The sequence below is a fragment of the Allobosea sp. P4_C6 genome, from assembly GCF_056402015.1.
On sequence record NZ_JBFUIF010000003.1, the window covers coordinates 1 to 54,531 of the forward strand.

Genomic DNA, 54,531 nt, shown 5'->3' on the forward strand with positions numbered 1-54,531 from the left:
GGACCAATGGGCAGGTCGAGCGACCAATGGGCAGGTCGAGCGAATGAACCGGACGATCAAAGACGCGACCGTCAAACGCTATCACTACGACAGCCACGACCAGCTCGATCGTCACCTCCAGGACTTCGTCTCAGCTTACAATTTCGGCCGGCGCCTGAAGACCCTCAAAGGCCTCACGCCCTACGAGTTCATCTGCAAGCGCTGGACTTCAGAGCCGGAACGATTCACCCTCGATCCAATCCACCAAATGCCGGGACTAAACACCTAGATCGTTCGCAGGCTGGCCGCCAACATTCATCATCGGAACAGGCCGGTCAGGGTCGCGGCGACATGCTGCAGCGCGAGGTCCTTCATGCGCCGCCTGTGCCAGGCGAGATGCAGGGTGAAACCGGCTACGTCGATCGGCGGCGGAAACGAGACGAGCCCATCGAAATCGGCCAGGACACGCGACGGGAGCAGCGCGATCATGTCCGAGCCGCGCAGCAAGGTCGGGACCATCTGGAAGTTCGGCACGACGAACCCGACGCGTCGCGACAGGCCGCGGCTGGCCAGCTCGATATCGATCGGGGTTCGCGTGTCGCCGCGACCCGAAACCAGGATGTGCGGATAGGCGAGCCAGCGCTCCAGGTCGAAGGCGTTTGCCGCCGGATGCCCGCGCCGCATCGCGACGGCGTAGCGTTCGACCAGCAGCTCCTCGCGATGGAGATCGTCCTCGGCCGGAGGGAACACCGAAATGGCGAGATCGCTGGTGCCGTCGACCAGCGCGGCCCGGGCCGTGTCGGCGCCGTGCCAGGGCTGGATCACCACATCGATCCCCGGCGCCGAATGCTGCAGTTCCTGCTGCAGCGGCCCGATGATGAACAGCGCCGGATAGTCGGCCGTGGTGATGCGCAGCGTCTGGCGGATCTCCGCGAGCGGCACCGCAGGCGGATCGATGAGCTCGGTGACGCTCGCCAGCAGCGATTTCAGTGGCGCGCGCAACGCTTCCGCCTTCGGCGTCAGCGACATCGTTCCCCGTCCGCGTTCGAGAAGCTCGTCCCGAAACAGGTGGCGGCAGCGTTGCAGCGCCGCCGAGGCCGCCGGCTGCGACAATCCCAGCCTGTCGGCCGCACGGCTGACATGCGCTTCGTCGAGCAGCGCGTCGAGGACCACCAGAAGGTTGAGGTCGAGCGATCGTAAATTCATGAATCGAATAACAGTATAGATCGATAATCGATTGGAGTAATTTCTTGGCTGGCCACAGGGTCGCTCCATCCCCAAGGAGACGACCATGACCAAGACGCTGATCCTCCTCTTCCACCGCGACCTGTCGCAATCCAAGGCGAATGCCGCGCTGGCGGCGGCCGCCAGCAGGCTGCCCGGCATCGAGATCGTCGACATGCAGGCGGCCTATCCCGGCGGGATCGACATCTTCCGCGACGGCGAGCGCGAGGCGGCCCGGCTGCTTGCCGCCGACCGCATCGTGCTGCAGTTCCCGATCCAGTGGTATTCGACCCCGGCTCTGCTGAAGTCCTGGCAGGACGCCGTGCTGACCCGGATGTTCTACCTCGCCTATGAAGCGGAAGGGCGACTGTTGGAAGGAACGCCGTTGATGCTGGCCGCGACGGCTGGCAACGTGCCCGAGGCCTATCGGGTGGGCGGGCGAAACATGTTCCCGATGATCGAGCTGCTCGCCCCCTTGCGCGCCACGGCCCATCGCTGCGGCCTGCCCTGGAGCGAGCCCTTCATCCTCTACCAGGCAGACAAGCTCTCGCCGGAAGCGCTCGAAGACGCTGCCGCCGGTTATGTGGCCGCTCTGAAACGATGGATCGCGGCCACCCCTGCGGCCCGGACGAGGGCCGCCTGAGTCAGGGCCGTGCGATGACGAGCCGCAGCGAGCCTTCGAAGCTGGGCTGGCGGCGCAGGAAGCCGTAACAGCAATCCCATGCGCCGGATTCGATATCCTGCCGCAGATGCTCGATCGAGGCGGCGTTCTCAGCTTCGCTCACGAAGCTCCAGGCCGAGCAGGCCGAACGCGCACCCGGCTCGAGGAAAAGCTCAGGCCGGCCGTAATAGGCCTCGTTGAAGCCGTCGCGGCAGGCGCGGGGAATCGGGACCGCGACGATCTCGACATCGCCGCCCAGTACGGCACCGATATGCCCGAGCGAGGGATAGCGCCGCGCCTCAGTCGCCAGCACCGCAGGGGCGTAATGATTGAGCCAGAAGGCCTCCACCAGCTCCGGGTCGCAGGACAGGATGACGACCGGTCCGCGCGTGACCCGGCGCATCTCACGCAGACCCGCGTCGAGGTCCTGCCATTGATGCACGGTGAAGGTCGCCATGCTCGCGTCGAAGGATTGGTCGGGGAAGGGCAGTTTCTCCGCCGTCGCATCGATCGCCACGGCGATGTCGGCCGGCCGCTGCGTCCGCATCGATGCGGAGGGCTCGACCGCGATCACATCGCGATGGCGCGGCTCGTAGGAGCCGGCGCCGGCCCCGACATTGAGGATGCGTACGGCCGGGCCGAGCGCGGCCTCGATCAGGGCGGCGATGGCCGGTTCCGGCTGGCGGTAGGAGGCGTAGCCCAAGCCGATCCGGCCATAGTCGGCGTCGCCTGCGCTGCCATCCGCACGACGGACGCTCGCCGCCGGTTGCAGGTCACTCGTCATGCAAGGGCCTCCGCTGTGCAGCCGCCGGATATCTCGGCGCGGGGCCGATTCCCTGCCAGATGGCGCGGGCGAGGATTGCCATGATCGACCATCGCTCGGAAAGGCCTTCGTTGTCGCCTGCCGGACGACGGTGGTAGGACACCCGTCAGACTTCAGCCGGATATCTTCAACGAGGCGCAGGACCATGTTCGAGGCACATCGCATCGACAGCACCGACAAGGCGGCATTCCATCGCGAACTCGCGGCGCAGCTCGAGGCCTTGCTCGCGGGCGAGCCCGATCCCATCGCCAACGCTGCCAACACATCGGCGCTGCTCTTCCAGATGATGCCCGACCTGAACTGGGCCGGCTTCTATCTGATGCGCGACGGCGAGCTCGTGCTCGGCCCGTTCCAGGGCAAGCCGGCCTGCGTCCGCATTCCGGTCGGCAAGGGCGTCTGCGGCACGGCTGCAGCGCGCGGCGTCTCGGTCCTTGTCGAGGATGTGCACGCCTTTCCGGGCCATATCGCCTGCGATTCGGCCTCGCGTTCGGAACTCGTGGTGCCTCTGATCGGTCGCGACGGTGTCATCGGCGTCATCGATTTGGACAGCCCCCTGACCGGGCGCTTCGACGCCGCCGATCAGGCCGGCATCGAGAGGATCGCCGCGATTTATCTGGCCGCCTGCGGCGAGACTGACGGCGCCGCCCTGGCCAAGGCGTCCTGAGCGTCCGCGATGGCTTCGCTCAGCCTGCGCATTCAGCTCGATCCGGAAGGCCGGATCGGCCCGGGCAAGATCGAATTGCTCGAGCAGATCGCCGCGCAGGGCTCGATCTCGGCCGCGGGCAGGGCGATGGCGATGTCCTATCGTCGGGCCTGGGAGCTGGTCGAGGAACTGAACACCCTTTTCGGCAAGCCGGTGGTCGAGCGACAGACCGGTGGCCGCAATGGCGGCGGAGCCAAGGTGACCGATCTCGGCCAAGCCTTGATCACGCGCTTCCGCGCCGTCGAGCAGGCTGCCGCCGCGGCGGCAAGCGAGCATCTCGCCGCTCTTCAGGCCGAGATCGACCGACCGGCCGATTCCTGAAGACCAGCGTCGGCATTGCACTCATCGAATAGCGGATATGTGAGAACGGCGCGATCGTCGATCGGCACCGGGAAAGCAGCACGCGCGTGCCTGCATCGAGGCTGGTTTGCCTTGACATGACCGGTCGATTCGCACAGGCGTATCGCATATGCAGCATGGGTTCTGCAAGCCTTTTTTGTAATGATTCCAATGAGGAAGCAACGGAGACCTTGATGCTCGGGATGCGCCCTTCGCACGGAGGCGATGGCCTCCTTGAAGAGCGCAAGTCGAGAGGCTCCGGGCCGGCAGCAGCCGGGCGGCTTACCTCCAGCGAAGACTGGACTGGATTATGATGCGTGCGTTTCGTCTGGTTCTTGTCGCGGCGGGCCTTTCGGCCTTGTCGGGCCTCGCCGTTCAGGCCCAGGGCCAGCCGACCCAGAACCCGCCGGCAACGACTCCGGCCCAACCGGCCCCCGCACCCGCTCCATCTCCCGCCGTCCAATCGCCTCCCGCCGCGCAGGCCCAGCCGGCCACGCCCACCAATCCCCTGCCGTCGGTTCCGTCGCAGCTCGGCATGAATCCGCCGACCACCGCGCACCCGCCGCTGACGGCCGGCGAGCCGCCCGCTCCTGCTCCGGCCGCACCGGTAGCCACGGCCGTGCTGCCGCACGACCTGTCGCCCTGGGGCATGTTCATGGCGGCCGACATCGTGGTGAAGGCCGTGATGCTCGGCCTCGCCTTCGCCTCGCTGGTGACGTGGACGATCTGGCTCGCCAAGGTGATGGAACTGGCCGCGGCGAAGACGGCCGCAGGCCGTGCCGTTCGCCGCATCGAGGCCGCCGACAGCCTTGGCGCTGCAGCCGGCGCCGTGGCCTCGAAGAGCGGAAAGCTGCGCGGACCAGTCGGAGACCTGTTGTCCGCCGCCCTGACCGAGACGCGCCGTTCGGCCGATCTCGGCGAGGACGGCATCAAGGAGCGCGTTTCCATCGCCCTGTCGCGGATCGAGGCGCGGGCCGGACGTTCCATGGCGCGCGGCACCGGCCTGCTCGCCACAATCGGCTCGACCGCGCCCTTCGTCGGCCTGTTCGGCACGGTCTGGGGCATCATGAATTCCTTCATCGGCATCAGCCAGGCGAAGACGACCAATCTCGCGGTCGTGGCGCCGGGCATCGCCGAGGCGCTGCTGGCGACCGCGATCGGCCTCGTCGCGGCGATCCCCGCCGTCATCATCTACAACGTCTTCGCCCGCGCCATCACCGGCTACCGCGCGACCTTGTCGGACGCATCCGGTGAGATCCTGCGGCATCTCTCGCGCGATCTGGAGCGGCGTCAGCGCGCGATCGCGCCGTCGCCGCGCGCAGCGTCGTCCTCCTCTTCGGCAGCCGCGTCTTCCTCCGCGTCGCTCGTTCCGGCGGAGTGAGCCATGGCCGTCTCCCTCAAGGATCCGCAGGACGGCGATCTCGGCGAGGTCAGTGACATCAACGTCACGCCCTTCATCGACGTCATCCTGGTGCTGCTGATCATCTTCATGGTCGCGGCGCCGCTCTCCACCGTCGATGTCGCGGTCGATCTGCCGGTCTCGAATGCACAGCCGCAGCCGCGGCCGGATACGCCCGTCTTTCTCACCGTGAAGGGCGATCTCTCGCTGGCGCTTGGCAACGACCCCTTGCCGCGCGAAGCGCTGCAGGCGACGCTCGACCAGCGCACCAGCCATGATCGCGAGCAGCGCGTCTTCCTCCGGGCCGACGGCACCGTCGCCTATCGCGAGCTGATGGAGGTGATGAACCTGCTGCGCAACGCCGGCTATCTGAAGATCGCCCTCGTCGGGCTCGAGGATACCGGGCAGGGCGCCGCCGCGGGGCCCAAGCCATGAGCATGGAACGCCCGTCGCTCTCCCGTTTCGCACCGGCGGCGCTGCGCTGGAGCCTGGCGGCGCTCGTCGTCGTGAGTGCCCATGGTGCAGCCGGCTGGGTCGTAGCCAACTGGCAACGCGCCGAGGCCGCCATTGGCGCTCCGCCGGCAGCCGTGATGATCGAACTCGCCCCGCTCGCGGTCGCGCCCGAATCGCCGCAGCAGGACATCGCGCCGGGGCCTGAGATGGTCGAGGCGCAGCCGGAACCCGAACCGCCGCCGCCCGAGCCGGTCGAGCAGCCGAAGGAGCCCGAGCCGCCACCGCCGGAACCGGAGCCCGTCGTGATCCCGGAGCCGGAGATCAAGATTCCCGAGCTGCCGCCGCTGCCGGACGCTGCCGCGATTCTGACGCCGCCGCCCAAAGAGCAGCCGAAGCCTCCGCCGCCGGACGTGAAGCCGAAGCCCAGGCCGAAGCCGAAGATCGTGGAACGGCGCAAGCCGGTGAACCCGGACAAGCCGAAGGCCGAGCAGACCACGGCTCCGCTCGCGCAAGCGCAGGACGCGCCCCGCGCTGCGGCGCCTGCTTCGGGCGCTTCGTCGGCTTCGCCGGCCGCCAACGCCAGCTGGCGCGGCTCGCTGATCGCCCATCTCAACCGCTTCAAGCGCTTCCCGAACGGCGCCAGCCCGGGTACCGTCCAGGTCGCTTTCAGTATCGATCGCGGTGGGCGAGTGTTGTCGGCCCGGCTGGTCCATGGATCGGGCGATGCGGCGCTGGACGAGGAGGCCGTCTCGATGGTTCGGCGGGCAAGCCCCGTTCCTGCGCCGCCGGACGGCATAGGCGGCAGCTCGATCGCGCTTGCGGTCCCCGTCCGGTTCTCCCGCTGAAGCGGTGCGGAACGCTCGGGGCCGTTAGCGCGTAAACGCGTCAGGGTTATCGCGCAAAGGAGACGCGCCATGGGTATCGCAAAATGAGTATCGCAAAGCTCGCCGCCGGGGCGCTCCTGGCGCTCGCCTGCAGCGGCTGCGTGACCAGTGCGGAACTACGGGCGGCGGATGAGGCGCGCTGCCGCTCCTTCGGCTTCCGTCCATCGAGCGACGGCTTCGCGAACTGCCTGCTGCAACTCGATCTCGATCGTGCGGCGGATCGGCGCTACCGCTTCGACCGGTTCGATGCGTCCTTCGGCGGACCGCCCTGGTACTACGGCCGCCGTTGGTGAGGTCGCCCCATCCGCAAAGAAAAAAGGGCCGCGCGGGAAGCGCAGCCCAAGTCTAGGGAGGAAACGCCCAAGGAGGGCGGCGCAACATCGCTGCTGCGCTGCACCCTAGATAGGAGCGTGAGCACGGCCTCGCAAGAGGAAAAGGGCAGCACAGCTGACTTATTTTTGAGCGACTGATTTCCGTTTGAAATCAATGAGCTTGCCGCGGCGCCCGCTATAATTTGGGCAGTGCCTGTCGGCGGCCGTACGCGACTGCATCGCCCCCGCGGATTTCGGTCAGGGACGACATCGGAGCGGAATCACGGACGAAGAGGGCGTCATTCTCGGGCCCCGTGCAGCGGCGACCCGAGAATTTCGTCGAAGCAAGGCTCCGGTCGCGCCCGAGCATGACGGAGTTTAACCGAGCGACATCGTCAGCGGCGGCTTCACTTCGGGCGGGAGCGGCGAGGTGTAGCCCTCCTTGCCGAGCCGGGCCTTGTGGTCGGCCTTGGCCGCTTCCATCAAAGCGGGATCGCTCAGCACGGCCGCACCGGTCGCAGCCATCGCCTTGGCGACATGGACCATCGCCTTGTGCGCGGCGGGAGCCTTGCCCTGCGCCACGACCTGCCAGGTGTGGAAGGGCGTACCCATCGCGACGGTCGGTGCATGGGCCTGCACGGTAGGCACCGCCCAGCTGACATCGCCGATATCGGTCGAGCCAATGGCCGGATTGCGCTTGGCATCGCGCGGGACGAGGAAGTCGGCCAGCGGCGCGCCCGTGTCCTGCATGCCGACGGTGCGCCAGATCGCAGCGATATCCTGCGGCGACAGCGTGCCGCGGATCTGCTCGGCATAGGCCTTGTCGGCATCGTCGAAATGCGGAGCGCCAAGGTCTTCCATCACCTTGTGCATGGCTTCTTCGAGCGGCGTGTTGGCGACGAGATCGGAGACAGAGCTGACGATACGCATCTCCATCTTGGTTTCCGTCATCAGAGCCGCGCCTTCGGCAATCTTCTTCACGCGCTGCACGAGCTCCAGCATGCCGCGCAGGTCGCGGGCGCGGATCGAATAGCGCACCCGGGCATGGGCCTGGACGACGTTCGGCGCGATACCGCCGGTGTCGAGCAGCGCGTAGTGGACGCGGGCATCGGACGGCATGTGCTCGCGCATGTAGTTGACGCCGACATTCATCAGCTCGACGGCGTCGAGCGCCGAACGGCCGAGATGGGGCGCAGCCGCAGCATGCGAGGCGCGGCCGGTGAAGACGAAATCGGCGCGGGTGTTGGCGAGCGCCAGCGCCGGAGCGACCTCCCAGAAGCTCGACGGGTGCCAGGAGATCGCGACATCGGCGTCGTCGAAGGCGCCGGCACGGACCATGAAGGCCTTGGCAGCACCCCCTTCTTCCGCCGGGCAGCCGTAATAGCGCACGCGGCCGGGGATCTTGTTCTCGGCAAGCCAGTCCTTCATCGCAACGGCGGCGAGCAGCGCAGCCGAACCGAGCAGGTTGTGACCGCAGCCATGGCCGTGGCCGCCGGTCTCGATCTCCTTGTGCTCGGCAAGGCCGGCTTCCTGCGAGAGGCCGGGCAAGGCGTCGTATTCGCCGAGGAAGGCGATCACCGGGCCGCCTTCGCCGGCTTCGCCGACGACGGCGGTCGGGATGTCCGCGACGTTCTCGGTGATGCGGAAGCCCTGGTGCTTCAGCTCGGCGACATGCTCGGCCACCGAGCGCTTCTCGGTGTAGCACACCTCCGGCATGCCCCAGACCCGGTCGCTCAGTGCGATCAACCGCTCCTTGTTCGCATCGACATGCCGCCAGAGATCGTTTCGATTGTCCATGATCGTTCCGCCTGGGGACCGCGCGGGCGCTCCCCGTCTTTCGTTGAGAGGCGGATTCCCCGACGGGGCCGATGCAGCCGGGCCGGACCCGCCTCTGGTGGGCCGCGGCATATGAGCAATCTCAGCCGGTGCCGTCCAGACATTCAGCGCATGGCGGAACAGCGTCTCAAGCTTTTGCCTGCGCGAGCGACGCGGCGGCGAAATCCGCCAGGATTGGGCAATCCGGCCGGTGGTCGCCATGGCAGTGCGTCGCGAGATGCCGCAGCGTGTCGGCCATCGCCTTGAGCTCGGCCGCCTTGGCCTCGAGATCGCGCACATGCGCCATGGCGAGCTTCTTCACATCGGCGCTGGCCCGGCTCTTGTCGCGCCAGAGCGCGAGTAGCTCGCGCGTCTCCTCCAGCGAGAACCCGAGATCGCGGGAGCGGCGGACGAAGCGCAGCGTGTGGACGTCGTCGGGAGCATAGACACGGTATTGGGCCGCCGTGCGGGCCGGCGGGGTGATCAGCCCGATGCTCTCGTAATAGCGGATCATCTTGGCGCTGACGCCAGAATGGGTCGATGCCTCGCCGATATTCATCACGACCCCTTCTGCGCGGCATCATGCGAGGCCGGCACGCGAAAACGCTTCAATCGCAGCGCGTTGGCGAGCACGCTGACGCTCGAAAGCGCCATGGCGAGCCCGGCGAAGACCGGCGACAGCAGGATGCCGAGGGCCGGGTAGAGCACGCCGGCAGCGACCGGTATCAGCAGCGCATTGTAGCCGAAGGCCCAGGCGAGATTCTGGCGGATGTTGGCGATGACCGCCTGCGACAGCGCGATGGCGCGCGGCACGCCCATCACATCGCCGGACATCAGCACGACGTCGGCGCTCTCGATCGCGATATCGGTGCCGGTGCCGATGGCGATGCCAACATCCGCCTGGGCGAGGGCAGGGGCGTCGTTGATGCCATCGCCGACGAAGGCGACCTTGTTGCCGCCCTTTTGCAGCGCCTTCACCACCTCGGCCTTGTCGGTCGGCAGCACCTCGGCCCTGACCTCGTCGATGCCGAGCGTGCGGGCGACGGCCTCGGCCGTGCGCCGGTCGTCGCCAGTGACCATAGCGACCTTGAGGCCGAGCCTGTGCAGCGCGGCGATGGCAGCGGGCGTCGTCTCCTTCACGGCGTCTGCGACGGCGATGACGGCGGCGATCCTGCCATCGATGGCGGCATAGAGCGGCGTCTTGCCGGCTTCGGCCAGGGCCTGGGCGCGGGCGGCGAAGGGCCCGATGTCGAGACCGGCCTGCTCCATCAGCCTGTGGCCGCCGATGGCGACGCCGCGGCCCTCGACCGTCGCGGTGACGCCACGACCGGGATCGCTCACGAAATCGGCCGGCTCGGCCAGCGAAAGACCGCGCGCCTTGGCCGCCGCGACGAGCGCCAGCGCCAGCGGATGCTCCGAGCGGTTCTCGGCCGAGGCGACGAGGCGCAGCACGTCATTGGTGTCGAAGCCGGAAGCAGGCTCGATGTCTGTCAGCTCCGGCTTGCCCTTGGTCAGGGTTCCCGTCTTGTCGAGCGCGACAATCTGGACGTCCTTGAGTGCCTGCAGGGCGTCACCCTGCCGGAAGAGGATGCCCAGTTCCGCGCCCCGGCCGGTGCCGACCATGATCGAGGTCGGCGTCGCCAACCCCATCGCGCAGGGGCAGGCGATGATCAGCACCGCGACGGCATTGACCAGCGCATGCGACAAGGCAGGGCTCGGCCCGAAGACGAGCCAGACGACGAAGGTCGCCAGCGCCAGCGCCATCACGGCGGGAACGAACCAGAGCGTGACACGGTCGACCAGCGCCTGGATCGGCAGCTTGGCGCCCTGCGCGGCCTGCACGGTCCGCACGATCTGGGCCAGCAGCGTCTCAGAACCGACCTTGCGCGCGGTGAAGCGCAACGCGCCCGAGCCGTTGACGGTACCGCCCGTGACAGCGCTTCCGGCCTCCTTGCGCACGGGCGCAGGCTCGCCGGTGATCATCGACTCGTCGACGAAGGAGGTGCCGTCCGTGACCTCGCCATCAACAGGCACGCGCTCGCCTGGCCGCAGGATGACGATGTCGCCGGCCCGGACGGTGTCGACGGGCATGTCGGCTTCCACGCCATCGCGCAGGACGCGCGCCGTCTTCGGCTGGAGCGCGATCAGGCTGCGGATCGCGGCGCCGGTCCGGCTCTTGGCGCGCGTCTCGAACCAGCGGCCGAGCAGGATCAGCGTCACGATCACCGCGCCGGATTCAAAATAAGTGCCGTCCGCACCCGCCGGCATCAGCTGGGGCAGGAAGGTCGCGGCGGTCGAGTAGAGATAGGCCGCGCCGGTGCCGAGCATGACGAGCGAGTTCATGTCGGGCGCGCCGCGCAGCAGCGCCGGAAAGCCCTTGCGCAGGAAGACGAGGCCCGGTCCGAACTGCACGATGGTCGCAAGCACGAAGGAGAAGACGCGGACATTCCATTCGCCGAAGGTCCCGGCGAGCCAATGGTGCAGGGCCGGGACCATATGGCTGCCCATCTCGACCACCAACAGCGGCAGCGTCAGCACGGCGGCGAGGATGACCGAGCGCAGCAATTGCGCCTGCTGTTCCTCCTTCATCATGGCCATATGGTCGTGAGGGCCTGCCGCATGGGCGGCCTCCGGCTGGAGACGGCTCGCCTCATAGCCGGCGCCGGCGACAGCCTTCACGAGGGCGGGGGTGATGTCGGTGCCGGCCAGGGTCCTTACCGTGGCGCGCTCGGTGGCGAGATTCACGGTCGCGTCGACGACGCCCGGCACGGCGCGCAGCGCCTTCTCGACATGCCCGACGCAGGAGGCGCAGTTCATCCCCGAGACCGAGAGATCAATCGTGCTTTCGATCGGCTTGTAGCCGGCCTGCCGGACCGCATCCTCGATCTTGCGGAGATCTGTGCCGCCCTTGGCGAAAGTGACGCGCGCCCGCTCGGTCGCGAGATTGACCGCGACCGCGTCGACACCCGGAACCGTCGCGATGGCTCGCTCGACGCGCCCGACGCAGCTCGCGCAGGACATGCCCTCCACGCCCATATCGAGCGTTTCGAGATTGTCCCTGACCTTGTCGATGACCGTCATCGCCGTCTCCTTCATGGTGATGACGCTGCATATGGGGCTTCCCATCATGGGAAGGTCAAGGGGTATGCCAGTTTTTGAAAACTCCATCGCCAGCCTGGCGTCATGCTCGGGCTTGACCCGAGCATCTCATGCCGAAAGAGGCTTCCTTCACCTCATCCTGCCTGAGTTTCTCGGGTCTACGCTTCGCTTCGCCCGAGAATGACGGCAACGCCAGTCGAATCGGCGCAACCGGTTCAAGGCATCTCGACCGAGACGCTCTTGATCACCGCGTGGACCGGCTTGCCGGGAGAAAGCCCGAGCGTCGAGACCGATTTAGCCGTCAGCCGGGCCGCCAGATTCGCTTCGCCGCAGGCGAGGAGCAGATGCACGGTGCTGCCCCCCGCGCCGCTTCGCTCTCCGATCTCGGCGACCGTCCCTGCGAGCACGTTGAGCGCGCTGATTTCGGCTGGACGGCCGAGGCTGAGCATGACGTCGCTCGCCAGGATGCGGATCTTGATCCGCTGACCCTGCCGGAGCACCCCGCGCCCGACCGTGAGCGGCCCGGCCGGCGTCGCGAGCCGCGCCAGGCCGAATTCCTCGTCGAACGCGACGACCTCCGCCGCGAGGAGCGAGCTCGCCTCCGGAGCACCCGGCCGTGCCGCCAGATCGGGCCGCGACAGGATATCGGCCGTCGGACCGCAGGCGGCGACGCGGCCGTCCTCGACCATGGCGACGGTTGTGGCGAGCCCCGCGACCTCCGCCAGCGCATGCGAGACATAGACGATGGGGATGCCGACCTCGTCGCGCAGCCGCTCGATATGCGGCAGGATCTCCGCCTTGCGGGCTTCGTCGAGCGCCGCTAACGGTTCGTCCATCAGGAGCAGACGGGGCTGCGCCAGCAAAGCGCGGCCGATCGCGACGCGCTGCTTCTCGCCGCCGGAGAGGGAGCCGGGACGCCGGCGTAGGAGATGGCCGATGCCGAGCAGCTCCAGAACCTTGTCGAGCTCGGCCGGCTTGCGGGCCTCACGCGGCACGAACCAGTGCCCGAACAGCAGGTTCTGCCGCACGGTGAGATGCGGGAAGAGCCGCGCTTCCTGGAAGACATAACCGATCCGCCGGCGATGCTTCGGCAGGAAGATGCCGCGTTCGATATCAACCAGCGTCTCGCCATCGACACGGACATGGCCTGCCTGCGGACGGATCAGCCCGCCGATGACGTTGACCAGAGAGGTCTTGCCCGAGCCGGAAATGCCGAACAGCGCCGTCAGGCGTCCGTCGGAGACGAAGGAGGCATCGAGCTGGAAGTCGCCGAGCCGGTGTCGGACGGCGATATCGAGGACGGGATTCATTCGACGGCGATCCGGCGGCCGACCATCCGCGCCATCAGCTCCGAGAGCACGAGCGCCGCGACCGAGATCGCGATCGAGATCAGCGTCAGCCGCATCGCGCCAGCGTCGCCGCCCGGCACCTGGGTGAAGGTGTAGATCGCGGTGGGCAGCGTCTGCGTCTCGCCGGGAATGTTGGAGACGAAGGTGATCGTCGCGCCGAATTCGCCCATCGCCTTGGCGAAGCACAGGATCATGCCGGCGATGATGCCGGGCAGGCAGAGCGGCAGGGTAACGACGAGGAAGACCCAGAGAGGGTTCGCACCGAGCGTGCCGGCGGCAGCCTCCAGCTTGCGGTCGACGGCCTCGATCGAGAGGCGAATCGCGCGGACCATCAGCGGAAAGCCCATCACCGCACAGGCCAGCGCCGCGCCCGTCCAACGGAAGGAAAAGACGATCCCGAACCAGTCATACAGGAACTCGCCGATCGGCCCGCGCCGGCCGAAGCCGAGCAGCAGCAGATAGCCCGTCACCACCGGCGGCAGGATCAGCGGCATATGGACGATCGCGTCGAGCAGCGATTTGCCCCAGAAGCGCCCGCGCGCCAGCAGAAGCGCGACGCCCAGCCCGAGGGGCAGGCTCGCGAGCATGGCGGTGGTGGAGACGATCAAGCTGAGCCTGACCGCCGTCCATTCCTCGGGCGAAAGCCAGTCGCTCACGAAGAGCTGGCGGCCTTGTTGAGCACCGTGAAGCCCTGCTTCTCGAAGACGGGCTTCGCACCGGCGCCGCGCAGATAGGTCAGGAAGGCCTGTGCGTCGGGATTGGCCGAATCCTTGAGGACGGCGACCGGATAGATGATCGGCGGATGCGAATCCTCCGGGAAGGTCGAGACGACCTTGACCTGCGGGTCGGCGGCGGCGTCGGTTGCATAGACGATGCCGAGCGGCGCTTCGCCGCGCGAGACGAGCAGCAGCGCGGCGCGGACATTGTCGGCCTGCGCGATCTTGTCCTTCACCTTGTCCCAGGCGCCGAGCTTCTCCAGGGCGGCCTTGCCATATTTTCCGGCCGGGACGGAATCGACATTGCCCATAGCCAGCCGGTCGGAGCCGAGCGCGGCCGCGACATCGGCTCCGGGCTTCAGGTCGAGCTTGGCGGTCGAATCCTTGCCGGCGACAAGCACGATGCGGTTGGCGAGAAGGCTGACGCGCGTGTCCGGCTTGATCAGGTTCTTGCCCGCCACATAGTCCATCCAGTCGAGGTCGGCCGAGACGAAGAGATCGGCCGGTGCGCCGTTCTCGATCTGCTTGGCCAGCGTGTTGCTGGCGGCATAGGAGATCTTCGGCGCGGGCCGGCCGCTCTCCTTCACCCAGTTGGCGGCGGCCTCGTCGAGCGCATTCTTCATGCTGGCGGCGGCGAAGATGACGAGGTCCTTCGTCTGTGCCTGCGCGGCATCGAAGGCAGGTGCCATGCTCATGGCGAAAGCCAGGCCCAGGCCCAGCATTGTCCGGCGCTTGATCATGCTCTTCCTCGCTGTCTTATCGTTGTATATCACTGGATATAGCGATCGTTGCCGTGCGCTCGCAGGCGAGTCAAGGAGCGGCGACAGCAGCGACATGACCGCGGCATCGACAAAGGAAGAGCAACCATGAAGATCAGCGCGCGCAACCAGCTCAAGGGCAGGATCGTCGAGATCACCAAGGGCGCAACCACGGCCCATGTCCGCATCGATATCGGCGGTGCGATCGTAACGTCCTCGATCACCAATGCGGCGATCGACGACCTCAAGCTGACCGTCGGCAAGGAAGCCTATGCCGTGGTGAAGGCCTCCGACGTGATGATCGCGATCGATTGAAAAGATGGTCCGCGAGAACGAGATCCGCGACAGGGAGATCGCCGTCGCGCCGCCGCAGGCGACAGATGCCAGCCTCGTCTTCATCGGCAACCATCCACACGCCCTGGACCTCGCGGCTGACATGCCCGCGCCAGGGCAGGGCGGATGGTCCGGTCTGCCGGATCGAGCTGTTCCCGCCCTGGGACGAGGCATTGGACGGGATCGAGCGCTTCGAGCGGCTGGAGGTGCTCTATTGGCTGCACCAGTCGCGCCGCGACCTCGTGCGCCAGAGCCCGGCCAACAATGGCGAGACGCAGGGGACCTTTGCCCTGCGCACGCCGGTCCGGCCCAACTCGATCGCAACGCTGGTCGCGCGGGAAGGGCGGGTCTTGCTGGTGCGTGGGCTCGACTGCCTCGACGAGACGCCGCTCCTCGACATCAAGCCGGACCGCACGCTCTTCACCCCGATCGCACCGCCTCAGCCGGGCGATTTCGAGACGGGTTGAGGCGGCCAACCTGAACCCCCCGCCGTCATTCTCGGGCGAAGCGAAGCGCAGACCCGAGAATCTCTGGCAGGAGATGCTCGGGAGCCTCATTCGGCAGGAGATGCTCGGGTCAAGCCCGAGCATGACGGAAGGTTTCCCTTCGCCGCCCGGCTCACCCGTGCGGGTGCTTGTGGATCGGGTCGACCCAGTAGACCGCTTCCGGCTTCTCGACCGGATCGACATCGCTGATGTTGACGACCACCGCCTCGTTGTCGGAGCGGACCAGCACGCATTGCAACGGCTGGTCAGGGCTGGCGTTGATCTCCTGATGCGGCACGAAGGGCGGCACGTAGATGAAGTCGCCGGGCCCGGCTTCGGCGACGAATTCCAGTCGCTCGCCCCAGCGCATGCGAGCCTTCCCACTCACCACATAGATCACGCTCTCGAGCTCGCCGTGATGGTGCACGCCGGTCTTGGCGTTGGGCTCGATCGCGACCGTGCCGGCCCAGATCTTCTGCGCGCCGACGCGGGCATGGTTGATCGCCGCCTGCCGGAACATGCCGGGTGTCTGGGCGGTGTTCGGATCGAGCTGATCGCCCGAGATCACCCGGACGCCGTCATGCTTCCAGCGCAGCTCGCCGTCATGGGCGTGGTCGTGGGAATGATCGTGCGAATGGTCGTGTTCTTGGCCCATGGCAGTCTCCCAATCAGCCCTGCTTCGCCGGCCCCGTTGCGACGGGCCGCTCGCCCATGCCCCATTCGGACCATGAGCCGTCATAGATTGCCTTGGCCGGCTTGCCGATGGTCTCGAGCGCCGTCGACAGGATCACGGCCGAGACGCCCGAGCCGCAGGTCATGATCGAGGGCTTGTCGAGATCGACGCCGGCATCCTGGAACAGCCTGACGATCTCTTCCGGCTCCTTCAGCCTGCCATCGGTGGTGAGCTGCGAAGACGGCAGGCTGAGCGAGCCGGGAATATGGCCGGACAGCAGGCCGGGCCGGGGCTCCGCCGCCTCGCCGTGGAAGCGATCGGCAGCGCGCGCGTCGACCACCTGGATCGCTTGCGAGGCCGTCGCGCGCGCCACGTCCTCCGCATCGGCGACGGCGCCGTTGTCGAGCCGGGCGGTGAAGACGCGGGGCTGGCGCGGCGGCGGGCTGTCTTCCTCGACGGGGCGTCCCTCGGCGAGCCATTTCGGGAAGCCCCCATCCAGGATGACGACATCGCGGGCGCCAAACACCTTGAAGGTCCAGCGCACGCGCGGCGCCGAAAAGAAGCCCAGCCCATCATAGACCACGATGCGCATGCCGTCGCCGATGCCGAGCGCGCCCACGGCGGCCGCGAATTCAGGGGCCGATGGCAGCATATGGGGCAGCGAGGAGCGGGTGTCCTTGATCTTGTCGATGTCGAAATGGACAGCGCCCGGAATGCGGCGCGCGGCGTATTCGGCCGCTCCGTCGCGCTTCTGCGCCGGCAGATACCAGGACGCATCGACCACGACGATGTCGGGCGCGTTCAGGCGCTCGGCCAGCCACTCGGTCGAAACGAAGACGTCTTCACGGGCCATAGGCGTATCCTCTGGGCATCAGCTTTGGTGTTCTCAGGCCAGCGCGATCCGGACGCGCCGGTTCTGCTTGCCCTTCTTCTCGATATCGGTGACGGCGACCGCCCCGATCTCCGCGGTGTTGCGGACATGTGTGCCGCCGCAAGGCTGCAGGTCGATATCACCGATCGCGACGAGCCGGACCCGGCCGGAGCCGCGCGGCGGCTTCACCGACATCGTCTTGACGAGGCCCGGATTGGCGTCCAGCTCCTCATCCGTGATCCAGCGTTCGGTGACATCGGCGTCGCGCGCGACGAGCGCATTGAGCTTCTCGGCGATCTCGGCCTTGTCGAGCCCGCCTTCGGGAATGTCGAAATCCAGCCGCCCGTCGCCTTCGCCGATCGATCCACCGGTGACGGGGTATGCCAGCACGACGCTGAGCAGATGCAAGGCCGTGTGGATGCGCATGCGCTTGAGACGGCGCTCCCAGTCGAGCACGGCGGTGACGGCATCGCCTGCGGCAGGCAGCGCCTGGCCTTCGAGCGGCACATGGATGACCCGGCTCTTGTCCTCGGGATCGTAGATCGCGGTGCCCACGGCGATGAGGCTGCCATCGGCCCGGCGCAGATGCCCGGCATCGCCCGGCTGCCCGCCACCCGTCGCATAGAAGACGGTGCGGTCGAGGATGATTCCGCCGCGCTCGTTGACGGCCTCGACGGTGGCTGGCGTCTCTTTCAGATAGGCATCATCGCGGAAGAGCAGTTCGGTCGGCATGGTCCGGTCATCTCGCTAGCGGCGGCAAAGCGCCTTCGCGGCGCAGACTGCACCGATTGCGCCGCTCATGCCACCGCCTTGGCAGGATAGCGGGGATGATCCGATGCGCATGGCTTTCGGCGCGGTGGTTTCGTGCCTAAATGGCAGGCTCGACCAATCCGGAGTGGCCATGGCCTTAGCCCGCATGAAACCGCAGGACGGCGTGGCCTGGGTGACCGGCGCCAGCTCCGGCATCGGCGCGGCGGTCGCGCTCGAACTGGCGCGACGCGGCTGGACGGTCGCGATCACCGCGCGGCGGACGGATGCGCTCGAAGCCGTCGCGCGCGAGGCCGAGGGCCTGCCCGGCCGGATCGTCGCCCATGCCGGCGACGTCACCGAGGCGCAGTCGATGCTGGGCGTCGTCGAAGCGATCGAAAGCATTCACGGGCCGATCGCGCTCGCTTTCCTCAATGCCGGTGTCGCATCCGGCATCGAGGGCCGGCCCTTCGATGTCGAGACCGTCGAGAATGTCATCGCGGTCAATCTGCTCGGCGCGGTGAAGAGCCTCTCCGCCGTGCAGCACCGGATGATCCCCCGCGGACGCGGGCAGATCGCGGTGAATGCCTCGCTCGTCGGTTATCGTGGCCTGCCCGGCGCTGCGGTCTATGGGGCGACCAAGGCGGCAGCGATCCATCTGTGCCAGTCGCTGCGCTTCGACTGCGAGCCCGCCGGCATCCGCCTGCAGGTGGTCAATCCCGGCTTCGTCGACAGCCCGATGACGCAGGGGCGGCGCTTCCCGATGCCCTTCCTGATGACGGCGGCGGATGGCGCCAGCCGAATCGTCGACGGTTTCGAGCGCGGCGGCTTCGAGATCGCCTTCCCGCGGCGGCTGGCCTGGTCGATGAAGGCGCTGCGGCTGTTGCCCGACCCTGTCTATTTCGCCCTGATGTCCGGATTCGCCGCCCGAAGCCGCTGAGGTGCCTCAACGATTGCGGATCGTCGCGAAGGCATCGAGCGCCCGTTGCCGGCCGAAGGCGAGGTCGATGATCGGGGCAGGGTAGGTCTCGCCGATTCGAACGCCTGCCTCCCGCAGGGCCGCCTGGGACGCCTTCCAGGGCTGATGGATATCGCTGTTGGAGAGCCCCGACAGCTCCGACACCCAGCGGCGGACATAATCGCCCTTGGGATCGTGGGTTTCGCCCTGCGTGATGGGGTTGAATATCCGGAAATAGGGCGACGCATCCGCACCGGACCCCGCGACCCATTGCCAGCTCGCCGCGTTGCTGGCCGGGTCGGCGTCGACGAGCGTGTCCCAGAACCAGGCTTCGCCCGCGCGCCAATCCTGCAGCAGATGCTTGATCAGGAAGGAGGCGACGACCATCCGGACGCGGTTATGCATATAGCCGGTCGCCCAGAGCTCGCGCATGCCGGCATCGACGAGCGGGATGCCGGTCTGCCCGCTCTGCCAGCGGTGCAGGGCCTCCTCGTCCGCCCACCAGGGAAAGGCGTCGAAGCGCGTGTCGTAGTTGCGCGTCGGCAGCTCGGGATTGTGGAAAAGCAGGTGGTAGGAGAACTCCCGCCAGCCGATCTCGCCCAAGAACTTCTCAGCATCGCCTTCCGATCCGACCGCTTCTCCGGTTTCGCGGGTGTGGCGGAGCGCATGCCAGATCTGGCGCGGCCCGATCTCGCCGAAACGCAGATGCGGCGAAAGCCGCGACGTCGATTCCCGCCCCGGCCGGTCGCGGCCTTCGGTGTAACCCTCAAGCGAACGCGTGAGGAAATCGTCGAGACGCTCAGTCGCGCCTTGCTCACCCGGCGTCCATTCGGCCCGCAATCCGCCGGCCCAATCGGGCTTTCGGGGCTCGAGCCCCAGATTCGCCAGTGACACCGCCAGCGCCTCGATCGATTCGGGCAGTGCGAGCGCGTCGATTCGCGAGGGCGCCGGAATCGGCGCTGCCGGCTCACCCTTTTGCCGGGCCGCGCGCCAATACGGCGTGAACACCTTCATCGGCTGGCCCGTCGTCGTGGTGACCTGCCATGGCTCGTTCAGAAGATGGCTGTTGAAGCTGCGGACGCTGATTCCACGCGCGGTCAGCTGGTCCTTGAGCCTGGTATCCAGGGCGATGGCCGGGGCTTCGTAGCGGCGGTTCCAGGTGACGAGGTCGATGTCCGCAGCCTCGGCAATGCGCGGAATGATCTCGGCCGGGTCGCCTTGCATCAGGACGAGCCGACCACCCTTCCGCGCGAGGGCGGCGCCAAGCGCATCCAGCGAACGCGACAGCCACCAGCGCGAGGCACCGCCGAGCGCGCGCCGATCGGGGCCATTATCGAGGATATAGAGGCAAAGAAGCTGGCCGGCCTCTGCCGCCGCCGAAAGCGCTGGGTTGTCAGCCAGCCGCAGATCGTTCCGGAACCAGTGCAGGGCGCGTTTCGTCATCATCCCTTATCCCGAGCTAGAGCGTGTCGGACAAGCCGCGGCCCACGCGAAGGCAAACGCAGGATGAGCGCGATCGGTATCAGGGGTGATGATGATGTTGGAGGCCTCGCCCGGAATCGAACCGGGGTGCAAGGATTTGCAGTCCTCTGCGTAACCACTCCGCCACGAGGCCTTCCGGCGAAAGCGGCGCAGGCCGCTTCAGCGAGAGCGCAATAACCACAAGCCGTCGCGCGCCGCAACCCGCCATCGCATCTTCCACAGCGGGGGCGACAAATCTGTTTGGCTGGCTCGCAAGGGGCTTGCGCTGCCGGGAATGCCCCGCTATGACGCCGCCACGTTGTTCCCGGATAGCTCAGCGGTAGAGCAATCGACTGTTAATCGATTGGTCGCAGGTTCGAATCCTGCTCCGGGAGCCAGCTCACCCCCCAAAATTCCCAGGTGCAGGCGGTGCTTCGCAGTCTTGCTGCGATGCAAGGCGCGCTTGCCTTTTGCTCCCGGGTCGAACACAAAGCTGCCGTGAACGGCGCCGAGGCGGCTGGACGCAAGCTGCCCCTCGCAGCCGACGCTTGCCGGTGACAGCGCAGACGGAGAGTTCAGGGTTATGGACGATTTCAGCGGGCTGCGCCGCAACATGGTCGATTGCCAGTTGCGCACCTATGACATCACCGACCGCGCTGTGCTGGCAGCGGCGGATTCGGTGCCGCGCGAGGCCTTCGTCCCCAAGAATTTCGCTCATCTCGCCTATCTCGATCAGTCCATCGCTCTGCCCGGCACCGGCCGCGCGCTGATGACGCCGATGGTGATCGTCCGGATGATCCAGCTGCTTGAACTGCAGCCCGGCGATGATGCGCTCGAATACGGCGGCGGCTCCGGCTACGGCGCCGCGCTGATGGCCCATATGGGTGCGAAGACGACGCTCTGGGAGCCCGATGCTCCGGCCCGCGCGCTCTCCGAGAGCGCCCTGCGGGCAGCGGGCGCCGGAGAGGTTTCGATCGTCGCGACGCAACCCAGCCGCGAATCATTCGATGCGATTCTGGTGAGCGGCGCCTGCGAGATGCAGCCGGAGTCGCTTTTTCCCTTGCTCCGCGCTGATGGGCGGTTGATCGTGGTCGAAGGGACAGGGCGTTCCGCCCGCGTCAAGCTCTATCGGAAATCCTCGGATATCGTCGCCGGACGCCCCGTATTCGATGCCGCGGCTCCCGAATTATCCGAATTCCGTCGCCCGGAAGCATTCGTATTCTGAGTGCATCTGTTTCTTAACGGAGGTGTCGCATTTTTGTGGCAGGTTCCTAGGGAAATGCTCCCGACGTCGACCGCGCGTTGGCGCATTGCGTCAGGAAGGGTATGACATTGAGACTTATGCCGAGGCTGGGGCGATGCCTGGGCGCGACTTCAGTGCGCACAAGAGGCGTCCAGTGAAAAGACGATACGACAAGATTTACGGGTTCGGGCTCTCCGCCGTCATCGCTTTGGCGATGTCCGGGGGCTGGGCTCTGCCGGCAGCGGCCCAGACGATGGATTCGGCGCTGGCGCGGGCCTACTCCGGAAATCCGACCCTGAATTCCCAGCGCGCCGCAGTGCGGGCGACCGACGAGAACGTTCCCCAGGCCCTTTCTGGTTATCGCCCCAGGATCACCGCTTCCGCCGACATCGGCGCGAGCATCGTCGATTCCAATCTTCCGGGATCGCCCAATTCGACGAGCCGGCTGGCGCCCCGCGGTGCCGGCGTTCAGGTCACGCAGAACATCTTCGACTCCGGCAGGACCCGCAACACGGTGAGCCAGTCCGAATCGCAGGTGCTCGGCGCGCGAGCCACGCTGCGCAATACCGAGCAGAACGTCCTGCTCGATGCCGCGACGTCCTACATGAACGTCCTGCGCGACACGGCCATCCTCAATCTGAACCGGAACAACGTCGAGGTTCTGGAAGAGCAGCTGCGCCAGACGCGGGACCGGTTTCAGGTCGGCGAAGTGACGCGCACCGACGTCGCGCAGGCTGAAGCCCGGCTTTCCCAGGCTCAGTCGCAGGCGATTCTCGCCGAATCGAATCTCAAGACCTCGGTGGCGCGCTTTCGCCAGAATATCGGCGTCGAACCGCGTCAGCTCGCACCCGGCCGTCCGATCGAGAATCTCCTGCCGAAGTCCCTGTCGGTGGCGTTGACCGGTGCGCTGAGCAATCACCCGGCCATCATCGCCGCGCTGCACGGTGTCGATGCGGCCGAGCTGCAGGTAAAGGTGACGGAATCGGATCTCTATCCGACCTTCGGCGTGACCGGTACCGTCCAGCAGCGCTACGACAGCACGCTCTTCGGCGACAATCGTCTGTCGGCGAGCATCGTCGGCGCGCTGACGATCCCGATCTACGAGGGCGGCCAGGTTTATGCCCGGACGCGTCAGGCCAAGGAAACGGCCGGCCAGCGCCGCATCGATGTCGATACCCAGCGCGATACCGTCCGCGCCGCCGTCGTTTCCGCCTGGGGCGGGCTGGATGCGGCCAAAGCGCAGATCGTGGCCGCACAGGCCCAGGTCGAAGCGGCTTCCACCGCGCTCGCCGGCGTGCGCGAAGAGGCGAAGGTCGGCCAGCGCACCACGCTCGACGTCCTGAACGCCCAGCAGGAGCTGGTCATCGCTCGCTCGACCCTGGTGACGGCACAGCGCGACCGCGTCGTGGCTTCCTATGCCGTCCTCTCCGCCATCGGCAGGCTGTCCTCGCAGACACTAAAGCTCAAGGCAGAGACCTACGACGCCCGCCAGCACTACGACCAGGTCAAGGGCCTGTGGTGGGGCACCCAGACACCCGACGGCCGCTGAGGCGATCCATCGAGCACTGATCGCGGCTGGCACGCGCCAGCCGCCAGGGCCGGCGCATTCAGGCAACAGCGCCGATTTCTCCTGTGGGAGAGCCGGTCCTTGCCTTGTCTGACCCGCGAGTCGTGGAATACTCCGCTCTCGGAGCAGCGTTGATTCCATTGGCGCGCCCGGTGTCCAACGGTCAGGCCTTCATGAGCGCGCAAGCCAAGCCCAGCGAACCGTCGATGGAGGAGATTCTCGCCTCCATTCGCCGGATCATTTCGGATGACGAGGCGAAACCGGGCGAAGCAGCCGCTCCGGCTCCTGAAGCCGCCCCCGAGCCGGAACCGCTGGCGGCAATCGACGACGACGTGCTCGACCTCGGTGCCGAAGCGGCTTTGATCGCCGCCCCGGTGCCGGCACCCGAGCCGCAGCCGGAGCCTGCTCCATCGCAGGTCGAAATTTCCGACGAGTCCGACGTCGCCTTCGTCGAGGAACCGCCGGTCATCGCTGCGGCCGCGCCGCCTCCGCCAGCGCCGGAGCCCATTCCGGCCGCGCCCGCGCAGATGACATCCGCTGCTCCGGCCGTCGACATGGCGAGCCTTTTGTCGGATCAGGCAAGCTCGGTGGTGACGAACGCCTTCGGCCAGCTCGCCAGCACCGTGCTCAGCAACAATGCCCGGACGCTGGAAGACCTCGTCAAGGACATGCTGAAGCCGATGCTGAAGACATGGCTCGACGACAATCTGCCGACGATGGTGGAACGCCTCGTCCGCGCCGAGATCGAACGGGTCGCACGAGGCGGGCGGAGCTAAGTCCGCCCGCGCCGACAGGACCCAGTCAGCCGTTGCTAGCCGCGCGGCTTCCACGTCCCGCGCCTCTGCGGCTGGCGGCAGCCAGCGCCGGGCGTCGCGCGCGCGCCGGGCGTGTCGTCCGCGCTCGCGGCGCTTCCCAGCTGTCGAAGGCGCCGGCTTCCCTGAGTGATTTCAACCCGTAGCCGAGCATCGCGAAAGCGGTCGCGGGGGCGCCCAGCCGCGAGACCAGCATCGTCAGGCCGACAGCGACCGGACGCGGATAGCGCCCGGAAGCAGCCTCGACGGCAAACCAGGCCCCGAGACCGTGAACAATGAGTTTCAGCATGGTTCTTCCCGTTTATCAGTGAGTTACAGAGAAACCTTGCGGTTCTCGCCGAATTCGAGCTTCGCTCCGGTCAGGGCCGCAGCGGCCATCTTGACGGTGGTGACGATCTTGCCGGGGCTGTCCCAGAATTCCGCCATCGCCGGTCGCACGCGCAGGACGCGGATATCGGGATCGTTCTCGTCGTCCCAGAAGGCCTTGTTGCTCGGCTCCCACAGCTCCTGAACGAGGGCGCGGTCGTCGACCACGGTCGCAGTCCCGCTGATCGACAGGTAGCGGTGCCCGCTCGTATCGGAAAAGGCGAGGCAGACATTTTCGTTGATCTGGATCTCGTCATCCTTGTGATGGCGGCGATCCGTGAGGAAGTAGATCGTGTCGTCCTCGCGCTTGCCATGGGCGTGCATGGGGCGCGCACGAAGCTCGTCGCCATTGCCGTCATGGGTCACGAGCATGGCGAACTTGATCGCGTCGATGAGGCTCCAGACCCGGTCCTGATCACTGTGAGACATGCCGATTCTCCTGTTGCAGTCGTTGTCGATGCAACGGATCGCCGGACGGCAAGTTCCCTGCCGCTGCTGGGAAGAAGTCAGGGAACAACCGGCCCGCTCGCGCGTAAGGTGTGACGCGCTTTGCAGCCGCCTGCGCATCGCGCTTTCATTCGCCGTTTTTCCGCTCCGGGGGATCTGCCATGGCCAAGCCTGCCGCCAAGACACTTGCTACCAAGACGCCTGCCAACAAGACCGCGCCGAAGACATCCGCATCCACGCGGATCGTGAAATCGAGCAAAATCGATCTGGCTTCGAACACCAAAACGAAGGTCGTCGGCCTGCTCAACGAACGGTTGGCTGACGGTATCGATCTGGCGCTGGTCACCAAGCAGGCGCACTGGAATCTGAAGGGCCCTGGCTTCATCGGCGTCCACTTGATGCTCGACGGCTTTCGCGACCAGCTCGACGAGCATGTCGACACCGTCGCCGAGCGTATCGCCCAGCTTGGCGGCATTGCGTTCGGCACCACGCAGACGACGGCGGAATCGACCTCCCTCAAAGCCTACCCGACCGAGATCGTCGCCGTTCAGGACCACCTCAACGCGCTGATCGAGCGCTATGCCGACGCCGCCAACAAGGTTCGCGAGGCGATAGACGCCTGCGACGAAGCGGGCGATGCCGATACTGCCGACATCCTGACGGCCTATTCGCGCATGCTCGACAAGTCGCTCTGGTTCCTGCAGTCGAACCTGGGTTGRGGCGGCTTTCTCGCGAGGCGCTGCGGCGCGCGGCATCGAAAACGTTGACGCGCGCCCCGCGCATGGGCTCTTAAGACGCCAGAGACCTTTTGGCCTGTGATTTTCCGGCCGGGGCAGGTTCCCCGGCCTTTCTGCGTTCGAGCGATGCGATGATGGACAAGACTTTCGAACCGGCAGCCGTCGAGGCCCGGATCAGCCAGGCCTGGGACGAGGCTGAGGCCTTCAAGGCAGGCAGGGGCGCTGAACCCGGCGCCGAGCCTTATTGCATCGTCATCCCGCCGCCGAACGTCACCGGCTCGCTCCATATGGGCCACGCGCTCAACAACACGCTGCAGGACGTGCTCTGCCGCTTCGAGCGCATGCGCGGCAAGGATGTGCTCTGGCAGCCCGGCATGGACCATGCCGGCATCGCCACGCAGATGGTCGTCGAGCGCAAGCTTGCCGGCGAGAACAAGACCGACCGGCGCACCATGGGCCGCGAGGCTTTCCTCGAGGAAGTCTGGCGCTGGAAGGACGAATCCGGCGGAACCATCGTCAACCAGCTTCGCCGCCTCGGCGCCTCCTGCGACTGGTCCCGCGAGCGCTTCACCATGGACGAGGGGCTGTCGGCCGCAGTCCTTAAGGTCTTCGTCGGCCTGCACAAGCAGGGGCTGATTTACCGCGCCAAGCGGCTGGTGAACTGGGATCCGAAGTTCCAGACCGCGATCTCGGATATCGAGGTGCTGCAGGTCGAGAAGACCGGCTCGTTCAAATGGCAGCGCGGCGACGAAGAACCTTTCGATGCGGCCAAGCTCGACAAGGCGCTGGGCCGCGATCCGAACGGCCATCTCTACTACTTCAACTACCCCCTCGAAGGCGCGACCTATGACCCGGACGACGCCTCGACGTTCATCACGGTCGCGACCAGCCGGCCCGAGACCATGCTGGGTGACACCGGCGTCGCCGTGCATCCGGAAAACGAGAAGATCGGCCACCTGATCGGCCGCAATGCCGTTCTGCCGCTGGTCGGCCGGGTGATCCCGATCTTCGGTGACGACTATGCCGATCCCGAAAAAGGCACTGGGGCGGTCAAGATCACGCCGGCGCATGATTTCAACGACTTCGAGGTCGGCAAGCGTCACCAGCTCGACATCATCAATATCCTCGATGGCGAGGCGCGGGTCACGCTCGCTGGCAACGAGGACTTCCTGGCCAGCGCCAAGCCGGAAGCCGAGACGCTGGCGCTCGACGGGCTCGACCGCTTCGCGGCGCGCCGCCGCGTCGTCGCTCTGATGGCCGAGCGCGGGTTCCTCGCGAAGATCGAGCCGCATGGACATACCGTCCCGCATGGCGACCGCTCCGATGTCGTGATCGAGCCGTGGCTGACCGATCAATGGTATGTCGACGTCAAGCCGCTGGCCGAGCGCTCGATCAAGGCGGTCCGTGACGGCCGCACGAAATTCACGCCCGAGAACTGGACGAAGGTCTTCTACGACTGGCTCGAGAACATCGAACCCTGGTGCGTCTCGCGCCAGCTCTGGTGGGGCCACCAGATCCCGGCATGGTACGGGCCGGACGGGGAGGTCTTCGTCGCCGAATCGGAGGCGGGCGCGCAGGCGCTGGCGGTCGGCCATTATGGCGGGCCGGTCGAGCTGAAGCGTGACGAGGACGTCCTCGACACCTGGTTCTCCTCGGCGCTCTGGCCGTTCTCGACGCTGGGCTGGCCCGAGGATACCGCCGAGCTCAGGCACTATTACCCGACCGCGACGCTGGTCACCGGCTTCGACATCATCTTCTTCTGGGTCGCCCGGATGATGATGATGGGCCTCAACTTCATGGACGAGGTGCCGTTCCGCGAGGTTTACCTGCACGCCATCGTTCGCGACGAGAAGGGCGCGAAGATGTCGAAGTCGAAGGGCAACGTCATCGATCCGCTGGTGCTCGTCGACAAGTACGGGGCGGACGCGCTGCGCTTCACCCTCGCGGCGATGGCAGCTCAAGGGCGCGACATCAAGCTCGCCACCTCGCGCGTCGAGGGCTACCGCAACTTCGCGACCAAGATCTGGAACGCCGCGCGCTTCGCCGAGATCAATGGCTGCCTGCGCGCCGCCGATTTCGACCCGGCGTCGGTGAAGCAGCCGCTCAACCGCTGGATCCTCAGCGAAGCCGCGCAAGCCGCCGAGGAGATCGCGGCCGGCATCCCCAGCTTCAAGTTCAACGAGGCGGCAGGCGGCGCCTATCGCTTCGTCTGGAACCAGTTCTGCGACTGGTATCTCGAGCTTGCCAAGCCGGTGCTGCAGGGCGAGGGCGTCGATGAGGCCGCAAAGGCCGAGACGCAGGCCACCGTCGCCTATGTCATCGACCTGATCTGCCAGCTGCTGCATCCCTTCATGCCCTTCCTGACCGAGGAGCTCTGGGCCCAGAAGGCCGAGGCCGGCGCGCCCCGCAAACTCTCCGCCGGCGATGATGCACTGGTCTGCCTGACGCGCTGGCCCGATCTCGCGGTGCTGAAGGATTCGGCGGCGGAGGCCGAGATCGGCTTCGTCGTCGACCTGATCTCCGACATCCGTTCGGTCCGCTCGGAGGTCAATGTGCCCGCGGGCACGCAGGCTCCGCTCGTCCTCGTCAATGCCTCCGCCGCGACGCGGGCGACGATCGAGAGCTGGCGGCCGATGATCGAGCGGCTGGCGCGCGTTTCCGACATTGCGTTCGAGACGGCCGCGCCGGGACAGTCGGCGCAGATTCTCGTGCGTGGCGAGGTCGCGGCGCTGCCGCTCGCCGGCCTGATCGATCTCGACGCCGAGCGCTCCCGCCTGAGCAAGGAGCTCGCAAAGCTCGACCAGGACATCGCGGTCGTCGAGAAGAAGCTCGGCAACCCCGATTTCATGGCCCGCGCGCCCGAGGAGATCGTCGAGGAGAACCGCGAGCGCAAGGCTGCGGCGGAAACCCGCAAGCTCAAGATCGCGGAGGCTCTGACGCGGCTTTCCTGACCGGGTATCGCAATCCGGTCACGGCGGCGTCGTCAAATTGCCGTTGATCGAAGAGAGGACTCGCATTCTCTGGCGGACCCCGCTTAGATGCGCCCGACGCAAATCCGCCATGCATCTGCGTGGCGGCAAAGGACCGGCTGTTCACGACCCATGCTCAAGCGAGCCTATGACTGGTGCGTTTCCTACGCATCCCATCCAGGTGCCCCCTGGCTGCTTTTCGCGCTCACTTTCGTCGAGAGTTCGTTCAGCCCGCTGCCGCCGATCCCGCTGCTGCTGCCGATGTGCATTGCGCGGCCGGATCGGGCCTGGTTCTACGCCGGCATCTGTTCGCTGGGTGCCGTCCTCGGCGGCTATCTCGGCTACGCGATCGGCGCTCTGCTCTACGAGTCGCTGGGGTCCTGGCTGATCAGCCTCTATGGCTTGCAGGACAAGGCGGCCCATCTGATCGCGACCTCGCAGGACTACTGGTTCTGGGTGCTGGTCACCAAGGGGCTGACGCCGATTCCGTTCAAGATCGTCACGATCATGTCGGGCTTCCTGCACTTCGATATCTGGAAGTTCACCATCGGCATGGTCGTCTCGCGCGTCACCTTCTTCATGATGATCGCAGTGGCTCTCCGCTTCTATGGCGACGACATCCGCATCTTCATCGAGAAGCATCTGCCGATGACGGCGCTCGCGCTTCTCGTGGTTATCGTCGGTGGCTTCTTCGTCCTGCCGATGGTGCTGTGAGCGGCGGATTCATGGCATGCGCCTCGCGTGTTTGTGACATCGACGCAACACTGGAATGAGAACGGCGTAGCGCGCCGTCCATGCGGTCACAATCGCCGCGAAGCCGCCACAAACAACGCCCAGCAAAAGGGCGCGTTAAGTCCCTCAGATATAGTGAAATCTGACCTTGACGCGCCGGTTCGGAGACGGTTCCGGTCGTTGACGGGTTCTCGGGGGCGTAGATTGCTCCTGGCTTGCATGGCGTGGCACATCTCTGCGCCGGGCTAGGTCGGGGGACAGGACGAGTGGCAATGGATGCGCGTGTGTTCGACAAGTCGAGGCTGCCGAGCCGGCATGTGAGCGTCGGCCCCGCCAAGGCCCCGCACCGCTCCTACTATTATGCGATGGGCATGACCGCGAAGCAGATCGCGCAGCCCTTCGTAGGCGTCGCCTCCTGCTGGAACGAAGCGGCTCCCTGCAACATCTCGCTGATGCGCCAGGCCCAGGCGGTGAAGAAGGGCGTCGCGTCCGCCGCCGGCACGCCGCGCGAATTCTGCACCATCACCGTCACCGACGGCATCGCCATGGGCCACCAGGGCATGAAGTCGTCGCTGGCCTCGCGCGAGGTCATCGCGGACTCGGTCGAGCTGACCATGCGCGGCCATTGCTACGACGCCCTCGTCGGCCTCGCCGGCTGCGACAAGTCGCTGCCGGGCATGATGATGGCGATGGTCCGTCTCAACGTGCCCTCGATCTTCATCTATGGCGGCTCGATCCTGCCCGGCACCTTCAAGGGCCGCCCTGTGACCGTGCAGGACGTCTTCGAGGCGGTCGGCAAGCATTCGGTCGGCGCGATGTCCGACGAGGACCTGAAGGAGCTCGAGGAGGCTGCGTGCCCCTCCGCTGGCTCCTGCGGCGCCCAGTTCACCGCCAACACCATGGCAACGGTCGCCGAAGCGATCGGCCTGGCGCTGCCCTATAGCTGCGGCGCGCCGGCGCCCTACGACGTCCGCGACACCTTCTGCTACACCGCCGGCGAGATGGTGATGGAGTTGATCGCCCGGAACATCCGCCCGCGCGACATCGTCACCCGCAAGGCGCTGGAGAACGCCGCGATGGTCGTCGCCGCCACCGGCGGCTCGACCAATGGCGCGCTGCACCTGCCGGCGATCGCCCATGAATGCGGCATCGACTTCGACCTTTTCGAAGTCGCCGAGATCTTCAAGAGGACGCCCTATATCGCCGACCTCAAGCCGGGCGGAAAATACGTCGCCAAGGACATGTTCGAGGTCGGCGGCATCCCGCTGGTGATGAAGAGCCTGCTCGATGCCGGCTACCTCCACGGCGACTGCCTGACCGTGACCGGCCGTACCATCGCCGAGAACATGGCCTCGGTGAAGTGGAACGACCAGCAGGATGTCGTCTATCGCGCCGACAAGCCGATCACGGTGACCGGCGGCGTCGTCGGCCTGCAGGGCAATCTCGCCCCGGAAGGCGCGATCGTGAAGATCGCCGGCATGCCCGAGGACCAGCTCGTCTTTACCGGCCCGGCACGCTGCTTCGACCGCGAGGAGGACGCCTTCGAGGCCGTCAGGAACCGGACCTACGAGGTCGGCGACGTGCTCGTCATCCGCTATGAGGGCCCCAAGGGTGGCCCCGGCATGCGCGAGATGCTGTCGACCACCGCAGCCCTTTACGGCCAGGGCATGGGCGACAAGGTCGCGCTCATCACCGACGGCCGTTTCTCGGGCGCCACGCGCGGTTTCTGCGTCGGCCATGTCGGGCCGGAGGCCGCTGTCGGCGGGCCGATCGGCCTGATCCGCGACGGGGATATCATCGAGCTCGATGCCATCACAGGAAAGCTCGCAGTCCGCCTTTCTGATGCCGAACTTGAAGAGCGTCGTAAGAGCTGGGTGCCGAGGAAGACCGACTACAATTCCGGAGCGCTGTGGAAATACGCGCAGACGGTCGGCTCCGCCAAAGGCGGTGCCGTCACCCACCCAGGAGGGGCGGCCGAAACCCATTGCTATGCGGATATCTAGCTCGACCATAGCATGCCTGTTCCTGTTCCTCGGCGGCCAGCAAGCTGCCTGGGCGCAGGATTTCGCAGGCGGAAAGCCGGTGCCGCCGCGCTCCATCCCGGGCGCTGCGCTGCCGGAGCCGGGCGATTCCCTCTCGCGTGCTCCCGGGGCCGCAACGCTCGCTCCCGCTCCCGATACGCCCACGGCGCACACCGCGCTGCCGCTCGTTCCCTTCAGCAGCGCCCGCGATGCGTTGCGCGCCTGGATGCGCGATTCCTCGGCCGGCGATAAGGTCGGCGCCGTGCGCGCGCTCGAATACGCGGCCTCCCAGGGCCATCTCACCGCGCAGTACAAGCTCGGCCGGATGTATGCTGGAGGTGAAGGCGTTCCGACGAACGATCTCAAGGCCTTCGAGTATTTTTCGAAGATCGCGGACGAGAACGCCGACGCCATTCCCGGCACCGCCGACGGCCGCATCGTCGGCAGCGCCTTCGTCGCGCTCGGCGGTTATTTCAGCGACGGCATCAAGGGCAGCTATGTGAAGCCCAATCCCGACCGGGCCTTCGACATGTTCCACTACGCCGCCTCCTATTTCGGCGACCCGGACGGCCAGTACAATCTCGCCCGTCTCTACATGACGGGGCAGGGCACGGGTCGCGATGCGCGGCAGGCGGCGCGCTGGATGAAGCTCGCGGCCGAGAAGGGCCATGCGCCGGCCCGCGCCGCTTTCGGCGAGATGCTGCTGCGTGGCGGCGACGGCGTGCCCCGGCAGCCTGTGCTTGGCCTGATGTGGCTGGCCATGGCCCGCGAAGGCGCGGACCCCGCTCGCGAAACCTGGATCATCGAGCGCCACGACGCGGCCTTTGCCGCTGCATCGGCGGCCGATCGTTCGGCTGCGCTGGCGCTGGTCGAGCGTCAGCAGGTTGTGAGCTCGCGTAGCGGCAGTAGCAACAACGGCCAGAACTGAGCGCAGCCGCGGTCCTTGGCGACCGCGCGGTGCGCCTCAGTGCAGTTCCACCATCACAGGCACATGGTCCGACGGCTTCTCCCAGCCGCGGACATGCTTGACGATCTGGACCCCTGCGAGCCTGTCCGCCGCCTGGGGGGAGAGCAGCAGGTGGTCGATGCGGATGCCGTTGTTCCGCTGCCAGGCGCCGGCCTGGTAATCCCAGAAGGTGTAGAGCCCGCCGGCATCGGTGGTGCTGCGAACGGCCTCGGTCAGTCCGAGATTGATCAGGCCGCGGAAGGCCGCGCGCGTCTGCGGCAGGAAAAGCGCGTCGCTGACCCAGGCACCGGGATCGCGCGCATCGCGTGGCTCGGGAATCACGTTATAGTCGCCGGCGAGCACGAGCGGCTCCTCCTGCTCCAGCAGCATGCGGGCATGGGCCGTCAGCCGCCGCATCCAGCCGAGCTTGTAGGGGTATTTCTCTGTGTTCGGCGGGTTGCCGTTCGGCAGGTAGATCGAGGCCAGGCGCACCACGCCGTCACCGAGCGGCAGCACGCCTTCGAGATAGCGCGCCTGTTCGTCGCCATCATCGCCGGGCAGGCCGCGCCGGACGTCTTCCAGCCGCGACCGGCTGAGGATCGCGACGCCGTTGAAGGTCTTCTGCCCGTGGGTCTCGACCTGCCAGCCGGCAGCCTCGATCTCGGCGCGCGGGAAATCGCCGTCCACGCATTTGATCTCCTGGAGGCAGAGCGCGTCGGGCTCGGCTTCCCTGAGGAAATCCAGCAGATGGCCGAGGCGCTGGCGGACCGAATTGACGTTCCAGGTGGCGATACGCACGAGACGCTCCGATGTGAGACGGCCGCAGGATAAGCGGGATTGCCGCTGCCAAGGCAAGCCGCTTTCCGCCGCAAACGAAAACTCCCCGCATCGCTGCGGGGAGCCATTGATTCTCGATCGGACTGTCGGCCGTTGTCAGGGGCAGGCGCGAACCACGCCGCCGGACGCGATATAGGTCCCGGTCTCGGGGTTGTAGCTCCGGAAACGGCGCGAGCAGTAAGCCACCGCATCGACATCCTCGACGCTGTAGCCGTAAGGCGGCGGGGGTGCGGCATAGACCGGCGCCGGATACCCATAAACCGGAGGCGGAGGCGGCGCGGCCAATGCGCCGGCAGCGAGCGCTCCACCGATGACACCCGCCGCGATCCCCGCGCCGACAGCCGGCCCGCGACGATAACCGCCATAGTAGCGCGGCCCGTAATAGCCATAGGGGCGCCACTGCACGGTCTGGACGAGGTTGGCATCGCCCTTCGCCGCGGCAACAGCAGCGGAGGCGGGCGCGAGCGGCGCGGCCGAGGCGGGGGCGGCGAGGGCCGCACAGCCGGCCAGAGCCGCTGCGACGGCGAACATCTTGATCATGACGGAACTCCTATGCTGTCCTGCGCGAGTGGAACGCCGCATGTTCCCCCGATGGGCCCGGATTGTAGCGATTTGTCGACCCTGCGGAAAGACTAGCCTGCAATCTCGGCGCAAAATAGGCGTCACAGCATTGTGGCTCTTGGGTGCGAGAGCTCCATCGAGTGGGTTGCGCGGAGGCGTTTTCCTCGCCATCTAGCGCTTCACCGTACCGAAACCCCCATCACGCATTCGAAGGACCAGGATCCACAATGGCCCAAACCGGCAGCCCGCCCTCCCGACCTGAAACGTTCGGCGCGATGAAGCCGCTGCCGGCGCTCATCTTCAGCTCCCGCTGGCTGCAGCTGCCGCTCTATATCGGCCTCATCGTGGCGCAGTGCGTCTATGTCTTCCTGTTCCTCAAGGAACTCTGGCACCTCGTCACCCACGCCTTCGACTTCAGCGAGCAGCAGATCATGCTGGTCGTCCTCGGGCTGATCGACGTGGTGATGATCTCGAACCTGCTGATCATGGTCATCGTCGGCGGCTACGAAACCTTCGTCTCGCGGCTGCGGCTGGAGGGCCATCCCGACCAGCCGGAATGGCTGAGCCACGTCAACGCCAGCGTGCTCAAGATCAAGCTCGCCATGGCGATCATCGGCATCTCGTCGATCCACCTGCTCAGGACCTTCATCGAGGCCGGCAATATCGGGATCGTCGGCAAGACGGCGAACTACACCGAATCCGGCGTCCTGCTGCAGACGCTGATCCATGTCGTCTTCATCCTGTCCGCCATCGGCATCGCCTGGGTGGATAAGATGACGTCGACACCCGGCAAGGGGCACTAGGAATCGGGTTTCCTGTTCCGTCCTTCTCGGGCGCCGCGCAGCGGTGACCCGAGAATCTCGTGACGAGAAGACACTGGTTTCCGAGATGCTCCGGTCAGGCCCGAGCATGACGCGATTGCGTGGCTCGGCTACTGGCCGCGCCCGGTCCGGGCGGCGAAGCGGATCGCCTCCTCGGCGGAGCGGAACAGGGCCTTGGCCTTGTTGATGCACTCCTCCTGCTCGGAGGCCGGGTTCGAATCATAAACGATTCCGGCGCCGGCCTGGACATGCATGCGCCCGTCCTTGACCACCGCCGTGCGCAGCACGATGCAGGTATCCATCTCGCCATTCGCGCCGAAATAGCCGATGCAGCCGCCATAGGCGCCGCGCGCATCGCGCTCCAGCTCGTCGATGATCTCCATCGCGCGGACCTTCGGCGCGCCCGACACGGTTCCGGCCGGGAAGCCTGCGACCAGCGCCGACAGCGCGTCATGACGCGGGTCGATCTCGCCCTCGACGTTCGAGACGATATGCATCACCTGGCTGTAGCGCTCGATGAAGAACGAGTCGGTCACCTTGACTGTGCCGATCTTCGCGACGCGCCCGACATCGTTGCGGCCGAGATCGAGCAGCATCAGATGCTCGGCGCGCTCCTTGGGATCGGCCAGCAATTCGTCGGCCAGCGCCTCATCCTCGGCCTCGGTCGCGCCGCGGCGGCGCGTGCCGGCAATGGGTCGGATCGTGACCGTGTCGTCGCGCAGCCTGACCAGAATCTCCGGGCTCGAGCAGACGATCTGGAAGTCGCCGAAATCGAGATAGCAGAGGAACGGTGCCGGATTGACCCGCCGGAGCGCCCGATAGAGCGCGAAGGGCGGCAGGGCGAAGGGCGCCTCGAAGCGCTGCGAGAGCACCACCTGGAAGATGTCGCCGGCGCGGATGTACTCCTTCGCCTTCGCCACCATCTCGTGATACTCGGCCTCGCTCGTGTTCGAGGTCGTCGCGGGCTCCGGCAGGTTGGCGATGTCGATGTCGGCTTCGGCGGGCAGGGCGCCTTCCAGCGCCAGGACGACCGCCTCCAGCCGCTCCTGTGCCCGCTCATAGGCGTGGCGCGCGCCGACGCCCGGCATATGCCGCACGGGGGTCACGACATGAATCTCGTCACGGACCGAATCGAACACAACCATCAGCGTCGGCCGGGTCAGGATGGCGTCGGGCACGCCGGTGCCAGTCTCCTTCGGTTCCGGCAGGCGCTCCATCAGCCGGACCATGTCGTAGCCGAGATAGCCGAAGACGCCGGACGCCATCGGCGGTAGCCCTTCGGCTTCCGGGATGGCGCTTTCATCCAGCATCGCGCGCAGGCTCTCGAAGGCCGGGCGAGGGTCGGGCAGGAAGGTTTCGCCGAGCGCGGTCCGGCAGAGCGAGGCCTCGCCACGGTGGCAGCGCCAGATCAGGTCAGGCTCCAGCCCGATCATCGAATAGCGGCCGCGCACGGCGCCGCCCTCGACCGATTCGAGCAGGAAGGCCGGGCCGGACGTGGCGTGACGCAGCTTGAGGAAGGCGGCGACCGGTGTCTCGCAATCGCCGACCAGAACCTGACGCAGAAGCTGCGGTGCGCCCGTCTCGTAGATCTGCGCGAAGCGCTCGAACTCCAGGAAGGGCTGCATCGTCAATTCGTCGCTCCGCCCGTCGCGTTGCGGAAGGCCGCCTCGTTGATGCTGACGCCGAGCTGCGCCTGCCGCCTGGCGACGTATTGCACCAGGATATCCTCGCTGATGCTGGAAGACAGCAGGCGCTCGAAATTGCCGGCTTCCTGCGTCGTGCGGACATAGGGCGGCACGGTCGCCGAATCGACTTTGAACAGGATGCGACCGCCATCCGCGCCCGCAGCGGAGTTGCTCTTGCCGGCGACGGTGCCGAAGACTTGGGCGACGACGCCGGCCGGGAGTTCCGGCCGCTGGTCCTGCCGGCCGATATCGGCCGCGGTCTCGATGGTCAGCCCGGCGGAGGCCGCGACGACATCGAAGCTCTCGCCCTTGTCGAGCCGCTCCGACAACTCGCGGGCCTTGGCGGCAAGCTTGGTCGCGGTCTCGTCGGCGCGCCATTGCTTCTCGACCTCGGCCTTGACCTCGTCGAAGCTGCGCTCCCGCGCCGGGTCGATCTTGGTGACGTCGAACCAGACATAGCCGGTGTCGCGCGGCAGGCGGATCGCCTCGTTGTCGACGCCGATATCCGAGCGGAAGATCGCCTGCAGCGTCGCGTCGGCGCCCGGCAAGGCCTCTTCCTTCGAGCCATCGGGCCTGGTGAGGCCCGCGCTCATCGGACCGGCGGTGCGAAGCGTCAGCTTGAGCTCCTTCGCGATCTCGGCCAGCGGCTTGGCAGCGGCGCGCTGATCCTCGATCTTGTCGTGCAGCTCGGTGATCTGGCCGGCGGCGCGGCTGGTCGCGAGTTCCTGCTTCACCTCGGCCGCGACCTCCTCGAACGGGCGCACATGGGCAGTATCGACCGTCGTCACGCGCAGCAGAACCGTTCCGAAGGCGCTCGCGACCGGCCCGCTGACGTCGCCCTGCTCGAGCGCGAAGGCGGCCTCCCGCACGGCGGGGTCGAAGATCTGGTCGCGGGTGAAGGTGCCCAGCGTCAGGTCGTTGAAGGCGACGTTCCGTTCGGTGGCGATCTCGTCGAAGGTTTCGCCGCCGTCGATCTTGGCCTTGGCGGCCTGGGCTTCCTCCAGGTTCGGGAAAGCGATCTGCTGGACGGTGCGCTTCTCGACGCTGGTGAAGCGTTGCGCCTTCACGGCATCGTAGCGCGCCTTGGCTTCCTCGTCCGTGACCTTGGCCGGATCGGCGATCGTTTCGGCCGAGAGCGAAAGGATGTCGGCCGTGCGGTACTCCGGCGCGCGGAAGGCGATCTTGCGATCGTTGAAGAAGCTCTTGAGCTGGTCCTCGGTCGGCGCCGCGATCTCCCCGGCGGCGCTCGCCGGCAGCCGGGCGAAGGTGATGGCGCGCTTCTCGTTGCGCAGGCGGCTGCCGAGTTCCTGCAGCGCGAGCGGGGCGGTGACACCGCCGACCAGCATCTCCGAGAGCTGCTGGCGCAGGATCGTCGCGCGCTGGAGGGTGACGTAGCTCTGCTCGGTATAGCCGTTCGTGCGCAGGAGGTCGTTGAAGCGCGCGGCGGAGAACTGGCCGGAGGCATCGCGGAAGACCGGGTCGTCGAAGATCAGGTTGCGGATCGTCTCGTCGGAGACGGCAAGCCGCATGCCTTGCGCCGTCTGGTCGAGCGTGGCTTCGCTCATCAGGCGGGACAGCACCTGGCGATCGAGGCCGAGCGCACGCGCCATCTCTGGCGAGATCTGGCGGCGCTGCTGGCGCGTCAGGTTCTGGATCTCGTTCTGATAGGCCGTGCGCATCTGCTCGAGGCCGATCTCGCTCTTGCCGACGCGTGCGACCTCGTTGCGGCCATAGCCGCGGAAGATGTCGCCGACGCCCCAGATCGCGAAGGCGAGGATCAGGACGCCGAACATGACGCTGACGAGGAGCTTGCCGAGAAAACCCTGACTCGCCTTGCGGATGCCCTGCATCATCATGGAAGCTGTCTTTCCCTGTTCCTGTTCGCCGCGCTGGATCGTGGCCGCGCGCGTGTCCGTTTCGGCGCTGCTTATAGGAACCGGCGGCGAAAGCCGCAATCGTCGTGGCGGAATCGTGTCGCGACGTCGCATGCGATTGCGGCACGGGCCGGGCGTTGCTAGAGCGCAGGGAGCTGATTTCGGAGGAACGACGTGACGCGCAGCATCAGGCCGCTGGTAGCCGGAAACTGGAAGATGAACGGCCTCAAGGCCGAGCTCGCCATCGCAGCCGAGGTGGCGAAGGGCTACGACGCCGGGCTGAAGCAGGCCGTCGACCTCGCCATCTGCCCGCCCGCGACCCTGCTGTTCGCCGGCTCGGCCGCACTGATCGGCTCGCGCATCGCCACCGGCGGACAGGATTGCAGTACGCAAGCCTCCGGCGCCTTCACCGGCGAGGTGTCGGCCACGATGCTGGCCGATGCCGGTGCGACCTTCTGCATCGTCGGCCATTCCGAGCGCCGCACGCTGCACGGCGAGACCAGCGCCACCGTCAAGGCCAAGGCCGAGGCCGCGCAGAAGGCGCTGCTGGTGCCGATCGTCTGCGTCGGCGAAACGAAGGACGAGCGCGAGGCCGGCAAGGCGCTGGCCGTGGTCAAGAAGCAGTTGCGCGGTTCGGTTCCCGATGGCGCGACCGCGACGACGCTCGTCGTCGCTTATGAGCCAGTCTGGGCGATCGGCACCGGCCTGACGCCGACCGCGGCCGATGTCGCCGAGATGCATGAGGCGATCCGCGCCGAGCTCGGCCGTCTGCTCGGCAAGGCAGCCGCCGCCGGCGTCAGGCTGCTCTATGGCGGCTCGGTGAAGCCCTCCAACGCCGTCGAGCTGATGAATGTCGCCCATGTCGATGGCGCGCTCGTCGGCGGCGCGAGCCTGAAGGCCGAGGAATTCCTGGCGATCGCGCGGGCCTGCTCCGGCTGAGCGGCAATGTGAATCACACGCCCCGCAGGGGTGGCGCTGTCGGCGCACGCATGTTATGTGCCGCGCCGAATTCGCCTCGATCTTCGAGGAGGAGCGGGTGGCCCTTGCGGCGGCCCGCGCCATGCCCATTTTCGTGAGACCATGCAGAACGTTCTCATCGTCATCCACCTGATCATCGTCGTCGCGCTCGTCGGCGTGGTGCTGTTGCAGCGTTCCGAAGGCGGCGGCCTCGGCATGGGCTCTGGCGGTGGCGGCGGTGTCGGCGGCTTCATGACCGGCCGTGGCCAGGCCAACGCATTGACGCGGGCTACGGCGATTCTCGCCGGTCTCTTCTTCCTGACTTCGGTCGTGCTCGCCGTCATGGCCAACCGCGGCCGCGTCCAGCGTTCGATCATCGACGGCGCGCCGACGACCACCGCACCGGCTACCCCGGGCGCGCCCGCAGCTCCGAGCGCCCCAAATGCCGGCGGCGTCCTCGACCAGCTGCGCCAGATGCAGAACCAGAATCAGGGCGGCGCACAGCCGCCGACGCCGCCAGCGGCGCCGCAGCAATAGGATAGGGCAGGGGCCGGGTGACCGGCCCTTCTCTTTTGTGTGGGCAAAAGGCTTCGAGGCCGGGCAACCGGCCTCCTCTTTTTGTGGACAAGCGTCCAGAGCAGGTCGGGACTGCACTGCTTGCGCTTAGCGAATCGAACCCGTGGCGATAGAGGTGACCTCCCATGACGCGGTATGTTTTCATCACCGGCGGCGTGGTGTCCTCGCTTGGCAAAGGCCTGGCGGCGGCGGCTCTCGCAGCCCTTCTGCAGGCGCGCGGCCACACGGTCCGCCTGCGCAAGCTCGACCCCTACCTCAATGTCGATCCGGGCACGATGAGCCCGTATCAGCACGGTGAGGTCTTCGTCACAGACGACGGCGCCGAGACCGATCTCGACCTCGGCCATTACGAGCGCTTCACCGGCCGGCCCTGCAACAAGGGCGACAACATCACCACCGGCCGCATCTACATGGACATCCTGACCAAGGAGCGCCGGGGCGACTATCTCGGCGCGACGATCCAGGTCGTGCCGCACGTCACCAACGCCATCAAGGAATTCATTCTCACCGGCAACGAGGGCTACGACTTCACGCTGGTCGAGATCGGCGGCACGGTCGGCGACATCGAGAGCCTGCCCTTCCTCGAAGCCATCCGCCAGACCAACCAGCAGCTGCCGCGCGGGCAGTGCATCTTCATCCACCTGACGCTGCTGCCCTATATCCCGACCGCCGGCGAGCTGAAGACCAAGCCGACCCAGCATTCGGTCGCCGAGCTGCGCTCGATCGGCATCCAGCCCGACATCCTGCTCTGCCGCACCGACCGCGAGATTCCCCGCGAGGAACGCCGCAAGCTCGCTCTGTTCTGCAATGTCCGCGAGACCGCCGTGATCGAGGCCCGCGACGTCGCCTCGATCTACGACGTGCCGCTCTCCTACCATGCCGAGGGCCTCGACAACGAAGTGCTCGCCGCCTTCGGCATGGACGCGCAGCCCGAGCCCGACATCGCGAACTGGAGGCGCATCTCCGAGCGCGTGAAGAACCCCGAGGGCGAGGTCACCATCGCCGTCGTCGGCAAGTATACCGGCATGAAAGACGCCTATAAGTCCCTCATCGAGGCGCTGACGCATGGCGGCATCGCCAACAACGTCAAGGTCAATCTCGACTGGATCGAATCGGAGGTCTTCGAGAAGGAGGACCCCGCGCCTTTCCTCGAACATGTCCACGGCATCCTGGTGCCCGGCGGCTTCGGCCATCGCGGCGCCGAGGGCAAGATCAAGGCGGCGACCTTCGCAAGGCAGCGCCAGGTGCCATATTTCGGCATCTGCTTCGGCATGCAGATGGCGGTGATCGAGGCGGCGCGTTCGCTCGCAGGCATCGAGAACGCCAATTCGACCGAGTTCGGCCCGGCCGAGGAGCCCGTCGTCGGCCTGATGACCGAATGGATGCGCGGCAACGAGCTGGAACAGCGCGCTGCAAACGGCAATCTCGGCGGCACGATGCGGCTCGGCGCCTATGCCTCGACGCTCGCAGCCGGCTCGAAGATCGCCGAGATCTACGGCTCCACCGAGATCTCCGAGCGTCATCGCCACCGCTACGAGGTCAATATGGGCTATCGCGAGAAGCTCGAAGCGAAGGGCATGCGCTTCGCGGGGCTCTCGCCGGATGGTCTCCTGCCGGAGACGGTCGAATACCCCGACCATCCCTGGTTCATCGGCGTGCAGTATCACCCCGAGCTGAAGTCGCGCCCCTTCGAGCCGCACCCGCTCTTCGCGAGCTTCATCGAGGCGGCGAAGGCGCAGAGCCGCCTGGTCTGACCTAGCCGCCGAGCGCGACCGCCGCCCAAGGGTGACGGTGCTGCTCGAAGACGACTTTTTGCGGGGCTGGAAACGCGGGATCGGCGAAGGCTCCGACAGCCACCGCCATCAGCTCCGGCCTTCGAGACGGCTCCCACAGGACCGTGCCGCCGCAGGCCGGGCAGAAATGATGCAGGACGCGAGAGCCGCTGTCGGCCGGCCTCTCGTAGTCGACATAAGCGCCTGAAATGACGACGGCCTTCCGTGGAAAAAAGGCCGCGACGCCATAGGTGCTGCCTGTTCGCCTCTGACACTCGCGACAGTGACAAAGCGCGACGATGGCCGGCTCGCCCTCGCATGTGACGCGCAGCTGGCCGCAACTGCGGGCTTCCCTGGTCGTCATTGGCTTGCATCCTCTCTTTAGATGACGGCTGGCACAGCTTTTTTGGATAGCTCCGGTAGCGCGCGACGATCGCGGCCGTATAGTACGGCCTCGGATTGGCGACGGGGCAGGGCGGCATGACGATCTCTATGGCGGGCCTGCCCGCCTTCCTCCTCTATTTCGTCGTCGGCGTAGCACTCATCGCAGCCTTTGCCGCGATCTACCTGCGGCTGACGGCCCATGACGAAATCGCCCTGATCCGCAGCGGCAATCTTTCCGCCGCGGTTGCGCTCGGTGGCAATCTCGTCGGTTTTTCGGTTCCACTCGAAAAGGCGATCGCCCAGGCGAGCAGCATTCCCGACTGCATTCTCTGGGCTGTCGCCGCGATGATCGTCCAGTTTGCCGCCTATGGGCTGGCGCGGCTGCTCATCCCGGAATTGTCGCGCAAGATCGAGCAGGACAAACTGCCGGCCGCGGCGATGCTGGCGGTGATCGCCGTGATCTCGGGAACGCTGGCAGGCGCCAGCATGACAGTGTGAGGCGGCGATGAAACGCTCTTCGCAGATCGGCCTCGCAGCAGCCGGCGTGCTCCTGGTCGCGACGGTCTGGTCGATGACGGGCGAGGAGACGCAGGAGAGCCTCGTCTACAACAACCTGAGCGAATGCCAGGCCGACGGGCAGATCGGCTACCAGCAATGCGAGGCGGCCTTTTCGGAAGCCGCAGCCGCGCGCCTCAAGGACGCTCCGAAGTTCCGCAGCCAGAGCGATTGCGAGGCGCAATACGGCGCCAGCGGCTGCAACACGGCCAGCATCGGCGGGGCGCAGTACTTCATTCCCGCGCTTGCCGGCTTCATGCTGGCGCGTGGGATGGCGGGCAACCAGGCCCAGCCGCTCCTGCCGCCGACGACCGCGGCCTGCCCGCCTGGAGCGGCCCAGCCGGAATGCCAGCAGGCGCGCAGCTCGTCCAGTTCGTCCAGCAGTGGCGGCGGTTCCGGTGGCAGCAGCCGCTCGCGCGCCTACTCGACCACGACCGGCCGCGGCTTCACGGCTGCGGCCGTGGGCGCGCGGGGCGTGGTCTCGACCACGAGCGTATCCTCGCGCGGCGGCTTCGGCTCGTTTGCCCGTTCCTTCTCCTCGCATTCCTCGTCCTGAGATGCGCCGGGTCACGATTGCGCCCCGGCCGGACTGGGTCGAGCAGGTCGAGCGGCTGGGCTTCGCCTTCCACACCATCGACGGCGAGACCTATTGGGACGAAAGTGCCGCTTACGCCTTCACGCTGGAGGAGATCGAGCGCGACATCGAGGCGCCCACGGAAGCGATCGAGCAGCTTTGCTTCGCTTTCGTCGAGAAGGCGCTCGGCAATGAGGAAATCCTGACCCGGCTCGCCATTCCGGCCGAACACTGGGACTATATCCGGGAGAGCTGGCAGCGCGGCGAGCGCAACCTCTACGGCCGTCTCGATCTCGCTTATGACGGGCGCGGGCCGGCCAAGCTCCTAGAATACAATGCCGATACGCCGACCGCGCTGTTCGAATCGAGCGTCGCGCAATGGGACTGGCTCGAGCAGGCGATGGCGCGCGGCACGATCCCGAAGGGAAGCGACCAGTTCAACTCGCTGCATGAGCGCCTGATTACCGCCTTCACAGCCTTGCGCGAGCCCTCGCCCTATCGCCTGCATCTGACCTGCGTGCAGGGCAGCGCCGAGGACAAGGGCACAGTCGATTACCTGACCGATTGCGCGGTGCAGGCCGGGCTCGATGCCCGCTTCACCTTTATCGAGGAGATCGGCCTGCTCTCGGATGGGCGCTTCTGCGACGGTGCCAACCAGCCGATCGAGACGCTGTTCAAGCTCTACCCGTGGGAATGGCTGTTCCGCGAAAGCTACGGCAAGTCGCTGGCAGGCTCGCGCTGCCAGTTCATCGAGCCGCCCTGGAAGGCTGTTCTCTCCAACAAGGGCCTGCTCGCCTGCCTCTGGGAAATGGAGCCGGGCCATCCCAACCTGCTGCCGGCCTTCTTCGAGGGCGATCCGCGTTGCGCGACATTGTCGCCCCGGCGTGTCCGCAAGCCGCTCTATTCCCGCGAGGGCGCCAACGTCACGCTGCTGGAGCGCGACCGGATCGTCGATAGCGACGACGGCCCCTACGGCGCCGAGGGATACGTGCTGCAGGACGCGGCGGCGAACCTGTTCTCGGCCGATGGCAACTATGCCGTGCTGGGCTCATGGCTCGTCGCCTCGCAGGCCTGCGGGCTATGCGTGCGCGAGGATTCCTCGCCGATCACCAGGAACACCTCCCGCTTCGTGCCGCACTATATCGAGTCCTGAGCGCAGCGGGACATGACCGCGCCGTGAAGTGTTGCTAGCCTTGGGTTCCGATACGCCTGTCGAAAGAGCCTGCCATGCCTGCAACAACCTCAACGCCTCGCGGCCTCGACCATCTCGTCATCGGCGTCCGCGATCTCGATGCCGCATGGCGCTTCTACGAGAAGCTCGGCTTCCGCGTCGGCACCCGGAACCGCCACCCCTGGGGCACCGAGAACCGGATCGTGCAGTTTCCCGGCTCCTTCCTCGAACTCGTGACGATCGTCGACGACGCTGCCATTCCGCCGCATGGCGAACGCAGCTTCTCCTTCGGGGCCTTCGTCCGCGAGGCGCTGGCTGGGCAAGGGGAGGGCCTGTCGATGCTGGTGCTGGAAAGCACCGACGCCAAGGCCGATGCAGCCGCTTTTAAGGCCGCCGGCATCGGCGATTTCGAGCCGTTTTTCTTCGAGCGCCAAGGCAAGCGGCCGGACGGCACCACGGTGCGCGTCGCCTTCGAGCTCGCCTTCGCCGCGGATTCGCGGGCGCCGGAATGCGGCTTCTTCGTCTGCCGGCAGATCGAGCCGCAGAACTTCTGGAACCCCGAGTTCCAGCAGCATCCGAACGGCGCCACTGCGCTCGCCTCGGCGGTGATCGTCGCCGAAGACCCGGCGCTGCACCGCGCCTTCCTCACCACTTTCAGCGGCGGCGCCGAGGTGCTGGAGGGCAACGAGGACTATGTTCTCGCCCTGCCGCGCGGGCGCATCGACGTGCTCGATCCGGAGGCGGCGCAGGGTGCCTACCTCGTCGAGCCCGACACGACGCCGGCCCGCTTCCTCGGCTTCTGCGTCTCGGTCCCCGATATCGAGGCGGTGGCGGAACGCCTGACTGAGGCCGAAATCTCGTTCCAGCGCGGCGAGGAGCGGCTCTTCGTCGAACCGGAGCATGCCTTTGGCTGCATGATCGCGTTCGAGCAGGGCTGAGCGCCGCGGTCAGGCTATCGTTTCGGAGCCGCCGCCGTCATTCCGGACGAGCTGCATAGCAGCGCCGACCCGGAATCTATCGCAGGGCTCCGGCACACCACGATGAATCCCGGGGCAAGCCCGGGATGACGGCGTGGTTCCGCGTAAAACCGGCCGGAGTCAGCCCTGCGCCTCGACCGGCGGCAGGGAGGCCAGCAGGCCGATCAGCGCCCGGTCGTGCAGCACGACCATGCGCTCCTTCGGCTTCAACCAGATCGCGGCATCGTCGATCGTCTCGGCATCGACCAGCTTGGCCTGGGCGACGGCACGGTCGGGCTCGATCTCGCCGCGCCGGCGGGATTGGCCATAGGGCAGCATCAGCTCATGGGCATGGCGCAGTTCGGGATCGCCGTGGAGCGCCTTGATCCCGTCCGCGTCGTCATAGCCGGCCTTCTCGAATTCCGCCTGCAATTCGTTGGCGCGCAGCGCGATCGACGGCGGGGCGCCTTCCTCGGGCGTCATCAAGAGCTTGTGGCGCTTGAGCCAGAGGCCGATCGCGAGCTGGCCGGATGCCCAGGACAGCGGGATCGCCAGCACGAGGCCGACGATCGTCGGAGACATCCAGGCGAAGAGCGATGTCGCGATCAGGAAGGCCGACAGGCCCGTCACGAGCCCCAGGACCGTATGGGTCCTGTGCCGGCGCACGATGTCCTTGAAGGGGATCGAGCCGTCGTCGCGCCGCTGCGGATTCCAGCCTGTGTCGCGGCCGAGCAGGATCTGGAAGACGGACCCCGACTGGATCAGCATCATGATCGGCGCGAAGAACGCCGAGAACAGCACCTCGATCAGCGCCGAGACGGTGAGGCGGATCGTGCCGCCGCCGGCGCGCCTGAGCTTGGTGTTGAACAGCGTCAGCAGCAGGCCGAACAACTTCGGCGCCAGCAGGATCGCCATGGTCAGCGCGAACAGGCGCAAGGCGCGTTCGGGGTCGAAGCGCGGCCAGACCGGGAAGAGCGTGAACTCCTGGGTGAAGTACTCGGGGCGGGCGTAGTTGACCTGCAGCACGATCAGAATGCCGACCACCAGCTGCATCAGCCAGAAGGGCGAGGCGAGGTAACCCATGATGCCGGTCGCGAAATGCTGGCGCGTGGCCAGCACGAACCCCTTGGCGCCCATGACGCGTGAATGCTGGAGATTGCCCTGGCACCAGCGCCGGTCCCGCACCGAGACGTCGATCAGCGAGGGCGGGCTTTCCTCGTAGGAACCCGTCAGGTCCGGCAGCATGTAGACAGACCAGCCAGCGCGGCGGATCAGCGCCGCCTCGACGAAGTCGTGGCTCAAAACATGGCCGCCGAAGGGCGGCTTGCCCTTGAGATCGGGCAGGCCGCAATGGTCGGCGAAGGCCTGCGTCCGAATGATGGCGTTGTGGCCCCAGTAGTTGCCGTCGCGGCCGGACCACATGGCGAGGCCGGTCGCGATGACAGGCCCGTAGACCCGCGCCGCGAACTGCTGCAGCCGTGCGAAGAAGGTGTTGCGGTTGATGATCAGCGGCAGCGACTGGATGATGCCGGCGTCGGGATCGGCCTCCATCGCGGCGGCGAGGCGCACGACGCAGGTGCCCGTCATCAGGCTGTCGGCGTCGAGCACGACCATATGCTCGTAATGCCCGCCCCAGCGCGTGACGAAATCGGCGATGTTGCCGGCCTTGCGGTGGTGGTTCTTGGGCCGGTGGCGGTAGTAGACGCGCGAATTGGGGCCAAGCCGCTCGCGCAGTGCCAGGAAGGCGCGCTCCTCTGCAACCCAGATATCCGGGTTGGTGGTGTCGGAGACGATGAAATAGTCGAAATGATCGCCGAGCCCCGTCGCATCGACCGACTCGCGTATGGCCGCGACCGCGGCGAAGGTTCGCGCCGACGATTCGTTGTAGATCGGCATCACCACGACGGTGCGATGCTTCAGGCTTTCCGCCCGCTCCGCGCGGCCGGCGCCGAACAGAACGCCGAAGAAGCCGAGGATGGAGCTGGTGAAGGCGAGTGCGATCCACGAGAAGTTGATCGTGAACAGCACGAGCAAGGCATACTGCAGCGAGGTCGTGCGGCTGACCGACACGACGTTGTACATCTCCCAGGCGCCGAAGGCGGTCAGAGCCAAGCCGCCGCCGAAGACGAAGAGGCGCTTCAGCCAGGGCGTCTTCCAGTTGCCGGGCGCCGCGGGCTTGCGCCGCTCCGACATGTTCCAGCTCTTGAAGGACTGCACCGGCATGATCAGCCGCTCTTCGGGCGGGGTCGCAGGCTCCCGAGCCGGGTTGAAGCTGCGGGCCTCCACCTCTGCAATCTCCTGGCGGGTGGCGGTCACCACGTCCATCGATTCAACCATGTTTCCGAGACGGGCTGGCCGCCGGATTGCAGGACGAGCCTGAGTTCAGAGAGCGTTTCGGTGCCGGGGTCCACCTCGAACCCGACGCGCATCATCTTGCGCTCCGGATAAGGCCAGAGTCGGACGCCCTGCACCGCGCCGGGCTGGGCCGTGACGGTCGCCCGCGTCGAAGCGATCAGCGCCGGGTCGGCAAGCCGGTCGCCGGTGAACTCGACGATGAAGCGGCGGCGCCGGCCTTGCGAGCCCTTGCCCTGGCGGGTGCGCGTCGCGATCGCCAGCGGCGGGCGTTCGGGGGGCTGCCAGCACCAGGCCTGGCGATAGCTGATCGAGGTCTCGCTGCCGGCCGCCAGCGGCTGCTTCGGCCGCCAGTACATGATGATGTTCTTGTTCGGCTCGGAATCGCTGGGGATCTCGATCAGTTGGACCGACCCCGCGCCCCAGTCCCCGAGCGGCTCGTTCCAGACGCTGGGGCGCAGTTCGAAGCGCTGGTCGTCGTCCTGGAAGGCGGCCGGGTCGCGCTCGCGCTGCACCAGGCCGAAACCCTTCGGATTCTCGTCGACGAAGGAAGAAACCTGCAGCGTCGCGGGGTTGTTCACCGGCCGGTAGATCCACTCGCCGCCGCCCGACAGCATCTGGACGCCCGAGACCTCGCCGATAGAGGGCCGGACATCGTCGAAGGTGCGCCGGCTCTGCGGACCGGAGAGGAAGGTCGCGCTCGTGCAGCCGAAACCGACATGCTCCAGCGCCTGGCGCGCGAACAGGGTCATCTCGACATCGATGAAGGTCACGTCGCCGGGCCGCAGCGTCATCCGCACCGCACCGCTGACGCTCTCCGAATCGAGCAGCCCATGGATGACGAGCGAGCCGACGGCAGGACTCGGACGCTCGATCCAGAAGGCCCGGAAGAAGGGCAGTTCCTCGCCGCGGGTCTCGCCGGGGCGCAGAATCAGCGCGCGCGACATCGCACCGAAATTCTGGCCTCGCGCCAGGGCACGGAAGAATGTGGCGCCCTGGAAGATCGCGACCTCGAACGGTCGCTCGAGCCCGGCCGCGATCCGCATCCCGGAGAACTGCAGATCGAGATTGGCCGCCGGCGGGGCGACGCGGCCGTAATCGAACCTGGCGCGGTCGAAGGCGACCCTGCGCACCGTGCCGTCCTCAATCGTGAACAGGCTGACGGGATTGGAGAAGACATAGCCGCGATGCAACGGCTCGACCGTGAAGCCGCGATTCTCTCCGGCCCAGATCGTAGACTCAGGCCGCATGCGAATGCCGGCATACTGATCGGCCGGCAGGCTCGCGTAGTTTTCCGGCAGATCGGTTGCGGCCAGTGGAATCAGAGGGCGCTGCGACAGGGCGCGGGCGGCATCGACGACCAGCGCAGAGTCGAAACGCTGTCCATCGGCGAGGGAGGGAATATTGAAGGCGGCAGCGCCCGTGGGCGCCTGCGCCGCAGCGGGGCCGGCAAGGGACAGCAAGGCTGCGCCGCCGGCGGCACCTTCCAGAAATTGCCTGCGATTCAAGGGTTTCGACATCTTATCCATACTGCACGGGCGACGCCCTTCGCCCTCCGCGCTTCTAGAGCATTTCCAGCTCGGCTGAAAAGCGTTTCCGATCAGGAAAATAGTGGTGATTGAACCCGCCGGAGCCGCTTGCGAAAACGGCTTAGTCCAGTTGATGGGTGACGATCATTCTCGGAAGGCCTCTTTTGATCCGTCTCCACTTTGGCAAAAGCCAAACGGATCGGCTATCCACGGCGCCTGCAACGCCAGCATGCGTAAAAACGACCGTGAAGAGCGGGCAACAGTCCAATCATGCCCTGCAAGGGAAACGACAAAGATGACCGAAATGCAGCCGGCTTGCTCCTGCCTTGCGATCGTTCTGGCCGCCGGCGAGGGCACCCGCATGAAATCGCTGCTGCCGAAGGTGCTTCATCCCGTTGCCGGCCGCTCTCTCCTTGGCCATGTCCTGTCCTCGGTCGCGCGGGCCGGCGCCGACGCAGTTGCAGTCGTGATCTCCTCGGAACGCCCCGAGGTCGGAGAGCAGACGCTCAAGCTCCTGCCGTCGGCACGGATAGCGACGCAGCATGAGCGGCGCGGAACGGCCCATGCGGTGCTTGCGGCAAAGGACGCTTTGAAGGCCGGGCACGCTCATATCCTGGTCGCTTTCGCCGATACCCCGCTCGTCCGGCCGGAAACCTTCGCGGCGCTGCGCGGCGCGCTGGCCGGGGGAGCAGCCGTCGCCGTTCTCGGCTTCGAGGCGCAGGACCCGGCCGGCTATGGCCGGCTCGTCGAGCACGACGGCAAGCTCGAAGCGATCGTCGAGCATAAGGACACGACGCCGGAGCAGCGCCAAATCAAGCTCTGCAATGCCGGCCTGATGGCGCTCGCCGGCGAACATGCGCTGGCGATTCTCGAAGCGATCGGCGACGACAACGCCCAGCGCGAGTTCTATCTGACCGACGCCGTCGCGGTCGCACGATCGCACGGGTTGGAAGCCGTCGTGCTGAAGGCGCCGGAGAGCGAGGTCCAGGGCGTCAACGACCGTGCGCAACTCGCTGGCGCGGAAGCCGAATTCCAGCGGCGCAAGCGGCACGCCGTGATGCTCGAAGGCGCGACGCTGATCGCGCCCGAAACCGTCTTCTTCAGCTTCGACACCGAGATCGGCCGCGACGTGACGATCGAGCCCAACGTCGTCTTCGGCCCGGGCGTTCGCGTTGCCGATGGCGCGGTGATCCACGCCTTTTCACACCTGGAAGGCGCCGAGGTCGGCCCGGCCGCCAGCGTCGGTCCCTATGCACGCCTGCGGCCGGGCACGGTGCTCAGCGAGAAGTCCCGGGTGGGCAATTTCGTCGAGGTGAAGGCCGCCGATATCGGGCCCGGCGCCAAGGTCAACCACCTGACCTATATCGGCGATGCCAGCGTGGGCGCGGCGGCCAATATCGGTGCCGGCACCATCACCTGCAACTACGATGGCTTCGTCAAATCGAAGACGACGATCGGTGCCAATGCCTTCGTCGGATCGAACTCGTCCCTGGTCGCGCCGGTGACGATCGGCGACGGCGCCTATATCGGCTCCGGCTCGGTCATCACCAGCGACGTCGCGCCCGATGCGCTCGCCATCGGCCGTAGCCGGCAGGTCGAGAAGGAGGGCTGGGCCAAGATCTTCCGGAAGGAAGCGGCAGCCCGGAAAGCGGCCAAGAAGGCAGCCGAATAGACCGGAATTGCGGTGGATCGGGCAATCCGCCGTTCACAGTTCGTCATGTAGATTGATTGGGCAGGCGCGCTTTTCGCGGCTATGCGCTTTCGCCAACGGCAATGGCTTGAGAGGTTCGCCCCATGTGCGGCATCGTCGGGATTCTCGGCAAGGAAGCAGTCGCGACGCAGGTCGTCGAGGCGCTGCGGCGGCTGGAATATCGTGGCTACGACTCCGCCGGCGTCGCAACGCTGGAAGCGGGAAGGCTGACCCGCCGCCGGGCCGAGGGCAAGCTCAAGAACCTCGAGATCCGCCTCTCGAACGAGCCGCTCGAGGGCCTCATTGGTATCGGCCACACCCGCTGGGCGACCCATGGCAAGCCCAACGAGACCAATGCCCATCCGCATGCCACCGAGAAGCTCGCGGTCGTCCATAACGGCATCATCGAGAACTTCCGCGAGCTGCGAACCGAGCTGCAGGCCGACGGCTACGTCTTCGCGACTGAAACCGACACCGAGATCGTCGCCCATCTCGTCACCCGAGAGCTCGACCACGGCAAGACGCCGGTCGAAGCCGTGGCGGCGAGTCTGCCGCGCCTGCATGGCGCCTTCGCGCTCGCCTTCCTGTTCCAGGGCGAGGAAGACCTGCTGATCGGCGCTCGCAAGGGCTCGCCCCTGGCGGTCGGCGTCGGCGACGGCGAGATGTATCTCGGCTCGGACGCGCTGGCGCTCGCGCCATTCACCAACCTCATCGCCTATCTGGAGGAGGGTGACTGGGTCGTCCTCAATCGCAGGGGCGCGACTTTCTACGACAAGAGCAATGCGCTCGTCGAACGCCGCGCCCAGCGCGTCGCGACGGGTGCTTTTCTGGTCGAGAAGGGCAATCACCGCCATTTCATGGCCAAGGAGATCTACGAGCAGCCCGAGGTCGTCGGCCATACGCTGACCCAATACCTCGACATGGCGAACGGGACCGTGCGCCTGCCGTTCCAGGACAAGATCGACTGGAAGAAGCTGTCGCGGCTGTCGGTCTCCGCTTGCGGCACGGCCTATTATGCCGGGCTGACCGCGAAGTACTGGTTCGAGAAGCTTGCCCGCCTGCCGGTCGAGATCGATGTCGCCTCCGAGTTCCGCTATCGCGAGGCGCCGCTGCCGGCGGACGGGCTCGCGCTGTTCGTCTCCCAATCGGGCGAAACCGCCGACACGCTCGCTTGCCTGCGCTACGCGAAGCAGGAGAAGCAGACCGTCCTCTCGGTGGTGAACGTGCCGACCTCGACCATCGCCCGCGAGAGCGACGCTGTCGCGCCGACGCTCGCCGGCCCTGAGATCGGCGTCGCCTCGACCAAGGCCTTCACTTGCCAGCTCACCACGCTCGCCTGTCTGGCGCTGGCCGCGGCGCGCGGGCGCGGCACGCTGTCGGCCGCGGATGAAGCGCGCCATGTCGAGAGCCTGATCGCGCTCCCCGGCCTGATCGCCAAGGCGCTCGAGCTGGAGCCGCAGATCGAGCAGCTCTCGCACAAGCTCTCCCGGGCGAAGGACGTGCTTTATCTCGGCCGCGGCACCAGTTACCCGCTGGCGCTGGAAGGGGCACTGAAGCTCAAGGAAATCAGCTACATCCACGCCGAAGGTTATCCGGCGGGCGAGCTGAAGCATGGCCCGATCGCCCTGATCGACGAGGACATGCCGGTCATCGTCGTCGCGCCTTACGATTCGCTCTTCGAGAAGACCGCCTCGAACATGCAGGAGGTCGCGGCGCGCGGCGGCCGCATCATCCTGATCACCGACGCCAAGGGTGCCGCCGAATGCGGCATCGAGCCCGAAGCGACGATCATCATGCCGGATATGGCCCCGACCTTCGCGCCGATCGTCTATGCCCTGCCGATCCAGATGATCGCCTATCAGACGGCGGTTTTCATGGGCAAGGACGTGGACCAGCCGCGCAACCTGGCGAAATCCGTCACCGTCGAGTGAGGTCGGCGGGCTTGCCGTCATTCTCGGGTGGAGCCCTCGGCTCCGATCTTTGATCGGCCCAAGGAGGCAGACCAGCCAGTCTCGGGCAGGAATAGGCTCTGGAACCCCTTCCTCGGAAGATGCTCGGGTCAAGCCCGAGCATGACGCGGGCTGTCAGGCTTCCGGCCGGCTCGCCACATAGGCGCCGGCGCTGATCAGGCAGAGCGCCGTGGTCACCAGCGCGATCGGCGGCGCGCTCGTCCGCGTCAGCAGGCCGAAGCTCAGCACCATCGAGCCGCAGGCAAGGTATTTCGCCCGCCGCGCGATGGCGCCGGTCTCGCGCCAGCGCCGCACATGCGGGCCGAGCCGCGGATGTCCGACGAGCCAGGCCTCGAAGCGCGGCGAGGAGCGCGAGAAGCACCAGGCAGCGAGAATCAGGAACACCGTGCCCGGCATCAGCGGCAGGATGAGGCCGACGATGCCGAGCGCCGTGAAGACCCAGCCCGCCGCGAACATAAGCGGCCGGTGCCAGCGGCGTCGCGCCGGATCGTCCTTATCCACGGCCTCGTCCTTGCTTGCATCTATCGGGGCTGGCGAATGCCGCAGCCTCGCCTATCTTGTCATATCGCGGTGCGAGACTGCGCCCGCAAGCGGGTGGGCAGGCACACCGGTGACGTGGGGAGACGAATGACTGCCGGCCCGCCCGATCCCCGCCTCGTCCTTCCGACGGAAATCCTGCGCCCGACCTGGGGCGCGCGCTTGCGTCGCTACTTCCTGACCGGGCTCGTCATCGCGGCGCCGCTCGCCATCACGGCATCTGTGACCTGGTGGTTCATCAACTTCATCGACGGGCTGGTGAAGCCGCTCATCCCGAATTCCTATCTGCCCGATTCCTATCTGCCTTATCCGATACCCGGCTTCGGCCTCATTATCGCGCTGATCGGGTTGACGCTGCTGGGCTTCCTGACAGCCAACCTCGTCGGCCGGTCGCTGCTCCGCGCCGGCGAGGCGATCCTCGACCGGATGCCGGTGGTGCGCAGCCTCTACAAGGGTGTGAAGCAGGTCTTCGAGACGATCTTCTCGCAATCGGGAACGTCGTTCCGCAAGGTCGGCATGGTGCAGTTCCCGCAGCCGGGCATGTGGTCGATCGTCTTCATCGCGCAGGAAGCGGCGCCCGAGATCGCCGGGCGCCTGCCGGATGGCCAGGAACCGGGCGACCAGCAGATCGGCGTCTTCCTGCCCTGCACGCCGAACCCGACCACAGGCTTCTTCTTCTATCTGCCGCGTCGCGAGGTCGTCGAACTGTCGATCTCGGTCGAGGACGGCGCCAAGCTCATCATGTCGGCCGGGCTGATCCAGCCCGGCGAGCAGAACGGCAAGCCGAAGGCCGGGACCGAGCTGCCGGCCCCTGTCGCCTGAGAAGGCTCAGGATTTGACCGGAATCCAGATTTCGACCTCGCCATTGCCGCTCTGCGGATCGAAGCGCTCGTCATAGAGCTCGTAGCAGGGGCCTTCCGTCAGGCTGTGGCCGGATTTCGGCAGCCAATCCCGGAAGATCGTGTCGAAGCTGGCCTTGATCGCGCTGATATGCTCGCGATGGGTGAAGACCGCGTAGCTCTGGGCCGGAATCCGCACCCGCGCGAAATCGTCGGACAGGCCGTCGAAGCCTTTGACCTCCACGCCGGCGATATAGTCGAAGGCGCCGTTGTCATCGGCGTTCACGCAGACGCCGTAGCTCGTCATTCCGCCGGCCTGTCCGGGCACATGCCCGATATGCGGGGCGAAACGCTGCCAGAGCGAGGGAATGCCGGCAGTGCTCGTCTCGTAAGTGAAATGGCCGCCGAGACCGGCGACGAGAAGGCTCTTGCCTTCGACGAAACGCGGCGGTGCGAGGGGGAGAGTGGGCATGCTGGTCATCAGGATCGGCTCCACGAGATTCAGGCCTTCGAGATCGCCCCTGTCGCGCAATTGCTCCGGCGTGATGCCGAACTGATCGCGGAAGGCGCGGGTGAATGCCTCGTGCGAGCCGTAGCCCCAGTCGAGCGCGACGGAGAGGATATCCGGCGCGCCGTCTGCCAGCTTGCGGGCCGCTTCGGTCAGCCGGCGCTCGCGCACATAGCGCATCACCGATCGACCGGTCGCGACCCCGAAGGCCCTGCAGAGATGGAAGCGCGAGACCCCGCCGACTTCGGCGATCTCGTCGAGCGAGATTCCCGAAGCGAAGCGGCTTTCGACGCACCAGACGGCTTTGGCGACAGGGTCCATGGTCTCCTCACGAAGGCACGCGGCACCGTGACCGATCGTTCCGGCGGCCGCTTGATCGCGCTTGCTGCGACCGCAACGCGAAGGCTCTAGCCCGCCCGCAGCAGCCGGATCGCAACATCCCGCTCGAACAGATAGAGCAGGATGCGCATCGCCTGGCCACGCGGCGTCTCCAGATGCGGGT

Annotated in this window: 54 protein-coding genes, 2 tRNA genes and 1 pseudogene (1 of these 57 only partly in view); 32 read left to right on the top strand and 25 right to left on the bottom strand. The window is 66.7% G+C overall.

Going from position 1 to position 54,531, the window contains the following annotated elements; genetic code table 11:
- A partial coding sequence (locus AC1DVA_RS02880) for an integrase core domain-containing protein (protein ID WP_476804900.1) occupies window positions 1-268 on the top strand: 268 nt, incomplete at its 5' end.
- Between the two features lie 29 nt (window positions 269-297).
- On the opposite strand, the gene AC1DVA_RS02885 is transcribed toward AC1DVA_RS02880, so the two are convergent.
- Window positions 298-1,185: a LysR family transcriptional regulator gene (locus AC1DVA_RS02885; RefSeq protein WP_476804901.1), complete on the bottom strand. Its 888-nt coding sequence runs from the start codon at window positions 1,183-1,185 to the stop codon at window positions 298-300.
- Between the two features lie 85 nt (window positions 1,186-1,270).
- Between AC1DVA_RS02885 and AC1DVA_RS02890 the strand changes: the two genes are divergently transcribed.
- Window positions 1,271-1,846, top strand: a complete 576-nt coding sequence (locus AC1DVA_RS02890) for an NAD(P)H-dependent oxidoreductase (protein ID WP_476804902.1) — start codon at window positions 1,271-1,273, stop codon at window positions 1,844-1,846.
- Window position 1,847: 1 nt separating this feature from the next.
- Here AC1DVA_RS02890 and AC1DVA_RS02895 read toward each other — a convergent pair whose 3' ends face one another.
- Window positions 1,848-2,648 (bottom strand): methyltransferase domain-containing protein, encoded by an 801-nt coding sequence (locus AC1DVA_RS02895; RefSeq protein WP_476804903.1) that lies wholly within the window; start codon window positions 2,646-2,648, stop codon window positions 1,848-1,850.
- A gap of 184 nt (window positions 2,649-2,832) precedes the next feature.
- Between AC1DVA_RS02895 and AC1DVA_RS02900 the strand changes: the two genes are divergently transcribed.
- The 6 genes from AC1DVA_RS02900 (at window position 2,833) to AC1DVA_RS02925 (ending at window position 6,758) form a co-directional block, all read left to right on the top strand.
- On the top strand, window positions 2,833-3,351 hold the full coding sequence (locus AC1DVA_RS02900) for a GAF domain-containing protein (protein WP_476804904.1): 519 nt from the start codon (window positions 2,833-2,835) through the stop codon (window positions 3,349-3,351).
- A gap of 9 nt (window positions 3,352-3,360) precedes the next feature.
- Window positions 3,361-3,711, top strand: coding sequence for a winged helix-turn-helix domain-containing protein (locus AC1DVA_RS02905; protein ID WP_476804905.1), 351 nt, complete (start codon window positions 3,361-3,363; stop codon window positions 3,709-3,711).
- A gap of 328 nt (window positions 3,712-4,039) precedes the next feature.
- Window positions 4,040-5,110, top strand: a complete 1,071-nt coding sequence (exbB, locus tag AC1DVA_RS02910) for a tonB-system energizer ExbB (protein ID WP_476804906.1) — start codon at window positions 4,040-4,042, stop codon at window positions 5,108-5,110.
- Window positions 5,111-5,113: 3 nt separating this feature from the next.
- Window positions 5,114-5,563 (top strand): TonB system transport protein ExbD, encoded by a 450-nt coding sequence (gene exbD, locus AC1DVA_RS02915; RefSeq protein WP_265053367.1) that lies wholly within the window; start codon window positions 5,114-5,116, stop codon window positions 5,561-5,563.
- Entirely contained in the window at window positions 5,560-6,426 is an 867-nt protein-coding gene (locus AC1DVA_RS02920; RefSeq protein ID WP_476804907.1) for an energy transducer TonB family protein, read from the top strand. The genes exbD and AC1DVA_RS02920 overlap by 4 nt, the downstream gene beginning before the upstream one ends.
- Window positions 6,427-6,509: 83 nt before the next feature.
- Window positions 6,510-6,758, top strand: a complete 249-nt coding sequence (locus tag AC1DVA_RS02925) for a hypothetical protein (RefSeq protein ID WP_476804908.1) — start codon at window positions 6,510-6,512, stop codon at window positions 6,756-6,758.
- Between the two features lie 396 nt (window positions 6,759-7,154).
- Here AC1DVA_RS02925 and AC1DVA_RS02930 read toward each other — a convergent pair whose 3' ends face one another.
- From AC1DVA_RS02930 to AC1DVA_RS02940, 3 genes are all read right to left on the bottom strand, one after another.
- Entirely contained in the window at window positions 7,155-8,573 is a 1,419-nt protein-coding gene (locus AC1DVA_RS02930; RefSeq protein WP_476804909.1) for a M20 family metallopeptidase, read from the bottom strand.
- A gap of 166 nt (window positions 8,574-8,739) precedes the next feature.
- A complete protein-coding gene (gene cueR / locus AC1DVA_RS02935; RefSeq protein WP_476804910.1) occupies window positions 8,740-9,150 on the bottom strand; it encodes a Cu(I)-responsive transcriptional regulator in 411 nt (136 codons plus the stop codon).
- Complete coding sequence (locus AC1DVA_RS02940) at window positions 9,150-11,672, bottom strand: heavy metal translocating P-type ATPase (RefSeq protein WP_476804911.1); 2,523 nt, start codon at window positions 11,670-11,672, stop codon at window positions 9,150-9,152. Before AC1DVA_RS02940 ends, cueR begins: the two co-directional genes overlap by 1 nt.
- On the opposite strand from AC1DVA_RS02940, the gene AC1DVA_RS02945 reads away from it, so the two are divergent.
- Window positions 11,662-11,874: a hypothetical protein gene (locus tag AC1DVA_RS02945; RefSeq protein WP_476804912.1), complete on the top strand. Its 213-nt coding sequence runs from the start codon at window positions 11,662-11,664 to the stop codon at window positions 11,872-11,874. The two genes, AC1DVA_RS02940 and AC1DVA_RS02945, sit on opposite strands and share 11 nt — an antisense overlap.
- A 31-nt stretch (window positions 11,875-11,905) precedes the next feature.
- Here the strand turns inward: AC1DVA_RS02945 and modC are convergent, their stop codons facing one another.
- The 3 genes from modC to modA are packed head-to-tail and all read right to left on the bottom strand — an operon-like array spanning window position 11,906 to window position 14,495.
- Window positions 11,906-13,000 carry a molybdenum ABC transporter ATP-binding protein gene (gene modC / locus AC1DVA_RS02950; RefSeq protein WP_476804913.1) on the bottom strand — a complete coding sequence of 365 codons (1,095 nt, stop codon included), beginning with the start codon at window positions 12,998-13,000 and terminating at the stop codon, window positions 11,906-11,908.
- On the bottom strand, window positions 12,997-13,695 hold the full coding sequence (gene modB / locus AC1DVA_RS02955) for a molybdate ABC transporter permease subunit (RefSeq protein WP_476804914.1): 699 nt from the start codon (window positions 13,693-13,695) through the stop codon (window positions 12,997-12,999). Before modB ends, modC begins: the two co-directional genes overlap by 4 nt.
- Window positions 13,692-14,495: a molybdate ABC transporter substrate-binding protein gene (gene modA / locus AC1DVA_RS02960; protein ID WP_476804915.1), complete on the bottom strand. Its 804-nt coding sequence runs from the start codon at window positions 14,493-14,495 to the stop codon at window positions 13,692-13,694. The genes modB and modA overlap by 4 nt, the downstream gene beginning before the upstream one ends.
- Window positions 14,496-14,621: 126 nt before the next feature.
- Between modA and AC1DVA_RS02965 the strand changes: the two genes are divergently transcribed.
- Together AC1DVA_RS02965 and AC1DVA_RS02970 are read left to right on the top strand one after the other, a co-directional pair.
- Window positions 14,622-14,828 (top strand): TOBE domain-containing protein, encoded by a 207-nt coding sequence (locus tag AC1DVA_RS02965; protein WP_476804916.1) that lies wholly within the window; start codon window positions 14,622-14,624, stop codon window positions 14,826-14,828.
- A gap of 4 nt (window positions 14,829-14,832) precedes the next feature.
- Window positions 14,833-15,313 (top strand): annotated as a pseudogene (locus AC1DVA_RS02970) (SAM-dependent methyltransferase).
- Between the two features lie 151 nt (window positions 15,314-15,464).
- On the opposite strand, the gene AC1DVA_RS02975 reads toward AC1DVA_RS02970, so the two are convergent.
- Genes AC1DVA_RS02975 through AC1DVA_RS02985 form a run of 3 tightly spaced genes read right to left on the bottom strand, consistent with a single transcriptional unit; the run spans window position 15,465 to window position 17,607 of the window.
- Window positions 15,465-15,986, bottom strand: coding sequence for a cupin domain-containing protein (locus AC1DVA_RS02975; protein ID WP_476804917.1), 522 nt, complete (start codon window positions 15,984-15,986; stop codon window positions 15,465-15,467).
- Between the two features lie 13 nt (window positions 15,987-15,999).
- Window positions 16,000-16,857, bottom strand: a complete 858-nt coding sequence (sseA, locus tag AC1DVA_RS02980) for a 3-mercaptopyruvate sulfurtransferase (RefSeq protein WP_476804918.1) — start codon at window positions 16,855-16,857, stop codon at window positions 16,000-16,002.
- 33 nt (window positions 16,858-16,890) lie between these two features.
- Window positions 16,891-17,607 carry an alanyl-tRNA editing protein gene (locus AC1DVA_RS02985; RefSeq protein ID WP_476804919.1) on the bottom strand — a complete coding sequence of 239 codons (717 nt, stop codon included), beginning with the start codon at window positions 17,605-17,607 and terminating at the stop codon, window positions 16,891-16,893.
- A 169-nt stretch (window positions 17,608-17,776) separates the two neighbouring features.
- Between AC1DVA_RS02985 and AC1DVA_RS02990 the strand changes: the two genes are divergently transcribed.
- A complete protein-coding gene (locus AC1DVA_RS02990) occupies window positions 17,777-18,562 on the top strand; it encodes an SDR family NAD(P)-dependent oxidoreductase (protein WP_476804920.1) in 786 nt (261 codons plus the stop codon).
- 6 nt (window positions 18,563-18,568) lie between these two features.
- Here the strand turns inward: AC1DVA_RS02990 and AC1DVA_RS02995 are convergent, their stop codons facing one another.
- Together AC1DVA_RS02995 and AC1DVA_RS03000 are read right to left on the bottom strand one after the other, a co-directional pair.
- A complete protein-coding gene (locus AC1DVA_RS02995; RefSeq protein WP_476804921.1) occupies window positions 18,569-20,023 on the bottom strand; it encodes a cryptochrome/photolyase family protein in 1,455 nt (484 codons plus the stop codon).
- Between the two features lie 98 nt (window positions 20,024-20,121).
- Window positions 20,122-20,195, bottom strand: a tRNA-Cys gene (locus tag AC1DVA_RS03000).
- 169 nt (window positions 20,196-20,364) lie between these two features.
- On the opposite strand from AC1DVA_RS03000, the gene AC1DVA_RS03005 reads away from it, so the two are divergent.
- From AC1DVA_RS03005 to AC1DVA_RS03020, 4 genes are all read left to right on the top strand, one after another.
- Window positions 20,365-20,439: transfer RNA gene (locus tag AC1DVA_RS03005), tRNA-Asn, on the top strand.
- 185 nt (window positions 20,440-20,624) lie between these two features.
- Window positions 20,625-21,266 carry a protein-L-isoaspartate O-methyltransferase family protein gene (locus AC1DVA_RS03010; protein WP_476804922.1) on the top strand — a complete coding sequence of 214 codons (642 nt, stop codon included), beginning with the start codon at window positions 20,625-20,627 and terminating at the stop codon, window positions 21,264-21,266.
- A complete protein-coding gene (locus AC1DVA_RS03015; RefSeq protein ID WP_476804923.1) occupies window positions 21,211-22,833 on the top strand; it encodes a TolC family outer membrane protein in 1,623 nt (540 codons plus the stop codon). Before AC1DVA_RS03010 ends, AC1DVA_RS03015 begins: the two co-directional genes overlap by 56 nt.
- Before the next feature lie 191 nt (window positions 22,834-23,024).
- Window positions 23,025-23,627 carry a PopZ family protein gene (locus AC1DVA_RS03020; RefSeq protein ID WP_265053386.1) on the top strand — a complete coding sequence of 201 codons (603 nt, stop codon included), beginning with the start codon at window positions 23,025-23,027 and terminating at the stop codon, window positions 23,625-23,627.
- Window positions 23,628-23,652: 25 nt separating this feature from the next.
- Here the strand turns inward: AC1DVA_RS03020 and AC1DVA_RS03025 are convergent, their stop codons facing one another.
- Complete coding sequence (locus AC1DVA_RS03025; RefSeq protein WP_265053387.1) at window positions 23,653-23,952, bottom strand: hypothetical protein; 300 nt, start codon at window positions 23,950-23,952, stop codon at window positions 23,653-23,655.
- Window positions 23,953-23,975: 23 nt separating this feature from the next.
- Window positions 23,976-24,458, bottom strand: coding sequence for a pyridoxamine 5'-phosphate oxidase family protein (locus AC1DVA_RS03030; RefSeq protein ID WP_265053388.1), 483 nt, complete (start codon window positions 24,456-24,458; stop codon window positions 23,976-23,978).
- Window positions 24,459-24,637: 179 nt separating this feature from the next.
- On the opposite strand from AC1DVA_RS03030, the gene dps reads away from it, so the two are divergent.
- The 5 genes from dps to AC1DVA_RS03055 all read left to right on the top strand — a co-directional run bounded on the left by dps (window position 24,638) and on the right by AC1DVA_RS03055 (window position 31,863).
- Complete coding sequence (gene dps, locus AC1DVA_RS03035) at window positions 24,638-25,243, top strand: DNA starvation/stationary phase protection protein Dps (protein WP_476804924.1); 606 nt, start codon at window positions 24,638-24,640, stop codon at window positions 25,241-25,243.
- Between the two features lie 101 nt (window positions 25,244-25,344).
- The gene (locus AC1DVA_RS03040; RefSeq protein WP_476804925.1) at window positions 25,345-28,164 is read left to right on the top strand and encodes a valine--tRNA ligase; all 2,820 of its coding nucleotides are present in this window, start codon (window positions 25,345-25,347) and stop codon (window positions 28,162-28,164) included.
- Window positions 28,165-28,314: 150 nt separating this feature from the next.
- On the top strand, window positions 28,315-28,896 hold the full coding sequence (locus tag AC1DVA_RS03045) for a YqaA family protein (protein ID WP_476804926.1): 582 nt from the start codon (window positions 28,315-28,317) through the stop codon (window positions 28,894-28,896).
- Window positions 28,897-29,186: 290 nt separating this feature from the next.
- Window positions 29,187-30,917, top strand: coding sequence for a dihydroxy-acid dehydratase (gene ilvD / locus AC1DVA_RS03050; protein WP_476804927.1), 1,731 nt, complete (start codon window positions 29,187-29,189; stop codon window positions 30,915-30,917).
- A complete protein-coding gene (locus tag AC1DVA_RS03055) occupies window positions 30,904-31,863 on the top strand; it encodes a tetratricopeptide repeat protein (RefSeq protein ID WP_265053392.1) in 960 nt (319 codons plus the stop codon). The genes ilvD and AC1DVA_RS03055 overlap by 14 nt, the downstream gene beginning before the upstream one ends.
- A 36-nt stretch (window positions 31,864-31,899) precedes the next feature.
- On the opposite strand, the gene xth is transcribed toward AC1DVA_RS03055, so the two are convergent.
- Entirely contained in the window at window positions 31,900-32,679 is a 780-nt protein-coding gene (gene xth, locus AC1DVA_RS03060) for an exodeoxyribonuclease III (RefSeq protein WP_476804928.1), read from the bottom strand.
- Window positions 32,680-32,814: 135 nt separating this feature from the next.
- Window positions 32,815-33,258 carry a BA14K family protein gene (locus tag AC1DVA_RS03065; protein WP_476804929.1) on the bottom strand — a complete coding sequence of 148 codons (444 nt, stop codon included), beginning with the start codon at window positions 33,256-33,258 and terminating at the stop codon, window positions 32,815-32,817.
- A gap of 248 nt (window positions 33,259-33,506) precedes the next feature.
- Here AC1DVA_RS03065 and AC1DVA_RS03070 point away from each other — a divergent pair, with 248 nt between their 5' ends.
- Window positions 33,507-34,082, top strand: coding sequence for a TIGR00645 family protein (locus AC1DVA_RS03070; RefSeq protein ID WP_476804930.1), 576 nt, complete (start codon window positions 33,507-33,509; stop codon window positions 34,080-34,082).
- A 128-nt stretch (window positions 34,083-34,210) separates the two neighbouring features.
- Here the strand turns inward: AC1DVA_RS03070 and trpE are convergent, their stop codons facing one another.
- On the bottom strand, window positions 34,211-35,725 hold the full coding sequence (gene trpE, locus AC1DVA_RS03075; protein WP_476805032.1) for an anthranilate synthase component I: 1,515 nt from the start codon (window positions 35,723-35,725) through the stop codon (window positions 34,211-34,213).
- A 2-nt stretch (window positions 35,726-35,727) separates the two neighbouring features.
- Window positions 35,728-37,641, bottom strand: a complete 1,914-nt coding sequence (locus AC1DVA_RS03080; RefSeq protein ID WP_265053395.1) for a SurA N-terminal domain-containing protein — start codon at window positions 37,639-37,641, stop codon at window positions 35,728-35,730.
- Window positions 37,642-37,833: 192 nt separating this feature from the next.
- Here AC1DVA_RS03080 and tpiA point away from each other — a divergent pair, with 192 nt between their 5' ends.
- From tpiA to AC1DVA_RS03095, 3 genes are all read left to right on the top strand, one after another.
- Entirely contained in the window at window positions 37,834-38,598 is a 765-nt protein-coding gene (gene tpiA / locus AC1DVA_RS03085) for a triose-phosphate isomerase (protein ID WP_476804931.1), read from the top strand.
- 141 nt (window positions 38,599-38,739) lie between these two features.
- Window positions 38,740-39,153: a preprotein translocase subunit SecG gene (secG, locus tag AC1DVA_RS03090; protein WP_265053397.1), complete on the top strand. Its 414-nt coding sequence runs from the start codon at window positions 38,740-38,742 to the stop codon at window positions 39,151-39,153.
- A gap of 164 nt (window positions 39,154-39,317) precedes the next feature.
- Window positions 39,318-40,946, top strand: coding sequence for a CTP synthase (locus AC1DVA_RS03095; RefSeq protein ID WP_265053398.1), 1,629 nt, complete (start codon window positions 39,318-39,320; stop codon window positions 40,944-40,946).
- A 1-nt stretch (window position 40,947) separates the two neighbouring features.
- On the opposite strand, the gene AC1DVA_RS03100 is transcribed toward AC1DVA_RS03095, so the two are convergent.
- Window positions 40,948-41,328 carry a GFA family protein gene (locus AC1DVA_RS03100; RefSeq protein WP_476804932.1) on the bottom strand — a complete coding sequence of 127 codons (381 nt, stop codon included), beginning with the start codon at window positions 41,326-41,328 and terminating at the stop codon, window positions 40,948-40,950.
- Window positions 41,329-41,444: 116 nt separating this feature from the next.
- On the opposite strand from AC1DVA_RS03100, the gene AC1DVA_RS03105 reads away from it, so the two are divergent.
- The 4 genes from AC1DVA_RS03105 to AC1DVA_RS03120 all read left to right on the top strand — a co-directional run bounded on the left by AC1DVA_RS03105 (window position 41,445) and on the right by AC1DVA_RS03120 (window position 44,586).
- Complete coding sequence (locus AC1DVA_RS03105; RefSeq protein WP_265053400.1) at window positions 41,445-41,846, top strand: DUF350 domain-containing protein; 402 nt, start codon at window positions 41,445-41,447, stop codon at window positions 41,844-41,846.
- A 7-nt stretch (window positions 41,847-41,853) separates the two neighbouring features.
- Window positions 41,854-42,459, top strand: a complete 606-nt coding sequence (locus AC1DVA_RS03110) for a DUF1190 domain-containing protein (RefSeq protein ID WP_476804933.1) — start codon at window positions 41,854-41,856, stop codon at window positions 42,457-42,459.
- A 1-nt stretch (window position 42,460) separates the two neighbouring features.
- Window positions 42,461-43,630: a glutathionylspermidine synthase family protein gene (locus tag AC1DVA_RS03115; RefSeq protein WP_476804934.1), complete on the top strand. Its 1,170-nt coding sequence runs from the start codon at window positions 42,461-42,463 to the stop codon at window positions 43,628-43,630.
- A 74-nt stretch (window positions 43,631-43,704) separates the two neighbouring features.
- Window positions 43,705-44,586, top strand: coding sequence for a VOC family protein (locus AC1DVA_RS03120; protein WP_265053403.1), 882 nt, complete (start codon window positions 43,705-43,707; stop codon window positions 44,584-44,586).
- Window positions 44,587-44,745: 159 nt separating this feature from the next.
- Here AC1DVA_RS03120 and mdoH read toward each other — a convergent pair whose 3' ends face one another.
- A complete protein-coding gene (mdoH, locus tag AC1DVA_RS03125; RefSeq protein WP_476804935.1) occupies window positions 44,746-46,941 on the bottom strand; it encodes a glucans biosynthesis glucosyltransferase MdoH in 2,196 nt (731 codons plus the stop codon).
- Complete coding sequence (locus AC1DVA_RS03130) at window positions 46,917-48,476, bottom strand: OpgD/OpgG family glucan biosynthesis protein (RefSeq protein WP_476804936.1); 1,560 nt, start codon at window positions 48,474-48,476, stop codon at window positions 46,917-46,919. The genes mdoH and AC1DVA_RS03130 overlap by 25 nt, the downstream gene beginning before the upstream one ends.
- 313 nt (window positions 48,477-48,789) lie before the next feature.
- Here AC1DVA_RS03130 and glmU point away from each other — a divergent pair, with 313 nt between their 5' ends.
- Window positions 48,790-50,157, top strand: a complete 1,368-nt coding sequence (glmU, locus tag AC1DVA_RS03135) for a bifunctional UDP-N-acetylglucosamine diphosphorylase/glucosamine-1-phosphate N-acetyltransferase GlmU (RefSeq protein WP_476805033.1) — start codon at window positions 48,790-48,792, stop codon at window positions 50,155-50,157.
- Between the two features lie 122 nt (window positions 50,158-50,279).
- On the top strand, window positions 50,280-52,106 hold the full coding sequence (glmS, locus tag AC1DVA_RS03140) for a glutamine--fructose-6-phosphate transaminase (isomerizing) (protein WP_476804937.1): 1,827 nt from the start codon (window positions 50,280-50,282) through the stop codon (window positions 52,104-52,106).
- Between the two features lie 153 nt (window positions 52,107-52,259).
- On the opposite strand, the gene AC1DVA_RS03145 is transcribed toward glmS, so the two are convergent.
- Window positions 52,260-52,646 carry a YbaN family protein gene (locus AC1DVA_RS03145; RefSeq protein WP_442864975.1) on the bottom strand — a complete coding sequence of 129 codons (387 nt, stop codon included), beginning with the start codon at window positions 52,644-52,646 and terminating at the stop codon, window positions 52,260-52,262.
- Window positions 52,647-52,772: 126 nt separating this feature from the next.
- Between AC1DVA_RS03145 and AC1DVA_RS03150 the strand changes: the two genes are divergently transcribed.
- A complete protein-coding gene (locus tag AC1DVA_RS03150; protein ID WP_476804938.1) occupies window positions 52,773-53,504 on the top strand; it encodes a DUF502 domain-containing protein in 732 nt (243 codons plus the stop codon).
- Window positions 53,505-53,510: 6 nt separating this feature from the next.
- On the opposite strand, the gene AC1DVA_RS03155 is transcribed toward AC1DVA_RS03150, so the two are convergent.
- Together AC1DVA_RS03155 and recG are read right to left on the bottom strand one after the other, a co-directional pair.
- The gene (locus AC1DVA_RS03155; RefSeq protein WP_476804939.1) at window positions 53,511-54,350 is read right to left on the bottom strand and encodes an AraC family transcriptional regulator; all 840 of its coding nucleotides are present in this window, start codon (window positions 54,348-54,350) and stop codon (window positions 53,511-53,513) included.
- 86 nt (window positions 54,351-54,436) lie between these two features.
- Window positions 54,437-54,531 carry the 3' portion of an ATP-dependent DNA helicase RecG gene (gene recG, locus AC1DVA_RS03160; RefSeq protein ID WP_476804940.1) on the bottom strand. It continues 2,008 nt past the right edge of the window, so only the last 95 of its 2,103 coding nucleotides appear in the window; the start codon falls outside the window, past its right edge; it ends in the stop codon at window positions 54,437-54,439.

What these genes read in the sequence shown, in the direction of transcription:
- AC1DVA_RS03070 (WP_476804930.1), top strand. Translation starts at nt 33,507, where the DNA reads ATGGCCCAAACCGGCAGCCCGCCCTCCCGACCTGAAACGTTCGGCGCG.
- AC1DVA_RS03045 (WP_476804926.1), top strand. Translation starts at nt 28,315, where the DNA reads ATGCTCAAGCGAGCCTATGACTGGTGCGTTTCCTACGCATCCCATCCA.
- exbD (WP_265053367.1), top strand. Translation starts at nt 5,114, where the DNA reads ATGGCCGTCTCCCTCAAGGATCCGCAGGACGGCGATCTCGGCGAGGTC.
- AC1DVA_RS03150 (WP_476804938.1), top strand. Translation starts at nt 52,773, where the DNA reads ATGACTGCCGGCCCGCCCGATCCCCGCCTCGTCCTTCCGACGGAAATC.
- AC1DVA_RS03015 (WP_476804923.1), top strand. Translation starts at nt 21,211, where the DNA reads ATGCCGCGGCTCCCGAATTATCCGAATTCCGTCGCCCGGAAGCATTCG.
- AC1DVA_RS02925 (WP_476804908.1), top strand. Translation starts at nt 6,510, where the DNA reads ATGAGTATCGCAAAGCTCGCCGCCGGGGCGCTCCTGGCGCTCGCCTGC.
- AC1DVA_RS03010 (WP_476804922.1), top strand. Translation starts at nt 20,625, where the DNA reads ATGGACGATTTCAGCGGGCTGCGCCGCAACATGGTCGATTGCCAGTTG.
- AC1DVA_RS02900 (WP_476804904.1), top strand. Translation starts at nt 2,833, where the DNA reads ATGTTCGAGGCACATCGCATCGACAGCACCGACAAGGCGGCATTCCAT.
- exbB (WP_476804906.1), top strand. Translation starts at nt 4,040, where the DNA reads ATGATGCGTGCGTTTCGTCTGGTTCTTGTCGCGGCGGGCCTTTCGGCC.
- AC1DVA_RS02945 (WP_476804912.1), top strand. Translation starts at nt 11,662, where the DNA reads ATGACCGTCATCGCCGTCTCCTTCATGGTGATGACGCTGCATATGGGG.
- AC1DVA_RS02895 (WP_476804903.1), bottom strand. Translation starts at nt 2,648, where the DNA reads ATGACGAGTGACCTGCAACCGGCGGCGAGCGTCCGTCGTGCGGATGGC.
- AC1DVA_RS03040 (WP_476804925.1), top strand. Translation starts at nt 25,345, where the DNA reads ATGATGGACAAGACTTTCGAACCGGCAGCCGTCGAGGCCCGGATCAGC.
- cueR (WP_476804910.1), bottom strand. Translation starts at nt 9,150, where the DNA reads ATGAATATCGGCGAGGCATCGACCCATTCTGGCGTCAGCGCCAAGATG.
- AC1DVA_RS02885 (WP_476804901.1), bottom strand. Translation starts at nt 1,185, where the DNA reads ATGAATTTACGATCGCTCGACCTCAACCTTCTGGTGGTCCTCGACGCG.
- AC1DVA_RS03080 (WP_265053395.1), bottom strand. Translation starts at nt 37,641, where the DNA reads ATGATGATGCAGGGCATCCGCAAGGCGAGTCAGGGTTTTCTCGGCAAG.
- AC1DVA_RS02890 (WP_476804902.1), top strand. Translation starts at nt 1,271, where the DNA reads ATGACCAAGACGCTGATCCTCCTCTTCCACCGCGACCTGTCGCAATCC.
- modC (WP_476804913.1), bottom strand. Translation starts at nt 13,000, where the DNA reads ATGAATCCCGTCCTCGATATCGCCGTCCGACACCGGCTCGGCGACTTC.
- AC1DVA_RS02965 (WP_476804916.1), top strand. Translation starts at nt 14,622, where the DNA reads ATGAAGATCAGCGCGCGCAACCAGCTCAAGGGCAGGATCGTCGAGATC.
- AC1DVA_RS03030 (WP_265053388.1), bottom strand. Translation starts at nt 24,458, where the DNA reads ATGTCTCACAGTGATCAGGACCGGGTCTGGAGCCTCATCGACGCGATC.
- AC1DVA_RS02995 (WP_476804921.1), bottom strand. Translation starts at nt 20,023, where the DNA reads ATGACGAAACGCGCCCTGCACTGGTTCCGGAACGATCTGCGGCTGGCT.
- AC1DVA_RS02930 (WP_476804909.1), bottom strand. Translation starts at nt 8,573, where the DNA reads ATGGACAATCGAAACGATCTCTGGCGGCATGTCGATGCGAACAAGGAG.
- sseA (WP_476804918.1), bottom strand. Translation starts at nt 16,857, where the DNA reads ATGGCCCGTGAAGACGTCTTCGTTTCGACCGAGTGGCTGGCCGAGCGC.
- AC1DVA_RS03110 (WP_476804933.1), top strand. Translation starts at nt 41,854, where the DNA reads ATGAAACGCTCTTCGCAGATCGGCCTCGCAGCAGCCGGCGTGCTCCTG.
- AC1DVA_RS02975 (WP_476804917.1), bottom strand. Translation starts at nt 15,986, where the DNA reads ATGGGCCAAGAACACGACCATTCGCACGATCATTCCCACGACCACGCC.
- AC1DVA_RS02905 (WP_476804905.1), top strand. Translation starts at nt 3,361, where the DNA reads ATGGCTTCGCTCAGCCTGCGCATTCAGCTCGATCCGGAAGGCCGGATC.
- AC1DVA_RS03130 (WP_476804936.1), bottom strand. Translation starts at nt 48,476, where the DNA reads ATGTCGAAACCCTTGAATCGCAGGCAATTTCTGGAAGGTGCCGCCGGC.
- AC1DVA_RS03105 (WP_265053400.1), top strand. Translation starts at nt 41,445, where the DNA reads ATGACGATCTCTATGGCGGGCCTGCCCGCCTTCCTCCTCTATTTCGTC.
- AC1DVA_RS03120 (WP_265053403.1), top strand. Translation starts at nt 43,705, where the DNA reads ATGCCTGCAACAACCTCAACGCCTCGCGGCCTCGACCATCTCGTCATC.
- AC1DVA_RS02990 (WP_476804920.1), top strand. Translation starts at nt 17,777, where the DNA reads ATGGCCTTAGCCCGCATGAAACCGCAGGACGGCGTGGCCTGGGTGACC.
- trpE (WP_476805032.1), bottom strand. Translation starts at nt 35,725, where the DNA reads ATGCAGCCCTTCCTGGAGTTCGAGCGCTTCGCGCAGATCTACGAGACG.
- AC1DVA_RS03065 (WP_476804929.1), bottom strand. Translation starts at nt 33,258, where the DNA reads ATGATCAAGATGTTCGCCGTCGCAGCGGCTCTGGCCGGCTGTGCGGCC.
- AC1DVA_RS02940 (WP_476804911.1), bottom strand. Translation starts at nt 11,672, where the DNA reads ATGACGGTCATCGACAAGGTCAGGGACAATCTCGAAACGCTCGATATG.
- AC1DVA_RS03055 (WP_265053392.1), top strand. Translation starts at nt 30,904, where the DNA reads ATGCGGATATCTAGCTCGACCATAGCATGCCTGTTCCTGTTCCTCGGC.
- glmS (WP_476804937.1), top strand. Translation starts at nt 50,280, where the DNA reads ATGTGCGGCATCGTCGGGATTCTCGGCAAGGAAGCAGTCGCGACGCAG.
- mdoH (WP_476804935.1), bottom strand. Translation starts at nt 46,941, where the DNA reads ATGGTTGAATCGATGGACGTGGTGACCGCCACCCGCCAGGAGATTGCA.
- AC1DVA_RS03155 (WP_476804939.1), bottom strand. Translation starts at nt 54,350, where the DNA reads ATGGACCCTGTCGCCAAAGCCGTCTGGTGCGTCGAAAGCCGCTTCGCT.
- AC1DVA_RS02920 (WP_476804907.1), top strand. Translation starts at nt 5,560, where the DNA reads ATGAGCATGGAACGCCCGTCGCTCTCCCGTTTCGCACCGGCGGCGCTG.
- ilvD (WP_476804927.1), top strand. Translation starts at nt 29,187, where the DNA reads ATGGATGCGCGTGTGTTCGACAAGTCGAGGCTGCCGAGCCGGCATGTG.
- AC1DVA_RS03115 (WP_476804934.1), top strand. Translation starts at nt 42,461, where the DNA reads ATGCGCCGGGTCACGATTGCGCCCCGGCCGGACTGGGTCGAGCAGGTC.
- AC1DVA_RS03025 (WP_265053387.1), bottom strand. Translation starts at nt 23,952, where the DNA reads ATGCTGAAACTCATTGTTCACGGTCTCGGGGCCTGGTTTGCCGTCGAG.
- modA (WP_476804915.1), bottom strand. Translation starts at nt 14,495, where the DNA reads ATGATCAAGCGCCGGACAATGCTGGGCCTGGGCCTGGCTTTCGCCATG.
- AC1DVA_RS03020 (WP_265053386.1), top strand. Translation starts at nt 23,025, where the DNA reads ATGAGCGCGCAAGCCAAGCCCAGCGAACCGTCGATGGAGGAGATTCTC.
- secG (WP_265053397.1), top strand. Translation starts at nt 38,740, where the DNA reads ATGCAGAACGTTCTCATCGTCATCCACCTGATCATCGTCGTCGCGCTC.
- AC1DVA_RS03095 (WP_265053398.1), top strand. Translation starts at nt 39,318, where the DNA reads ATGACGCGGTATGTTTTCATCACCGGCGGCGTGGTGTCCTCGCTTGGC.
- AC1DVA_RS02985 (WP_476804919.1), bottom strand. Translation starts at nt 17,607, where the DNA reads ATGCCGACCGAACTGCTCTTCCGCGATGATGCCTATCTGAAAGAGACG.
- AC1DVA_RS03100 (WP_476804932.1), bottom strand. Translation starts at nt 41,328, where the DNA reads ATGACGACCAGGGAAGCCCGCAGTTGCGGCCAGCTGCGCGTCACATGC.
- glmU (WP_476805033.1), top strand. Translation starts at nt 48,790, where the DNA reads ATGCAGCCGGCTTGCTCCTGCCTTGCGATCGTTCTGGCCGCCGGCGAG.